Raw genomic sequence first — 56,742 nt, 5'->3', positions numbered from 1 at the left:
ACGGCATCATTGCGCCCGCCTATTCCGAAGCAGCGCTTGAAATCCTCAAAACAAAGCGCAAGGGCAATTATCTTATTATTCAAATGGATCCCGCTTATATGCCACCAGAGAAGGAAACAAAAATGGTCTTTGGCGTGACCTTTGAACAAAAACGCAACGATATCGCCATCACAGATGATTGTCTGAAAGATGTCGTAACGAAAAATAAAGATCTGCCCGCCAATGCTAAACGTGACCTTCTGCTCTCTCTCATCACCTTAAAGTACACGCAGTCTAATTCCGTCTGCTACGCCAAGGACGGACAGGCGATCGGCATCGGCGCAGGCCAGCAGTCGCGCGTCCACTGCACGCGCTTGGCAGGGAACAAAGCCGATATTTGGTATTTACGCCAAAGCCCGCAGGTTCTCTCTCTACCATTCAAGAATGATGTACGCCGTCCCGACCGTGACAATGCCATAGATGTCTATCTTTCCGATGAATATAAAGATCTCCTTGAAAGCAACGAATGGAAGCGCATTTTCACAGAAAAACCGCCGGTATTCCTGCCTGAAGAAAAATCTGCTTGGCTCAAGACAGCAACAGAAGTCGCACTTGGCTCCGACGCTTTCTTCCCTTTTGGCGACAATATCGAACGCGCCCACAAGAGCGGCGTTTCTTACATCGCCCAAAGCGGCGGTTCCATTCGCGATGACAACGTCATTGAAACCGCTGATAAATACAACATGTTCATGGCGATGACACATATTCGCCTTTTCCATCACTGATACCATTTCAATCTAAAGAGGCTGCTGCATTTGTTTGCAACAGCCTCTTTTCTTATTGCTTGTGGGTAAACATCAGCGTTATCCATATTCCCTGCAACTTATCCACATTTCTATCCACATATAAAACAATTATAGTAAAAATCTGTGGATAAAGCGGATAGATTTGCGTTATTTCCACAAACCTTATCCACAGGTTTTCCCATGCTTTCTTTAGATAGCGATGTTCAAATAATCATCAAGCATATCTTTAACTGACGGACTCATCGCACCGCCAACACCGGAAGAACTTTTCACCTTTTTCACAACCGCATGGTATATATCGTCTTCTACACTTCCGGGTACGAGATTCTCCCAATTCTGTGAACTGTAAGAACGCTCCTTGATGGCATTTGACGGCCTGCCCGTAACCTCAAGTTCACAGAGAAATTGGATCTGCTGCGTCTTAGGGTTGATATAATAATGCTCAAGATAATATTTCCCTGCACTGGTATCACCATCAGAGAACGTATTCGGTATGAGTTTCACCCAAACGTCAATCATCTTATCTTGACGATTCGGTATCGGGATATAGCGTGCGCTCTGCGTATCCATTGAATAGATAAAGGAGTTATCACGAAATATCTCTTGAAAACGCTCTTTTGTATTCCCCTTATTCTTTTTGGCAGATGTATTTTCTGCGGGCTTGGATGCCTCTTTCGATTTTTCCTGTGCAAGTATTTTCGGCGGATTCCCATGCTTCTCCTGCGCCGGTGCTTTTAGCATTTTCGGCTCCGTTGCCATCTTTTCTTCCATGCGTTTCTTCGGTTCATTTGCCGTCTTGTTCTCCGACGCCTTCATAGAAGCATTGTCCTTCTTCTCCTGCAAACGCTCCATTTCCGGCGTGTTTCCCTTGCTCTCCGGCTTCTTCTCTGCCTTTTGACTTTGCTGTGCCGCCGGCTTTTGCTGCTCCGTTTTCTTCTCTGGAACCGCCTTTTTCTCTTTCATTTCCTTCTTATCGGTATCCGCTGCCTTTTTTTCTTGTGCGGCGAGATCTTCCATACCGACATTTATGATGTATGCCGAAGCTGTCGAGCTAAAAATCAAACTGCCTGTAAAAAAAGCCGCACCCAAAACAGCTGCTATCTTCTTTTTCCACACTCCGAAACACCGTCCTTTCCGTCTCTTCAAGATATATCGTCTTTTTTCCACACAACGTTAATAGTCAACCTGTACTAGAGGAAACTTTGTCGGCATACCTGCCTTGCGCGGATAAGTTCTCGGCGTCACACGCACTTTTTCCATGACAAGAACCGCACGCTTATCGGAAAGACTGGGTAACGTAACGGGAATTTCCTCTATTTTCGCACCGCCTAAAATCCGAACAGCATATTTTGCCTCCTGCACTTCTTCCGCGTAACGCATACCCTTCAAAGCGATCGCTCTGCCGCCTATGCGCACGAAAGGCAAAAGATACTCAGAAAGAACAGAAAGGCGTGCAACCGCGCGTGATACCGCAACATCAAAGCACTCGCGCAGCTTTTTATCTCGTGACGCTTCTTCAGCACGACCGTGCAGACACTCGACATATTTGAGATCAAGCGCTTTGACGACTGTTTCAAGAAAATGCACACGTTTCTTTAAAGAATCAAGGAGCAAGAGACGCATACCCGGGCAAAGAATCTTCAAAGGTATTCCCGGAAATCCTGCCCCGGTTCCCACATCAATGAGACTGAAAGAATCCACCTGCTCCATACCTCGAAGCGCTGTCAAAGAATCAATGATATGTTTCAAAGCGACTTCTTTAGGTTCGGTGATCGCTGTGAGATTCATCTTTCGATTCCATTCCATCAACAAATCATAATAGATACTGAACTTATCTATTTGATCTGCATCGAGCGGCATCCCGTAGAGGAGCGCCGCTTTTTCCAGCTCTTCTCGAAACATTATGTCCTCCCTCTGCGACGCTCCTGCTCAAGCCAAACCAATAAAACCGAGATATCTGCCGGAGAAACCCCCGAGATACGGCTTGCCTGCCCCACGGAAAGCGGTCGGATCGCCGCCAGTTTTTCACGAGCCTCATCGCGAAGGCTTGGCACAACATTATAGTCAAGATCAGCGCTCAAGCGGTGCGCTTCCAGATTTTCCAAACGCCGCACTTGTTCTTTTTGCTTTTCAATATATCCTTCATAGCGGATACCGATTTCAAGCTGCTCTTCAATTTCCGGCGCCAAACGCTCCAACGAGAACAAACTGCACAGCTTACTGTAACTCATCTCTGGACGACGCAAGAGTTCGGCAAGTGTCGTCGATGTGCGTATGGGATCCATTCCTGCTGCTTTCAAGCAGGAAAGAGTTTGAGCGGACGGATGAATGACTGCCTCTTCGAGCTTTTTTTTCGCCTCAATGATACCATTCTTTTTCGCCAAGAACTTCTTCCAGCGAGTATCATCAACAAGCCCAATCTCGCGTCCTTTCTCCGTCAGACGCAAATCTGCATTATCCTGTCGAAGAAGCAGGCGATACTCGGCACGAGAAGTCATCATGCGGTACGGCTCATCCGTCCCTTTCGTCACAAGATCGTCAATGAGAACACCGATATACGCTTCCGCACGGCTCAGAATGAACGGAGCTTCTCTGCGGATATAACGCACAGCATTGACACCTGCTAAAAGCCCCTGCGCTGCAGCCTCTTCATAACCCGATGTACCGTTCGACTGCCCTGCTGAGAAGAATCCTTGAATTCTCTTGAACATAAGGCTAGGCAAAAGCTGCAGCGGATCGATACAATCGTACTCTATAGCATATCCAGGGCGCATGATACGCGCCTTCTCTAAACCTGGAATCGTATGCAGGAAAGCTTCCTGCACATCGATGGGCAGACTCGTCGACATGCCCTGCACATAAACCTCCTGCGTATGCCACCCTTCCGGCTCTAAGAAGAGCTGGTGACGATCCTTATCGGGAAACCGCAGAATCTTCGATTCGATCGACGGACAGTAGCGCGGTCCTATACCTTCAATGATACCATTTGCCATCGGCGCACGATCAATATTCTCTCGAATAATCGCATGTGTCGCTTCATTCGTATACGTTAAGTAACATGGCAGCTGCTCATACGTCCTTTCCTCCGTCAAAAACGAGAAACTGCGCATCGCATCATCACCCGGCTGTATCTGCATTTTCGCATAATCAAGAGAGCGCGCATCAAGACGTGCAGGCGTTCCCGTCTTGAAGCGCATGAGCTTGATACCATTCTCCATCAGTGAGTGAGACAACTTCTTTGCCGCTCTCTGCCCATTCGGTCCACCGCTGTGCGTATGCTCTCCAATGACAATACGTCCCTTTAGATACGTTCCCGTCGCGAGAATGACAGCAGAAGCAAGATATATCTCACCTGTTTCCACCAAGATGCCGCGCACTGCCCCATCCTCAATAAGAATTTTTTCTGCAAGAAGCTGCTTTACTTCCAACCCATCCTGCCTTTCGCAGCGTTCCTTCATCAGAAATTGATAGACCTTCTTATCCTCTTGCGCCCGCAGCGCATGAACCGCAGGTCCCTTTCCCGTATTCAAAAGACGATATTGAATTGCCGCTTGATCGGCATTGAGTGCCATAGCGCCGCCAAGCGCATCTATCTCGCGCACAAGATGGCTCTTCGCAGGTCCCCCAATCGAAGGATTGCATGGCATAAGAGCGATGTTATCCAAAGAAATCGTCGCTAAAAGCGTACGGCAGCCGAGTTTTGCTGCCGCAAGCGCCGCCTCCACCCCCGCATGACCTGCACCTAAGACAATAATATCGTATTCACCAGCGATAAACAAACTCTTTCCCCTCACTTGCCGACACAAAAACGAGAAAATATCTCATTAATGATGTCATCTCCCACCGTTTCTCCAGTGATCTCCCCGAGCTTTTCTAACGCAGAACGCAAATCGATCGATAGGAAATCAAGCCCCAGCCCTTCATCAATAGCACGAAGCGCCGATGCCAGATATTCTGCCGCTTTTCCCAAAATATCCTGCGTTCGAAGATCGGCAACGAAAGATCCCTCTGCACCTGATTCACCGTTCTTATAAACAACCTTCACAATGGTATCAATCAGAGGCAAAAGTCCGTCCTCTTCCTTCGTTGTAACCTCAAGCAACGGGAAATCCGTCCATTCTTTCAATTTTTTAAGATCAAGAACACGCGGCAAATCCTTCTTCGTCACGACGAGAAATGCCTGTTTTCCCGAAAGAAGTGACAAGATCTCCTCATCTGCCGCTTCCAAAGGACGTGATCCATCAAAAAGTGCGAGCACAAGAGCCGCACTTTCTACATGAGCGCGCGCCTTTTCCACGCCAATACGCTCCACCTCATCTTCTGTCTCACGGATACCTGCCGTATCAATAATTTTAAGAGGTATTCCTCCGATATTGACATACTCTTCAATAGTATCACGCGTCGTCCCCGGGATATCCGTAACAATCGCACGTTCCTCGCGTAAAAGTGCATTCAAGAGACTAGACTTTCCAACATTCGGCTTACCTATGATCGCTGTTTCACAACCATCTCTCAAAATACGTCCCGTATGTGCTGTCTCTAAAACAGAGCATATCCTCGTGTGAAACTCCTCGATCTTTTCACGCGCATCGGCAAGCACGATATCATCAACGCCATCCTCTGGAAAATCAATAACCGCCTCTAAATGCGCGACAAACATCAAAATCTCCTCACGCATCTTGCGTATGCGAGAAGAAAAAAATCCGGCAAGATGCCCCACTGCCATTTCTAAGCCCTTTTCCGTCTTTGCCTGCACCACATCCATAACCGCCTGCGCCTCAGCAAGATCGAGCCTGCCGTTCAGGAATGCACGCTTTGTAAATTCACCGCGCTCTGCGGGACGTGCGCCGTATTGATATGTCAAAGCCAAAACCTCGCGCAAGGAGAGCGCACCGCCATGACATTGCAGCTCCACAACATCTTCTTTCGTATACGAATGAGGTGAACGCATGATGAGACAAATCGCCTCATCGACAAGGCGACCATCCTCGCGTACAATCGTACCATAAAGAAACGCCCCTGCATCAATCTCGTTAAGATTTTTACCGCAGGCAGCGCGAAACATCTGAGAAGCCACTTCTACAGCACTCTGACCCGAAAGTCGAACAATGCCGATACCGCCTTCGCCGGCAGCCGTTGCTACAGCACTGATCGTATCTGCCTGCTGCACTTTTTTATCCCCTTCCCGTGATGAAAGAAACGGGCTGTCGCTCAATGCAACAGCCCGATACAAAACATCAATAATCCTCTTCTCTCATGTATCCATCCATTCGCGAAACGCGATGCTTCGGCTCAATGACAACCTTGCGAAAAGGCTCATCACCCGCACTGTAAGTCAAAACGCGATGATTCTCCTGCAAAGCCAAATGAATCAACTTTCGTTCATGGCGATTCATCGGCTCCAAGACCACACGCTGATTTGTGCGGCAGCAACGATCCGCCAAGCGTACCGCCAAACGATAGAGCGTTTCCTCGCGGCGTTCTCGATATCCTTCGATATCCAAAACAATACGCACACGCTCCTCCGTCAGTCCTTGATTCGCTGCGAGATTCACAAGATACTGCAACGCATCGAGCGTCTGCCCGTGCTTGCCGATCAAGATTCCAAGATTATGCCCCGAAAGATTAAGCTCATACGAATGCGGATGCTCTTTTCGTTCAACGGCAACATCAAGTTCCATCGCCCGAAAAATTTGCTGTAAGAAATCCTCCGCTTTCTTGAGCGGAACTGTCGCATCAATAGAAGATGTCGATGTACGAAACCCATCGCTGCGTGTATACGAAGAAGAATCCATCTCATAAGAACGCCTGTCCGGTGAAAAACGCTCACGACGCTGCTCGGAAAAAGACCGACTTTCCCTCGCAGGCGAATAAGAAAAACCACGATCTACGATAGCTTCCTCGCCGCTCGCCGAAGAACCGCGAAAATCAGCAGATGCGCTCTCTTTCCGAGATGCGGGATACGCTCCTTCCATCGTTTTTTCTGCATTTTCTTCTTCCACCTGCACAATCGGTGTCTGAACTTCTTCCCGTACCGTTTCTCTTACCGGATGAACTTCGTATTCCTGCCCAGGCAAAGACTCATCTTTTGCTGTCACGCGCACCTTGGCCGATCGTTTGCCAATCAACCCCAAGAAACCATTGGACGGTTCTTCAATGATCTCTATTGTGCAGCGCTCTTTTGGCAGATGCAGTGCAAAAAGAGCAGCTTCAATCGCTTCATCCACCGTTTTGCCGGTCATTTCCACGAAATCTGCCATATTAGGCAACCCCCTTCTTTCCTGTGCCATTCTCACCGCGATACATCCACCATTGCTGCACAATCTGCACGAGATTCATCGTCACCCAATAAAGTACAAGACCGGAAGCGAAACTCAAACTAATCCAACCAATGAAAATCGGCATAACAATCATCATGATCTTCATCTGCTGATTCATTTCCGATGACGTCTGTTTCTGCACAAACCATGTCGAAAGCGCAGAAAGCACCGGCAGCACATAATGCGGATCAGGCTCCGATAAAGAGGTCAGCCAAAGAAAAGACGGTGTTCCCGAATATGCGTAACCTTGCAGTGCATAAAACATCCCCATGAGAATCGGCATCTGTATGAGAAGCGGCAGGCAGCCTGCCAAAGGATTGACGCCGGCTTCCCGATAAAGCTCACCGATCTTCTGCTGCATCATCTGCGGATTGTCCCTATACTTTTCCTGCAGTTTCTTCATTTTCGGCTGCAGCTCCTGCATACCCTTCATCGAACGCACTTGTTTGACTGTCAACGGATAGAGGCACACCTTGATGAGAATCGTCAGCAAAATAATGGCAATACCATAATTTTCAAAACCAAGCAAACCTGTAAAAGCGTACAAATTCTCCAACATAAACTGAATCACCGCAATAAAAGGGTGAAACAGCGAAGACAAAAATTCCAAATCACCACATCCTAGTCTTGTAGAAAACACGAATAAGCTGAATTTTATCCATTTTTCCCTTATGGTACAGGGTCGTAACCACCCTCGTGAAAGGGATGGCAGCGAAGAATCCTTTTGACGGCAAGGAATCCTCCCCTTCGCACCCCATATTTCTCAACAGCAATGATTGCATACTCCGAGCATGTCGGAATATAACGGCATGAAGGCGGTTTCAGCGGAGAAAGGAACACGCGATAAAAGCGAATGAGAAAAAGCACCAGCGTTTTCATCGGCAATTCTTTCTTTTTTCTATTGAAAACTCCACATCTCCTGCCATAATGCCAGCTTTATTAGCAAGAGCAAGGAACGCCTTCTCCAAATCCTGACAACCGGCATCAACAGCAGCTTTCCTGCCTACGAATAAAAGAGAAACACCCTCCTTAATCGCATCTTGATTCATACGATATGACTCACGAAGCAATCTCTTGACACGATTACGCTTGACGGCATTACCGAGCTTCTTGCCCGCGGCAAAGCCGACTTTTCCTTGAAATCCATTCGAGCGAAAGACATAAAGCACGAGAAATCTGTTTGCATACGATTTACCACGAGAATATACCGCCTGAAAATCCTTTTTCTTTTTCAAGATACGATTTCTAGGCAGCCCAAACATGCAAAAAACTCCTATTCAAATATCAAAATGCTTTGTCACCTCATGAAAAAAGGTCACCGGAGTGACCTAGTGAGTGCCAAGGAAACGAATTTACGCCGACAATTTCTTTCTGCCTTTTGCGCGTCTTCTCTTCAGAACAAGACGGCCGCCTTTCGTCTTCATGCGCTCACGGAAACCATGCGTCTTTTTACGCCAGTGGTTATTCGGCTGATATGTCATCTTCATCAAATTCCACCCCCTTAAAAAAATTTAGTCAAAATGCAAAAGAACAAACAACGCCCCTACTATCGCTTTTAACTACGCTAAATTATAGCCCAGAGATAAAAGGGTGTCAAGGTTTTTCCATGTCCTCTCTGCAAATCCAAACGCCTTCATTCTATCCGCTTTTTCTTAACACCGTTATGATCTCCCGCTTTTTCTTGTACAAAAGCAATTTTTAAATCATCAGGAACGAAATGCCTGTTGATAACTCTTTTGCAGTCTGCTAAGATATTCTATAGTCAGCAAGCAGTTAACATGAAACCCCAAGAAGTCAAGCCGCATGCGCAGACTGATTAACGGACTTTTATTAAGTCGTAAGGACGTATGTACAGTGCGTCTCTCTAATGATGCTATCGCTGGAAACGGGTGAAAAAGCAACAGATACCAATTCATGTGACAACTGAACACACGCCTGAAAGGTTATACACAAAGATATACACATTATCCACAGAAAGGGATACGATTTCCACAGTTTATTCAATATCTTTCTTTCATGGACGATGCCATCACAGAAAGCAGATGAAAAACAAACCGTGCCATTTCATGCAACGGCTGAACATATCTCTTGAGAGTTTACTCTTTTCACAAATAGGAATTTCGTTTTTATCCACAGATTGTGTACAAAAATGTGGATAATTATAAGGACATGTTTTCATACATTATGTACAGAAAGGATATTTTTCCATGGAACAATCAGAACTGCAAGAGATTTGGGAGCAAATCCTGCAGAAAGTCCTCGATCAAAAATCCTTGACAGAACTTACCCTAAACGATTGGCTTCGTCCGGTAAAACCTCTGTCACTTTCCGAAACCTCGCTCGTACTCGGCGCACCAACAGCGCTTGCACGAGAATGGATAGCTAAACGCTATATCCCTTTCTTGGAAGATGCTGTACTTGATCTAACCAAGAAAAAACTCCGTATAGAAATAAAAAACCTTGACATCAAACCTAAAACGAACGATTATCCATCCCCGCCGATTCAAGAAACGCTTTTGCCGGAAAATAACTCTTCCAGTCCTATGCTTCAAGAAATAATTTGTGCCGAAAAACCGCTTTTTCCATACTCAACTGCCCCGCAAAAAACAGAAGGACTTGCTCGTTCCTATGATATGCCGGGCATGATTCCTCCTGGAGATGCTTCATCATTAAACTCCCACTATACTTTTGACACATTCGTTACAGGCAACTCAAACCGCTTTGCTCATGCGGCTGCACTCGCTGTTGCTGAATCCCCCGGAAAAGTTTATAATCCATTCTTTATGTATGGCGGCGTTGGACTTGGAAAAACACATTTAATGCACGCCATAGGACATAAAATCTTAGAAAAATTTCCTGAGATGCGTGTTCTTTACATTTCGAGCGAAAAATTTACCAACGAACTTATCAATTCCATCCGAGATGGTAATCCTGAATCCTTCCGTCAAAAATATCGCAACATTGATATTCTCCTCGTCGATGATATTCAGTTTCTCTCAAAAAAAGAACACACACAGGAAGAATTTTTCCATACGTTCAATACCCTGCACGACGCCAATAAGCACATCATCTTATCGAGCGACCGTCATCCGCGTGAAATACAAACGCTTGAAGATCGTCTGCGCTCACGTTTTGAATGGGGACTTATCACCGATATCCAAGCGCCAGATCTTGAAACACGCATAGCGATTCTCAGAAAAAAAGCTGCGCTTGAACACCTCGATGTACCGAATGACGTGATGTTCTCCATCGCCAATCGCATCGACAACAACATCCGTGAACTTGAAGGGGCGCTGACCAGAGTCGTCGCCTATGCTTCATTGACACAACAGCCTATCACCCCCTCCCTTGTCAACGAAGCGCTCGCCAATATCTTTCCTTCAGGCAAATCGCGCGAAGTGACGATGGAACTCATACAAGAAGTCGTCGCCTCTTACTTCAAACTGCGATTGGACGATCTTCATGCCAAAAAGCGCACGCGCAACCTTGCTATGCCGCGGCAGATTGCCATGTACTTATGCCGCGAATTGACGAACAACTCCCTGCCGCAGATCGGAGCTTCTTTCGGTGGACGTGACCACACAACAGTCATCCATGCATACGACAAGATCAGCAAAGAGAGACAGGAAGATTCAAAACTGGACCGCACAATCGAACAGCTGATGCAGCGCATCGAAAACTTATAAGAAACAGCATGAATAATCGTGCATAACTCTGTGGAAAACTCTGGTATATTCCTGTGGTAACTTTGTGGATAAACGCTTTCTTCTTTTCCCTCTGTGTATATGTGGATATCTAAAACGTATCTATCTACAATATTATACACATATCCATGCTATTGATATCAAAGCCGCCACATGCCTTTTCCACATTTCCACAAGCCCTACTACTATTACGGCTATTCTTTATTATATACTTGTCACATAAGTCAATAAGAGACCACCTAAAAAATTTTCCCTATCCAAAAGGAGAAGAACCATGAAATTTACCTGTCATAAAAATGAACTTGTCCAAGCGATCCAACTCGTCTCAAAAGCTATCGCAAATAAGCCTCAAACTCCAGTCCTTTCAGGAATATATCTCGAAGCAGGAGATAATCAGTTAGAACTGCATGCTACAGACAATGAAATAGGCATCATCAGCACCATTCCAGCAGACGTTGAAGAGCAAGGAAAAATTGTCCTTTCCGGACGCTATATGCAAGAAGTCATCCGGCGTCTACCTGGCGATACCGTTACAATTTCACAAGAAATAGGAGAAAATGTAAGTAAAATACAATCGGCAGCTTCAAACTTCACATTTCTTTCTATGCCAGCAAATGACTTTCCTACAGTCAAACGCCTGCAAGAAGGCGTCCATTTTAAGATCCAAGACAACATACTGCGCGACATCATTAAAAAAACGGTTTTTGCTTGCTCTACCGATGAATCTCGACCGATATTCACAGGCTGCCAGATGGAAATTAATGGAGAAACTTTGAAAATGGCAGCAACAAATACGCATCGACTTTCTGTAAAAAAAGAAGTGGTTGCAAATCTTTCCGGCGATCTTCATATCATTATTCCCGCAAAGCTTCTCAACGAACTTCTGCGCGCCTTAAATTCCGATATGCCCATTGAAGTTGATGTCTGCTGCTCGTCCAATCAAGCGAGCTTCCAATTCGAAAATGTCGTATTTATGTCACGTTTAATTGAAGGACAATTTCCAAATTATGAAAGTGTAATACCGAAGAGTTTTGCCACTACAGTTACTCTTGATACTGAAGATTTTTTAGATGCGGTTGACCGAGTTTCCCTGATATCACGTTCTGCCGATTATAATATCATTCGTTTGGAATTTGGCAGCAATCAAGTTAATATATCATCCAACAGTCCGGATGTAGGCAATGCGAATGAAATTGTTGCAGCTATCATCGAAGGTCCTAACGTCAATATCGCTTTCAATGCAAAATATGTCACAGATGTTCTAAAGAATCTCAACAGCAAAAATTTCCGTTTTTTGCTCAATGAAAGCTTGCAGGCGGCGGCTGTACGCGAAGAGGACAATCCTACTTTTGTATACATTGTGACGCCTGTTCGTACGCAGAATTGATATACTGATGAAAGCAAAGAGCCTCCAACTCAAAAATTTCCGAAACTATTCAGAACTTGAACTCAGCTTGTCTCCCAATATCAACATACTTCTTGGCGAAAATGCGCAGGGGAAGACAAATATTGCGGAGGCTCTTTACTATGCGGCTATGGGACGCTCTCATCGAACTACAACGGATTCAGATCTCATCGCTTGGGATGCTTCAGAAGCAAGACTGCATTTACTTTTTGAACGGCTCGATGTAGATAATACGCTGGGGTTTCAATTTCAGCGCGGCAAACGCCGCATCATGCGTAAAAATGGTGAAATAATAAAAACAAAAGAGTTATTCGGCGCATTTAATGCTGTTCTTTTTTCTCCTGAAGATCTTTTTTTGATTAAGGGTGCTCCTTCGGAAAGAAGACGTTTTTTAGACAGTGAATTATCGCAGGCAAGCCCTGCTTACGGGCATGAACTCATGCAGTATGCACGGATTCTTATGCAAAGAAATAATCTTTTAAAGAAGATTAAAGAAAGACGTGCAAAAAAAGACATGCTTCTTCTTTGGGACGGTCAACTCGCTGAAAGCGCTGCGCGTATTGTGGAAAAACGCTTTTTAGCTGTCAAGAAACTCAATATGCTTGCAAATCTCATGCAAAGGCGCATTTCGGCAGGAAAAGAAAACCTTTCCCTTTCGTATGAACTCTATGGATGTGCAGAAGAGCCGCCTTGCGTGACATCTGAACTTATTTCGTGGTATAATAAAAAACTTGAAGAATCGAGAGAACTTGATGTTTTGCGTGGTTCTACGAGTGTCGGTCCGCAAAGGGATGATATTCTTCTTAAAGTAAACGGTATCAACCTGCGTTCTTTCGGTTCGCAGGGACAGCAGCGCACGGGAGTTCTCGCATTGAAACTTTCTGAATTGGAGTTTTTGCGCTCAGAAACAGGGGAATATCCGATTTTGCTGCTTGACGATGTCATGAGTGAGTTGGATCGTACGCGCAGGGAAAGACTTATGGAATTTATTGGTAAGGAACGTATACAAACCTTGATTACAGCAACGGATGAAGCCTATTTGCCGATGAAAATAACAGGCAATATTTTCTATATAGTATCAGGAAAAGTATCAAAAAAGAAAGGTATGACATGAAGTTTTCTTATCGGCGCAATCCCGGCATGGAAAAAATCAATAAGGTGATACCGAAGAGTATTCGTTCTTTTGGGAAAAAGATTGAACGTGCATATCAGGAGCGCTTTGTACTCTTTCATTGGGGGAAAATTGTCGGTGATACAGTTGCTGCACATGTGTGGCCTCTCGCGATTGAAGGAGATAAACTTGTATTATATGCTTCCGCTCCTGCGTGGCGCAACGAAATCATGCTCATGCAAATCATGATTCTTTCGCGTGTGAATAATTTTGCTGGTTATGAGATGGTAAAAGAGCTTATTTTTTCATGGGAAAAAAGCGAAGCATATCATCGCGGCGCACAGGATGATGAAAAAAATTTTGAGGAAAAAGAGCAAGAGGAATATAAAGACATCCTGAAAAAGATGATTTTGACACCGAACGAGCAGGAAGAATGTCGACGTGAGATTTCTGCTGTAACGAATAAGAGCTTGCGTATGAAACTCCTGCATATTTTGGAAGTGAAGAAAAAGAGTGAAAAGGCACGGCAGACATTGGGAGAAAGTCCTTGTCCGCACTGTGGCAGACTTATCCGAAGAGATCATGTATGCCTTTCTTGTGCGTGTGAAGAGAAAAAGGAAAAGCGCCGTTTGATTCGTCGTTGTCTTTTCGATATTCCATGGGCGCGATACACTGAGATCAAGGAGTATATTCCTTGTACGCCTGCGATGGTTGCTGCAGAACGCTCGCGTCTTGCGCAAGATTTGGCGCGTCGCATCGAATTCGGTGATTGGTCGAGTTTGGACGCGAAAACGCTCGTCATGCTTTATCGGGCGCTGCGCCCAGAACAGTTGACAGAGGAAATTTTGCGCCGCACACTTTATGATCTTCGACGTGAGATGGCAGAAAGCGCAGTTTTTCGTCCTTTTCCAAAACGCTCGGAAGTGTTTTCAAAAGCTGTGGCAGGCGATAAAAAGCCTAGGGAGGGATTTCATGTATCTTCATCTCGGTGATGACTACTCTGTTTCTTTTTCTCGCATCATTGCTATTTTTGATATGTCTATGTACGAAAATGCGGCGGAAAATCCCTTTTCAAAAGAAGCGCAGCTATACAGCAAGCAGATGGGAAAAGAGCCGAGTTCCGTTGTTCTTACTCACGAGAAAGCATATTTTTCAATAATTTCCGTACAGTCTTTGAAGAAACGTATAGAAGAGACTTTTACCATGAAACCCCAAGAAGTCAAGCCCGAAGGGCGCAGACTGATTGGTTAGGTTTCTGTAAGGCGTGAGGACATATGTACAGCGTGCTTCTTTGATGAAGCTGTCGCAGGAAACGGGTATAAAAGTAACTCATGCCTCTCTGCATGACGGCTGAACATATGTCCTGAAAGTTTACCATGAAACCCCAAGAAGTCAAGCCCGAAGGGCGCAGACTGATTGGTTAGGTTTCTGTAAGGGCGGCGTATAATGTCCATGAAGTGGATATTTGTGTGTAGTTTATCATAGAATTTGAATAAATGATGGAGGAATGATACCGTTGACAAAGTGGAAGGAAAAGAAGAACAATGCGCTCGATGAGGCGCTGAATCGTGCTCTGATGGATGCAGCGGAGGAAGAAGCGACGAAATTTGCGGAAGAAGTGCGTGATGATGATCTCGATTTGAAGAACGTCGAAATTCATACGGATATGGACAGTGCGGATGTCACGACAGTCGATGGTGACTATGGAGCTGATCAGATACAGATACTTGAAGGATTAGAGGCAGTAAGAAAGCGTCCGGGCATGTATATCGGCAGCACGTCGGAGCGAGGTTTGCATCATCTCGTCTATGAGGTTGTTGACAACTCGATTGATGAGGCGCTTGCGGGCTACTGCGACCATATTGACGTGACGATCGAAGAGGATAACAGCATCACCGTCGTAGATAACGGGCGCGGAATTCCTGTCGATATGCATGAAAGCGGAAAGCCTGCCGTTGAAGTTGTCTTGACCGTACTTCATGCCGGCGGCAAGTTCGGCGGCGAAGGTTATAAAGTATCGGGCGGTCTGCACGGCGTCGGCGTTTCTGTCGTTAATGCACTTTCGACTTCGATGGATGTCGAGGTCAAGCGCGATGGTAAGATTCACAGCATACGCTTTGAACATGGTGTGACGGCTTCTTCTTTGAAGGTCGTTGGTGAGACGGAAAAGACGGGGACAAAAGTGCATTTTGTCCCGGATCCCGAGATATTCACCGTGACACAGTACAGCTTCGATACGTTGAAGCATCGCCTGCGGGAGCTTGCTTTCTTGAATCAAGGCATCACGATCAATCTCAGGGACAAGCGCGGTGAAGGGCGTGAAGAGTCGTACTATTATGAGGGAGGCATTCGTTCCTTCGTCGAGCATTTGAACCGGAAAAAGGAAATCATCAACCAGACGCCAATTTATTTTAATGGTATCAAAGATGATACCGTTGTAGAAATCGCTATGCAGTACAACGACAGCTACATGGAGAATATCTACAGCTTTGTCAATAATATCAATACCGAGGAAGGCGGCACGCATCTTGCGGGATTTAAGATTGCTCTGACGCGTGCAGCGAATGATTTTGCGCGTAAGCAAGGAATCTTGAAAGACAAGGACGGTAATCTCTCGGGCGAAGATGTGCGCGAGGGTTTGACGTGCGTCATCAGTCTTAAGATTCACGAACCGCAGTTCGAGGGACAAACAAAGACAAAGCTCGGAAATTCCGAAGTGCGCGGCATTGTTGATTCTATCGTCACTGAGGGACTTACAGAGTATTTTGAGGAAAACCCTGTGATCACGAAAAAGGTCATAGAGAAAGCGATTATGGCGTCGCGTGCAAGAGAGGCAGCGAGAAAAGCACGAGAGCTTACACGTCGTAAGAATGCTCTTGAGGTGTCGAGCCTTCCTGGAAAGCTTGCAGACTGCTCAATTAAAGATCCCGAGCAGGCGGAAATTTACCTTGTCGAGGGTGACAGTGCCGGCGGTTCGGCGAAGCAGGGACGAGATCGTCGCTTCCAGGCGATTCTCCCTTTGCGAGGCAAGATCTTAAATGTCGAGAAAGCGCGTCTTGATAAAATTTTTGCCAATGCGGAGATCCGCACAATGATCACGGCTTTCGGAACGGGAATCAGCGATGACTTCGATATCGCGAAACGCCGTTATGGCAAGATTATTATTATGACCGATGCTGATGTTGACGGTTCACATATACGTACGCTTCTCTTAACTTTCTTCTATCGCTATATGAAGCCACTCATTGAGCGCGGTCACGTCTATATTGCTCAGCCGCCTCTCTACCTCATACGCAAGGGAAAGAAGCATTGGTATACCTATAGCGACGACGAACTTACGCAGAAACTTAATGAAGTCGGGCGTGATAATGCCACTGTGCAGCGCTATAAGGGGCTTGGTGAGATGAATCCCGAGCAGCTTTGGGAAACGACGATGGATCCTGAAGGTCGGACGATGCTTCAAGTCCGTATGGAGGACGCGGAAGAAGCCGATGAACTCTTCACGATCCTCATGGGAGACAAAGTGGAGCCGCGCCGTCAATTCATCGAAGAACATGCCAAGCATGTGCGTAATCTCGATATCTAAATAAAATAAAAGAATAGACGGTCGTTTGAAGATTCAATTTCAGGCGACCGTCTATTCTTTTTCTTCTATTCTGTTTGGAAAAGGATGTTGTTGCCGATATTGGGGAATTTATTCTTCGATCTTTCGCATATCGCGTGCCTGCTGCATTTTTTCCGGCAGATCTTCGAGAGATGTTTCTGCGGCGGCTTCAATGGCAGCGAGGATGGCGCCTTCGACGATGGGAGCATCGATGAGTTTCAAACGCCGTTCACCCATGCTTTCTAAGACAATCTCTGCCGTCATGACAGCGCTTCCCATATCCATGAGGATGGCTGTGCCGTCATCTGTGTATACTTCATTAATAGCGGCGGCAATTTTCTCATAGCTTGTGCCCAGTTCGCCATTTTCTTTGCCTCCGGCAGCAATGACCGTTACGTTGTGTGCCATCATTTTTGCAACTTCGACAATACCTTCGGCAAGTTTTTGGCTATGGGAAACGATTACGATACTGAACATGATGCTGTCCTCCTTACAATGTGTCTGCCATAGCGCGCAGCATGAAAGAGGAAGATACAGCGCCGGGGTCTCGATGTCCAAGGCTGCGCTCTCCAAGATAGCTTGCGCGTCCTTTTGTAGCGATGAGATCTTTTGTGCGTTCGGCGCCCTTTTCTGCTTCGTCTGCGGCAGCGAGCAAGGCGTCTTTGAGGCTTTTCTTCGCTTGTATGGCTTCGCGCATGGCGCGTTCGGCGGGGCAGAGAGCATCGAGCATGGTTTTTTCGCCGATCGTTGATTTGCCGCGCGTCTTTATTCCTGTGACAGATGCGGAAAATGCTGCGAGAAAATCTTCCGGTGAAAGCTCCATTTTACCTTTGAGTACATCGCCGGCTTTCATGAACGCCGTGCCGTAGAGTGCGCCGGAAGCGCCGCCAACGCTTGATACGATCGCCATGCCGATGCCTTTGAAGATAGCGCCGCTGTCCTTTGTTATGAGCAAAGGAATTTTTTCCATTACGGCTTTTGCACCGCGTGCCATGTTGATGCCGTGGTCACCATCACCGATGGCGTTGTCGAGTTCAGTCAAAGTATCTTTTTCCTCTTCGATCTTTTCAGAGATCGCCTTCATGATTTCCAGTAGCTTTTTTGTATTCATATACTGATCCCTCGTCCAATAGAAATATACACAGAAATTTTTTCTTTACATGTGATTTATTTCTTCCAAGCAAGCGTATCCGCTTTGGCATCATAGAAGCGTTTCATGTCGTCGTCCAAGCGCAAAAGGGTCAAAGAAAAACCTGCCATTTCGATGGCGGTCATGAAGTTTCCGACCATTGTGTCGTATACGATGATTCCCTTCTCTTTTAAATAATCCTGTACGAAATTGTTTATGATGTAAAGTTCCATGAGAGGTGTGGATCCCATGCCGTTGATGAGAACGACGACTTCTCTGCCGCTGTAATCGATGTCAGAGAGAATGGTATCAAGGAGCTTTTTTGCTGCTTCATTGGCAGAGAGGATCTTTTCACGGCTCGTGCCAGGCTCGCCATGAATGCCGATTCCGATCTCAATTTCATCTTCCGCCAACGTGAAACCATGTTTTCCGGCGGCGGGAACTGTGCAGGGAGAGATCGCCATGCCCATAGAGCGGACATTCTTGATGACATTTTCGGCACATTTTTTGACTTCCGAAAGAGCGGCGCCCTCCTCGGCGCAAGCACCTGCAATCTTGTGTACGAGCAGCGTACCGGCGACGCCTCGTCTGCCTGTCGTATAGAGACTGTCTTTTACGGCTACGTCGTCATTTACGATTACATAGTCGGCTTTGATTCCTTCGTCCTTTGCCATGTCGATCGCCATTTCGAAGTTCAGGACATCACCCGTATAGTTCTTCACGACGGAGAGGACGCCGGCTTCGGTTGCAACAGCTTTGATTCCTTCGTAAATCTGATCGGGGGTTGGAGAAGTAAATACGGCGCCCGCTATGGCGCAGTCGAGCATACCTTCACCGACGTAGCCGCCGTGTGCAGGCTCATGACCGCTGCCGCCGCCGGAGACGAGCGCGACTTTGCCCTGCTTTTTTTGAGCGCGTACGACGATGTTTCCTTCAGGGAGTTTTTTGAGTTTTTTTGGCGCTGCCTTGGCAAGACCTTCGATCATTTCACGCTCGACATCTTCTACTTTGTTGATGAGTTTTTTCATGCGTATACCCCTTTCTGGATTTGATGAAAAAAATTAACGGATGGAAAATAACTTCCTGTGCTGTCATGCGTTTATTTTCCTAAAGTACACTTAGATCAAGTGAAGTAAGGTTGCTGAGCAAAGTCTTCACTTTTTTGGCTATGATGTCTGTACCGCCTTTTTCTCGGCTTTCGATATTCAGCGGCATGTTGGGATCGTGCAGCGACATGCGCAAGAGCGCCCAACCCTGCGGAAATATAAGTCGAACACCTTCGTATGAAGGCTCGGCAATTTTGATTCCGCTTTCTTTGGCGCGTGCAGCAAAGGCGTTTAAGACTTCGCCGGCATAGTCCTTGGCATCTTCGACGCCTTTGATTTTTAATCGGTATTCGGAACTTTCCAAAGGATGTGCGAGTCTTTCAATGAGAGATTGAAGCGTGCGCCCTTCCTTTTTTGCTTTTGTGGCGGCGATGAGGAGTTTCACCGCGAGATAGGCGCCGTCGTCTAAGTAATGGTTCTCCGACAGCGCTCCGTGCCCGGATGTTTCAATAGCGAGTGGTGATATCGTTCCTTCTTCGTTCAGACGAATACATTCGTTGATGACATTTTTGTAGCCGCGCTTGAAGCGGTGATGGTGAAGATGAAGTTCGTTTTCTAAGAAGCAGGTGAGTTCATCTGAGGTGACGGAATCTGTGACGATCGTTGCATTTGGATAATCGGGCGCCAGTATAGCCGCCATCATGGCGATGAGAGCGTTGCGGTTGATCTCTTCTCCTGTGGGAAGGACGGCGCTCATGCGATCAACATCGGTATCAAAAATTAAGCCAAGGTCGGCGTGATTTTCCAGAACGGCTTCCTTTATCGCTGCCATTGCTTCTTTGTTTTCAGGATTTGGAATATGGTTCGGGAACATGCCGTCTGGCTCTAAGTAGCGGCTTCCTGTAGTGTCTGCGCCAAGCAGTGCCAGCACTTTGGAGGCGAAAAAACCGCCGCTGCCATTTCCTGCATCGATTACGATGTGCATACCCGCAAGGGGCTTGTCTTCAGGCGCAGCGGAAAGCTCTTCGCAGATTTTTTTTCGCAGATGAGAAGCATAAACGGATAGGAGATCGAAGGATGCAGCTTTTTTTTCATTGGAAGCTGGCACGCGATTTTTTGCGGCATAAGAAAGCACTTTCTTGATGTCGCTTGCTTCTAAGCCTCCCCGTTCTGTGAAAAACTTCATGCCATTGCGGTTGTAAGGCAAGTGGCTTGCTGTGATCATGATGGAGGCGTCTGCTTTCGTTTCGTCAAAGAGAATGGACATGAACATCGCAGGCGTAGAAGAGAGACCGCAGTCGATCGCTTTCGCTCCGCGTGAAAGAATGGCGGAAAGTACAGCGCGCTTCAAGTCGGGGGCAGAGATGCGCGAGTCGTGTCCGACGGCGATGGTCAATTCCGTCACGGGCTTGCCGTTTTTTTCTGTGAGAAAATCCAAAAAGCCGCCGGTGATGCAGCGCACAGCTTCTTGCGTGAGATTGACAGGTTCATCTGCTATGCCGGCGACAGCCGTACCGCGTATGTCGCTGCCATTTTGCAATTTCATCAGTTGCTTTTCATCAATCATTGCGATTCCTCCACGGCAGTTTCTTATTTAAGCATATTATACCATAATCGCTTAAATATTTGTCATAGTTATTCTATTCCTTTATTCAGTATAGCCAAAAAATTCTTGTTCTGCGGCTATGCAGAGTGCATGATAAATGGGAAGATGGAGCTCCTGTATGCGGTAGGTTTCCTTGTCGGGAACAGCGAGAAGGATGTCCGTCAAAGAACGCAGCTTTCCTCCTCCTGCACCGGTCAGAGAGATCACGGAGATGCCGAAAGAACGTGCGACTTGTGCGGCGTAGAGGACGTTTTGTGAATTGCCGGATGTACTGATGGCAAAAAGAATGTCGCCTTTTTTCCCAAGCCCGAATACTTGTTGAGCAAATACGAGGTCGGGCGCTTGGTCATTGGCGAATGCTGTGCCGAGAGCGATCTGATTGACGAGAGAGATCGCAGGCAGAGCTTCCTGCAAATTTTCGATAAGATACGCTGCATCTTCCGGGCATGTTTCCATAAGCTGCTGCTTTTTATCTTCACCTAAGCGGCGCGGCAGCAAGAATCCCTTCATCAGTTCGCCTGTGATATGCTCGGCGTCCGCTGCACTGCCGCCGTTGCCGCATATCAGAAGTTTTCCTCCCTTCGCATAGCAATCGATGATCGTATCGACTGTGGTTATCAGAGGTTCTTTCATGGAGCTGAGTACGGGATACCGCTCGATCAAATGGTCGATGACGGCAAGTGTTTTTTCTTTTGCCATAAAAATCCTTCCTTCTTATTTATTTTGTTTCCGTTGCTGATGCTTCCAGCCGATTCTTGCGGCGAAGACGACAGCGATCATGAGCAGAATCTTCCAAGCTGATTGGAAAATATTATCGGCGATGCTGTCTTTTGTTTTCGCTGCTTCCTTGGATCTATCATCGCTGTCTTTTGACGCTTCCTGATAGCGTTTCGTCGGCGAAGGGCAAGAAGCTGCCTGAGCGACAGAAATAGCCGGGGGAGTTTCCACACTGGCAAAGATAGGAGCCATGCTGTTGGCAATGGCTCCTATCATGAAAGCAATAATGATCTTTTTTTTCCACTGACTGAATTTCCTGTACATAATTCTGGTTCACCGCTTATCTTTTTACTCTTCTTACGGAAGAAAATCTGCAGAAAGCAAAGGGATCTCTCAAGGCTTTTGTTTCTCATGGTCGAGCACTTTTTGCAGGGTGCGAACCAGATGCAGATGCGTTTCGTAATCGAGATCATTCGCATCGTAAAGCATACGTTTCTTGAGAGCATCGATTTGATTCTGCAACTTTTCCCGCGTTTCGTCGGAAAGACTCATACGCCGTGTCCGTTTTTCTCCAGCAGAATTTGCTGTTGGGCACGACTATCCCAGCCCTCTTCCTGCAGCTTTTCAGGCGCAGGAGAGAGCTTGTCCAGGATTTCTTGAGTCTCCAGATCCATCTCTTCAAAATCCTCTTTATTCATTTTGACCAGCCACCTTTACTCCTTCTATTGTACTATGAAAGTCCAAGAAGTCAAGCCCGAAGGGCGCCGACTGATTGGGTAACTTTCATTAAGGGCGAGGCACAATGTCTACGAAGTAGACGTTTGTGTGCGCAGCTTACTATGAAAGTCCAAGAAGTCAAGCTCGAAGGGCAGATGGAGGTGTTTAAGTAAAAGGCAAGTAGATAATTTATCAAAACGATCAGAAAAAAATATTTTTAAAGCAGGGAAAAATATTTTTTTAGAGAATTCAGATAGTAAGAAGTCCTTAGGAATCCATACGATGTTGGGAGGGACGAATCATGCGAAAAGTGTTTTTGTTTATCTTCTGTACTTTGCTGCTGCTTCCGATGGCTTTAGCGGGGGCGGCTCCGCAGCTGCCTACGGCGCCGCAGACGGGCGGTATGGAGACTCGTTTGAAGCTTTTGCAGGGGGATTGGCTCAATCCGAAAGGGCATCTCGTGCTGGAGATCAAGGGGCGAAAGATCAACGGCTGTGAGATCATGAATTACGAGGATCTCGTCGATCGCACGACCATGGGCACGACAGTTTTCTGGGTTCTTGAAGCAGAGGGTGAGCGCAAACTGCAGATGGATTGGCGAATTTTTGGTGATGAAAACGATTATATATTCCTCGATGGCAGTTTGATGCTGCGCCGTGATGGTTCTTTGTGAGGGGGATGCTGCAAGCATTTCTTTGAAAATAGGGAAAGCCCCATGCACTCGACATTTATCGGGTGTATGGGGCTTTTTGCTGGATACCTTTCGGCGTTTAATACTGCTGCATTTCGTTCAGCAGTTTGAGCTTCATTTCGTAGTAGGCGGGACTCATGTCGAGATAGTGCGTGTGTGGGTTTTCGAAGCGCTGTTCTTCCTGCCAGATTTCTTTTTCCAGTTGTTCCTTGACGTAGGCGCGGATGTTTTCGAGCGACGGTTGCTTTGACACGCATTTGCCGTCCTTGATGACGTCTTCTTGCAGTTCGTGCGCCGTGCAGTTCGTGAAGAAGCGGTGCTTCCACGGCTTTTTGGGGTCGATGTAGCGATAGGGCTTCGTCATGTCGGGCGTTTCGTCGGCAAGTGTCAGCAGGTCGGCGATGGCGTGCCCTTCTTCGTCATAGATACGATAGACTTTTTTTTGTCCGGGGTTTGTGATTTTTTCGACGGTTTCGGACACTTTGATTTTTGGCAGAGTTTTGCCGTCTTTTTCTACGGAGGCGAGTTTATAGACGGCGCCGAATACCGGCTCGCTTTTCGATGTGATGAGCCTTTCACCGACGCCGAATGCGTCAATCTTGCCGCCTTGCGCGTTGAGGATCGAGGAGATCGTGTATTCGTCGAGACTGTTCGAGGCGATGATTTTGCAGTCGGAGAGATCGGCGTCGTCGAGCATGATGCGCACACGCTTGGATAGATAGGCGAGGTCGCCCGAGTCGATGCGCACGCCTTTGAGCCGTTTTCCAAGTGGTGCGAGCACGTCTTTGGCGACACGGATGGCGTTCGGCACGCCGGAGTGTATGACATCGTAGGTATCGACGAGGAAGACGGCGTTGTCGGGGTACGTCTCGGCATACTTCTTGAATGCCGTGTATTCGTCGTCATAGTACATGACCCAGCTGTGCGCCATCGTGCCGCTGACGGGGATGCCGAAGAGCTGGCCCGCGAGCACCGTTGCCGTCGATGCCGCGCCGCCGATGTAGGCGGCGCGTGCGCCATAGACGGCGGCGTCGACGTTGTGTGCGCGGCGTGCGCCGAAGTCGGAGACGATGCGCCCGCCTGCCGCTCGCACGATGCGGCGCGTCTTCGTCGCGATGAGCGACTGGTGGTTGATCTCGGCGAGGAGCGCCGTCTCGACGAGCTGTGCGTCGATGATGGGCGCGGTCACGGTGAGGATCGGCTCTTCGGGGTACATGATCGTGCCCTCGCGGAAAGCGCGGATGTCGCCCGTGAAGCGGTAGTGCGCGAGGTAGTCGAGGAAGTCTTCGTCGAAGAGCGAGAGCGAGCGCAGGTAGTCGATGTCAGCAGTGGAAAAGTGCATCGCCTCGATGTATTCGACGATCTGCTCAAGCCCCGCGAAGATGGAAAAGCCGCCGCCGTCGGGGTGGCGGCGGAAGAAGACATCGAAGGAGGCGCGTGCTTTCCTAGCCTCCTCGCCCTCGCGGAAATAGCCGTACGCCATCGTCAGCTCGTAGAGATCCATCATCATCGTGATGTTGCGCGATTCAAACTGTGCCATTGAGATTGTCCTTTCTGTTCGATACCGCAGGAGCGGCAATCGGTCGCTTCTTGTCGACGAAAACGGGAGAAACCGCCGACTTGCTCGACGGTTTCTCAAGGAAGTGCTGAATTTATCAGGGATTTCTATATTCCTTTATCGGGGAAACAGCGTCGTTCCTTAAAAGTAGAGGTCAGTCTTCGTCCTCCAGGAATTTGCCGAGTACATAGAACGTGCCGTGTCCCTTGGCGTAGATCTTGCCGTCCTCGTCCTTGATCTCACTCTCCAAGGTCATCGCGTGCTTGCCGTCGTGCAGACAGACGCCCGTCGCGATGATCGTTTTGGCGAGCGGTACGGCGTGCATGAAGTCCATTGAGAGCGACATCGTCACGACCTTCTTGTTTCGCGCGAGCGCGGCGGCGCCCATCGCCGTGTCGGCGAGCGTCATCAGAACGCCGCCATGCACGATGTTGTAGAGGTTCGTATGCTCCGGCTCGATCGTCAGCCGAAGCTCGACCGTGCCGTCGTTTTTCGGCACGACGCCTGCGTGCAGGTATTCGATGAACGGATTGAGGTGGTAAAACCGAATGATCTCCTGTTGTCTTTGTGTCAAAGGGAAATCCATAAGAAGCCTCCTTATTTTTCCTCAAGCGTCTCCTTATTTTTTGAAGAGCGACGTTTTTTTGATGCGGGGCGCGTCACGAGGAACGCGGTCGCATATGCCGTGATGGGTATGGCGAAGAGCAGTCCGATGCTGCCGATGAGTGAACGGACGATCTCCGTTGCGATCATGTCGAGGTTCGCGATGTGGACGAAGGAGAGGTTCGGCTGCGAGAAGAGCAGCAGCATCAGAGGCAGTGCGCCGCCGATGTAGGCGAGTACGAGCGTGTTCGCCATCGTGCCCATGACGTCGCGCCCGACGGCAAGCCCCGAAGCGACGAGCACGGTGAACGATGTCTTGGGCGCGAGGTTTTTCATCTCGCACTGCGCGGACGCGATGGACACGGCGACGTCCATGACCGCGCCGAGTGCGCCGAGGACGATGCCGGAAAAGAGCAGCTCGCGAAAGTCGACATCCTTCAGATACAGTACCTTGAGCATCCCCGCGTGCTCCTCGGCGATGCCTGTCAGATAGGTGAAGTGGATCGCAAGGAGTGCGAGCAGCCCTGCGACGAGGATGCCGCCGATCGTGCCGATGATCGCGCCTGCCGACTTCATATTGACGCCGTTGACCACGAGCTGTGTGCTGAGTGTGATAGCGGAGCCGATGAGAAACGTCCAGAGCAGAATGTGCGTCGGCGAGAAGAGGATCAGCGATATGAGTCCCTTGGCGATGAGAAAGACGGCGAAGAGCAGCACGCAGAGCGCCTTTAGCCCTGTTACACCGCCGAAGAGGATCAAGACGAGCGCAAATCCCAAGAGCAGCCAGAGAACGCCGGGCAGACGGTCGTAATCGACGATGGCGTAGGTTCCGTGCTCTTCGCGCACGAGGATGCTCTCGCCCTCCTTCGGATGGATGTCAAACGCAGGATTGTTGAGTGTGCGATGGACGATGCGTGCTTCTTCGCCTTCGCTGGGACCGGAGTCTAGGCGAACCGTCACATAATATTTTTCGCTGCCCGGTGCGAATTTTTCCATATCGTTCGCACTTTTTTCGACAGCGAGGATCTGCGCCTTGTACGTCGGCGGATCGTCTCCTTCGCCGCCCGGCAGGTGGAAAAGCCCGTAAACGGCGAGGGAAAGGAAAAAGCAAAAGGCAAGAAATGCGCTTAAACGGCGCGGCTGCGGTTGGATTTTCATAGTGGTCTCCTAAGGATGTTGGTATCTAGCATATACCTCATAGGACTTCCCTCGGTGAAATGATTTCTACATCTCTGCCATGTTCAAAAAAATCCTCGGAGAAGCTGTGAATACCATTGAGAAAAGTTTTCCAGACATCATTCTTTGGGACAAGGAGAACAGCCTCACCGAGCTGTTGAATGAATACTTCATCGCCGTTGAAACGGAATCTTGGGGGTAAGCGAACGGCTTGGTTTTGCCCATTTCGGAATAATTTTGCTGTTTCCATAGAAAACACCTCTTGCATAGTAATAATACCTCTCACGCAAACAGTCCGATGACATACGCCCAAAGACCCTCCAAGCTCCAGCCTCTGGCTATGCTCTTTTCGGCGAGCAGAGGGATACGCGTGAGCTCTTTGCCGCCGTGATAGACGACGAGATCGCCGATGCGTTCGCCCTCTGTGATGCCAGCGCCGATGACACGCGGCAGATCATAGGTCAGGCGATAGTTTTCTTCGGCTTCGCCGTCAACGAGCGGCAGGCGCAGATCTTCTGCCGGGTAGACGGCGAGACGGCCTTCTTTGCCGCCCTTGACCCAGACCTTCTGCATGAGATCTGTTTTGGTATAGGCAGGCGCAGCTTTCACGCGGCGAAAGCCCATGTCGAGCAGTTTTACGGCTTCGGCAAAGCGCACGTTCTCGTCTGCCGCACCCAGGACGACGGCGATCAGTTCGACGCCGCCGCGCCGCGCCGACGCCGCGAGACAGCCGCCTGCCGCATCTGTGTAGCCCGTCTTGATGCCCGTCGCACCCTCGTAAGTCCCGAGAAGACGGTTTGTGTTCGTCATCAAGGCGCGTTTCTTTTCGGGTGTGACCCAGGTAATCTCACGTTCATTTGCGCCGACGAAGGAGCGAAATTTCGGATTCTTCATGCCGTAGGCGGCGATGTATGCGATGTCGTGCGCTGTCGAGATATGCGCCTTGTCCGGCAGACCGTTCGGATTCACGAAATGCGTGTCCTTTGCGCCGATCGTTTTTGCTTTCTCGTTCATGTGTGCGGCGAAGGCATCGACAGAACCGGCGAGATCCTCGGCGATGGCGACGGAAGCGCCGTTGTCTGATCGCAGCATCATTTCGGCGACAAGCTCGGCGAGCACGAAGCGATCGCCTGCGCCGATTTCCGTATCTTCTGTTTCTGCCGCCGTGCGGCTTACCGTGATGATGGAGGACAGGTCGCCCTCCTCGATGGCGAGCACGCACGTCATCATTTTCGTCGTGCTTGCGGGAAAGCGCGGCGCATCCGCCGCTTTCTCGAAGAGCACGCGCCCTGTCGAAGCCTCGATGAGAATCGCCGAAGCCGCCGTGAGCTGTATGTTTTCTGCTGCGCTTGCCCTTGCTGCAATGAGCAGGAAGAAAAGCGAGCAGAGAAAAAAGATTCGTTGAAAATGCAAGAAAAAGCCTCCTGTTTTGCCTTTTCAAGGGAGTGTTGGAAAAGCAAGAAAAATAATTGCGTTCTTTAGAATACATGGTGTTTTTTTATTATATCATATCGTGCAACAAAAACAGTGCCGCAGCCGTCGTTTTTGTGTGCTCCGAAGCTGTTTATATTGCTTAAATGCGGATAAATTGTTATAATGAATCATTCGTCTAATTTCGATAAAAGTACTAAGTCTGAAATCCTAGAAGGAGAGAATCCATGTTTCACAAGAACAGTTCGTGTCCATCTCTGGCGCTGTTCGTCTCCATTGTGTTGAGCGGCGGCGCGTTCTTCATACCATCATCCTATGTTTCTGCGGCGGATGTGACGATCGACAGCTCGCATCCGCCACAGAGGAATGTGCCGAACCCCGATGATCCTGCGACGCCGAACAGCGCGGCAAGCGTCGGGACGGGCAGCGAGGATGCGTCGGGCAACAGTCTGACGGTCGATCGGTATCAAGAGGGTACGCTGAGTGTCTTTGGCGGCGTTGCCCGAGGCACGGGAAATGCCGACGGCAATACGATTCGCATCAAGGGCGCGACGACGGAGATCGCCTCGATCTATGGCGGCGCGGCATGGGGCATAGGTCATGCCAAAGGCAACAAAGTCTACTTCGATGCGGGGACGATGTCACTCGCCGAATGGCTGGTCGGCGGCTACGTCGGACGCAGCGGCACGGCGGAAGAAAACACCGTCGAGGTGAAGGGCGGCAAGACGGAAGCTCTTTACGGCGGCTTTTCCAACAGCACGAATGCGGCGGGGCATATTTATAAGAATCATGTCGTCATCCGAGGCGGGACGATTGCGGGAAAGGTCTACGGCGGCGTCTTCGGCGGCACACATGCCACGGGAGATGTGACGCACAACACGGTCACGATCACGGGCGGCACGCTGAAGAAAGCGGTATGCGGCGGCTCGCTTGAAAAAGCGGATTCCACGGGCAATGTGACGCACAACGAGGTCACTGTCGCGGGCGGCGTTTTCAACGGGGATGTCTACGGCGGCTATACGCGGCGCGGCGGCACTCTGACGGGGAATATCGTCACGATCACGGGCGGCGAGCTGAACAACAACGTCTATGCTGCGTATTCTGCCGGCAATGTCAGCGAGATCAAGGGCAACGTCGTCAACCTCGGCGATGGGAAAAATGAGATGAAGGCGGGCTATCGGATCGCGAAGTACATCTTTGGCGCATCGGGCGGCAATCGTGCATCCTATGCGGGCAATACGCTCAATGTCAAGGCGAGCGCACGAGCGAAGAACATCGTCAATTTCGACAAGGTCAACTTCTATTTTACCGATACGCTGCAGCCGCATCTCACGCTGCGCGATTCGATGGGGACGAAGTTTAAGAGCCTCAAGGACATCACCGTCTATGGCTCGCCGCAACATAAGACGGGCACGCTGATCGAAAACAACACGTCGGGCGGCATCGTCGTGCGCGATGGCGTCAATTCCGTGACCAAGACGGGCGATACGGCGGAGGTCACGCTGGAAAAGGACGCGACGGGCAGGAAGGTTCTCTATTCGCGCTTGATCTTCAAAGGTGCGGCGACTGCCGAGAGCAACGGTACAGACACATGGGGCGGCCGCTCCGTGATCGGCAATACGACGACAGACAATGCGATCACCGTTCAAGCCGGAACGCATACGAATATCTATGGCGGCTGGACGACAGGCACAGGCTCGGAAGCGTCTGACAAAGGCGCAAGCAAGAAAAACAGCGTCACCGTCAGCGGCACGGCGACGGTGACGGGCACGGTTTACGGCGGCTTCACCGACGCTGGGGGCGGCAAAGCGACGGAAAACATCGTCACGGTGGAAAAAGCGATCGGAAGCTCTGTCGTCGGCGGACAGGCGGCGGGCGACGCTGTGGGCAACAAAGTCAAGGTCATGGCAAATGTCGGAGCAGTTGCGGGCGGCAAATCCACAGGCGCGGCGGCTTCGAGCAATACGGTGGAAATCGGCAGCGATGACCGCAGCATCGCCGCAGGTGCAGTCACAGGCGGCACGGGTGCGACGAGCGCAAGCGGCAACACCGTCAAACTCACGCGCACGACTGTCACAGGCGATGTTGTAGGCGGCAATGGCGCGTCGGCAAACAGCAACACCCTCCACCTCGACCGTACGACTGTCGCAGGCGATATCATCGGCGGCAGAGGCGGAGCTGCAAGCGGCAACACCGTCGCCATCGACCGCACGACCGCCACAGGCGTCATCACGGGCGGCACGGCAAACGGCACAGGCAATACCTTGAACGTCAAAGGCACGAATACGGCGAAAAATATCGCGGGCTTTCAAAAACTCAAATTCGAAGCGGATACAGCAGCCGCAGGAAAAGCCATGCTGACCTTATCGAATGGTGAAACAACACTCGCAGACAAAGACCACATCGAAGTGAGCGGCAGCGCCGCCCACGGCAAAGTCACGCTCATGAAGAACGAGAACGGCATCAACATTGCAGGTCATGCCGACGGCGTGCTGCGATCTGAGACTACCGACTCGACAGAACAAAATATCGACGTGGTAAAGACCGGCGCAAAGATCACGAGCATCACCTACGAAGGCTGGCAATTTGCAGGCGTGACAACCCCTGTCGTATCCGGCACAGACGCCTATGGCGGCATCTCCAAGGCGGGCAACACGACGACGGGCAACAAGATCACGCTCACGACGGGCGCATACACGAACGTCTACGGCGGCTGGACGACGGGAAAAGGCTCCAAAAGTGCAGCCGAAAAACGCGGCAACAGTACGAAAAATATCGTCACAGTCAAAGAAAATGCCGTCGTCAACGGCACAATTTACGGCGGCTATACCGATGCCGCAGACGGCAAAGCGACGGACAACGAGGTTGTGATTGACAACGCGCAGGCAGGAAATATCGTCGGCGGCAAAGGAAGAGCGGCGGACGGCAACGTGCTCCGCCTGAGAAATGCCGCTGTCGAAGGCAGCATCATCGGCGGCAGCGGCGCGACTGCAAACGGCAATACCATTCACTTGGAAAACACTCTCGTCAAAGGCATCGTCACGGGCGGTGCGGCAGGCGGTACGGATAATACGCTCGCCGTCTATTACGGCACGAAAACGTCGGAAATCGGGGATTTCAACGGCATTCAAAACCTTCGATTCTATATGGAAAATGCTCCGACCGACGGTTCGGCGCACACTCTGCTCAAACTCACAAACGTCAGCGGCGGCGACAAGACCCTCTCGCACATGAACCTTCACCTCTATCGCAGCGGCGATGCAAAGAAGCTCCGTCCCGGCGACTCGTTCACCCTCATGGAAAACATGCGCGGCGGCATCGCCTTCGGCGACGGTGTTGCAGTGACCGCGCAAGACGGCATCGCCTATAACTACACCCTTCAGGTAGCGCCCGATCAAAAGCATCCGAATCTGCTCAAGGCTACCGTGCATCAGGCGGGTCTTGCCGCAGAAGCGAAGTCCCCCGTCGAAACGCGCGCCAGTCTTGCAAACTTCGTCAATCAAGGCGCGGACTACCTCGTCGAAAGCGGCATAGCCGCCGCTGAGATGTCCGTCAGCGTCGGCATGAGCGGCGCAAATGCGAACGATGCAGTGAAATCGAGCAAATCCGATACAGCCGTCGATTCAACGAAAGCAGGCAACGCAGAAAAGCGTGCCCAACGCCAGACAGCAAACGCCAATGCCGTCTCTTATCAGCTTTGGGCAGGCGCAGGAGCGAATAACATGCGCGTCGAGAGCGGCTCCTACATTGACTCTAAAGGGTGGAGTCTTGGCATAGGCTGGGCGCGTGAATACCTCATCCAAGGCGCATCGAAGCTTCTCTTCAGCCCCTTCGTAGAATACGGGCGCGGCACATACGATTCCTATCTGGACGACGGCACGCATGGCAGCGGCAAGATCAGCTACCTCGGCGGCGGTGTTCTCGGCAAGCTGACGCAAGAGGACGGTCTTTGGCTCGAAGCATCCGCGCGCGTCGGCAGCGCTTCGAGCGACTATCAGCTCCACGGAGCAAATGCCGGTTACGATGGTTCGAACACCTATTACGGCATCCATATCGGCATCGGCAAGACCGTTGCATGGAAAAAAGACGCTTCCATCGACGTCTACGCCCGCTGCTTCTGGTCACATCAAAACGGCATGACCGTAAAACTCTCCTCGGGCGACGTCTATGACTTCGCTGACGTCAACTCGTATCGTCTGCGGCTGGGCTTCCGCTATAGTCAAAAGAAGCCGTCGGGCGAGCTTTACACCGGTCTTGCATGGGAGCATGAATTTGACGGCGAAGCCGGCGCATACATTGGCGGAGACGCAGCTCCGAGTCCGAGTCTCAAAGGCTCCAGTTATATGCTTGAGCTTGGCTATCGCCTTCTGCCGAAGAGCAGCCGCATCAGCTATGACTTTCACATTCATGGCTGGCAGGGAAAGCGCAGGGGGCTAAGCGGCGGTGCATCTGTCCAATGGGCGTTCTGATTCAGGCAAAGGAGTGCGGCGCATCGTGAGAAAGCATGGGCTATCGTCGATATGCGAAAAGACTTCATTGACGGCGGCTGAAAGCCTTGCGTGATCTGTGCGCCATTTGCAGCATTGCCTTTCTTTTTGATATGTATTATTATGGTATGGTGTATAAGGAAACGCTGATTCATTATTCAGCGCTTCCTTAAAGCATGATATTCTGCGGAAAAGAGAGGTGCATTCCCATCATTACCGACGGATTCACTTATATCGCCGTTCTTGTGTTTTTCTCGTCGCTGTTTGTCATGATGGAAAAATCCAAGGAATGGGCAATCTTACGCATTATGCCGTCTGTCGTGCTCATCTATGTCGTATCTATGGTGTTTTGCACGCTTGGTGCATGGGATATGGCGGCGACGAAGCCGATTTATCGAGAGCTTTCGCCTGTACTGACGCATGGCATGATCTTTACGATGCTGCTGCGCTGCGATGTACGAAAAATTTTTCGCATCGGACCGCGTATGCTCTTGGCGTTCTTTTCGGCAAGCGTTACCATTATGGCAGGCATCGTCGTCGCTTTCCTGCTGCTGAAGGATCAGCTCGGCAGCAGCGCTTGGATGGCGCTGGGGGCGCTCTCGGGTTCATGGATCGGCGGCTATGATAATATCGCCGAAATACAGGCGACGCTCAATATTCCTGAGATTGATATGAGCGGCGCGTTTATTGTCGATTCCATCAACTATACGATTTGGGTTTTGTCTCTTTTGTGGCTCATCACGTTCGCTCCGCGTTTCAATCGCTGGAATAAGGCGGATACGACGAAGCTTGATGCCGTATCGCAGGATTTGCAGGAAGATGATGCAAAACGGCAGGAGAAAAGTTCCTTTCCCCATATTTTTCTGATTCTCGGCACCGCTTTTCTCGTCACTGCCATCGCTGCGAATATTGGACCGCTGCTCTATATCGTTTTTCCGTTTTTTACGAAATCCATTTGGACGATTCTCTTCATCGCGCTGTTTGGGATCATCGCCGCCTTTTCTCCGCTCGGCCGCATCTCCGGCTCTTCGGAAGTGGCGAATGTGATGCTCTACTTGCTCATTGCCCTCATCGCCTCGCGTACATCTCTTCTGCAATTTGGCGATGCGCCGCTTTGGGTTCTTGCAGGATTTATCATCCTTGGCACGCATTTGCTTCTCATGCTTCTGATCGCACGCATATTCAAACTCGATATGTTCACCTTGTGCATATCCTCTATTGCGAATATTGGCGGCGCGGCGTCGGCGCCGATCGTGGCGAGCATATATTCCGGTCCCTTGGTTCCCATCGGCATCGTCATGGCAATCATCGGTCACATCATTGCTACGCCTCTCGGTATATGGCTTGCCGGCTTTTTGAAAATGCTGCTTTGAAAGAGAAGGTGCATGGATGAAGTATCGCTATTATTTGTTTGATTTCGACTATACGCTTGCAAATTCAGAAAAAGGCATTACGGATTGCTTTCATGCGACGCTTCGCAAATTTGGCTGCGAGGATGTATCCGACGAAGTGATTCGCCGCACAATCGGACTTCCTATGGCTGAGGCGATTCGGCGCATCGCAGGTATCGAGGATGCAAAGGAATGTGAACGCTTCCTCGTGAGCTATCGTGAGGAAGCCGATAAAAAAATGACGCCGAACACGCATTTCTACCCACAGACATTGCCGCTCCTTGACAAGCTGCGCGACGATGGTGCAAAGATCGCCATTATTTCAACAAAGACGCGCCATCGCATCATGGAAAAATTTCTCGCCGATGACGCGGCGCATCTCATCGACTTTGTCATCGGCTGTGAGGATGTTGAGACATTCAAGCCGTCGCCCGAAGGCATCCTTGCCGCTTGCCGCCGCTTTGATGCGAAGAAGAGCGAAGTCCTCTACACGGGCGATAATACGGTTGATGCTGAAGCGGCGCGTGCCGCAGGCGTAGATTTCGCCGCCGTGCTCACGGGTACGACGGAACGGGCTGTTTTTGAGATGCTGCCGCATGTGAAGATCATGGAGAATCTTGGCGGACTGCTTGTGTAACCTTTCAGGACATATATGCAGCCGTCACGCTGTATATATGTCCTCACGCCTTTACAGAAGCCTAGGCAAGGAACGAATAACCGCCGCGCTTTCGCGCGGCGGTTATTCGTTCAGGCGTGATTCTTTTTCCATGCGAGTTTCATCCGACTATTCTGCGAACCTTACAGTCCCATCGGATTCTCCTCCTTTCTCGGTATAGGGAGACTCTTTTGCCGTCTCTGCCTGTATGCCGGACACTTCATCCGCCGGCGCCTTTTCATCCTTTTCTTGCTTCCATTATAAAAGAAATACTTTGATTTGTCAAGATTTTCTGATAGTTCTTGGAGAACAGGGAATTTTTCTGTATATTCCCTGCATGTCAGCCGCGTTTTTGCGCCAGTTGCTGCTGCTGCTTTGCCAGATTGAGAAGCGCCGCTTGCCGCTCGCGCCGCTCACGCTCGATGCGGGATGCGATGTCCTCCGCCTGCGGCTCGTCCTCGACCGTGTGCTTGGCGATGTCCAAGATATCCGCTTGCGCTTTCGTCCGGTCTCCTGCAATGCGTGCAGCGATGTCCTCCGGCGACTCCTCGGCAGGCGCGGCTTCTCCTGCCGCCGCACGAGCCGCCGCTTCTTCTGCGCGAGCGCGGTCTTCTTCTTCCGCACGCCGCGCCGCCTCTTCTGCCTCTGCCTTTCTGCGTGCTTTCGCTTCCGCCTTCTTCAAGCGCCGCTGTTCCTGCTCCGACAGATGCTTTTGCCACTCCATCGGATCGACCTCGATCAGACGCGGCTCGGCGATGAACGCTTCATATTCAATGGAATGATTGCCCAGGTAGACCTTTCTGCCTGTTGTCACGTGCTCCTTTTCCATAGCATATATCTCTCCCGTCCCTTGGAATCCGTTTCTCCTATGCGATGAATTTCAGCCGTTCCATCGGCGCAGGATGGTCTGCGCCGAAAACTCTTCTGGTATAATTCCCCACAGAGTATGCAAAATCCTTCTTTTTTCTATAGGCGGTGTTAAGATTTTCTGCTAGAATATAAATAAATATATAGGAAGCGGACAAGAAGAAATCTCGCGTTCGTTCTTCAATAGGCGGTGCAATATGATTATCATTGACAAGGCGGCGCTTCATATCCTTGATGCGGCAGGTTCATCGCTTCTTTCGGCGGCGGAGCTGCCGCTTTCCGATGAGACTTCGGCGTATCTTGCCGCGCATATCGAGCGCAGTCGCAAAAGCCCCGATAAGAAAGAGGGGACGTTTTACGAGGACAGCGAGTGTAAGAGGGAGATGGAGATTTATCTCGCGGGGGAGAAGGACTTCCTCTCATTTTCGCGCGTGCTGGCAGAATCTTTCCTGCGCGCTTTTTCTCATGCGGAGGGAGCGGCGAGTCTGCTGCTCTTTGTGCTTGAAGCGCACGAAGATGAGCGGCGTGAGCTTGTCGTATTTCTTTGCCGCAGTCATGCAGGCTTTTCGCCCGCCGTCGTCGATACGGAGGGCGGGCTTTCGGCGGAGCTTAGTGCTTGCGGCTCCCTTTTGCCGAGCGCTTCGGCGAGCATGGACGAGTTCGCTTTCATCGACCTATCGACGCTCGCCGTTCATGTGCGTGCCAGACGCTATACGATTGACGGCAACGCTATCTTCGTCCTGCCCGAGCTTGTCTTAGAGTGCGGGCAAGCGCCGTCGGCGCGCGAGGCGCTGAAAAAGGCGAGCGATACGGCGAAGAAAATCGCGGAAGCCTACGGCGGCGACGCCATAGAGACGGCAGCTGCCGTCAAGTCTTTCGTCGCCGGCGAGCTTGCCGAAAAGGATGCGGTGAACCCCCTGGAAGTCGGCCGTGCGGTGTTCAAGGAAAGCCCCGCCATGCAGGCGGATTACGAACAGGCGATCCAAGAAGCCGGTTTCGCTGCGCCCGTGGAAATGGATAAGGAATCTGTCCTAAAGAAGATGAAGATCCATAAGCTCAAGACAGATACGGGCATCGAGCTGACGATCCCGACGGATTATTTCGACAATACGGATTTCATCGAGTTCCGTCAGAGCGAGGACGGCACGATCTCTATCACGCTCAAGCAGATACAGAACATCGTCAATCGCGGGTAAAGGCGTCGGTTTTTGCTAAGGGGGAATGATGCAAAATGCGCGTGATGGCGGATACTCATATATTGATTTCGGCAATATGGGGGAGCGGTACGCTGTTTCGAGGCGGTGTCCTGTTCGAACTGCGGCATGGTATGTATGCAGGACATGGATGCTCTATGACGCATTTTTGGTATGGCGCGGCTGAAGATGATGACAGCGGCAGAGTTTGTAATGGGTGAAATGTCATGAAGAATAAAAAAATCCAAGGCGAGATGCAAAACCTCAAACCGCATATCACGCGCCACCTTGAGAGTCTCTATGATCTCAGCGTGCCGGTCGGGCAGCTTTCGACGAGGGAACTGAATGAGCAGCTTTGCGCTGTCACGGAGGAGATCGGGCGCGAGGTCGCCGTCTATATCGACCGCAAGGGGCGCGTCATCGAGGTTTCCGTCGGCAATACATGGACGGTTGATCTGCCTGCTGTTGACGCACGCTCGGAGGTGCGCCTTTCCGGCGTGCGCTGCATCCATACGCATCCGAGCGGTGATACGGAGCTGAGTGATCCCGACATCTCGTCGCTTCGCCGCCTGCGCTTCGACGCGATGGCGGCGATCGGGCGTCTTGCCGGTGAGATCGTCGGCTGCATGGGCTTTTTTACGGGCGAGAAAGACGACGACGGCACGCCGCGAGTGCAGCTTTTTGGTCCCGTTCGTGCGGATCTTTTGAACCGCGTCCGATTGACGCCGCTCATACAGAGCATCAACAAGCGGCTGGCGAAGGAACGTACGCAGGCGACCGCCGACGAGGAGGAGCGCGCCGTGCTTGCAGGGCTTGATGCAGCCGCCGTCGGCGCGGCGTGGACGACGGAGGATTCGCTTGCCGAGCTTTCGGAGCTTGCGCGCACGGCGGGCGCGGTCGTCGTCGGCAGCTTCATCCAGAAGAAGGCGCGTCCCGATCCGGCGCTTTTTCTGGGGCGCGGCAAGATCGAGGAGATGGCGATGTTTATGCAGAACGAGCGTGCGACGCTCGTCATTTTCGACGATGAGCTTACGCCGTCGCAGCAGAGGAATCTTGAGATGGCGCTCGGCGTGAAGATTCTCGACCGCACGGCGCTGATCCTCGATATTTTCGCGCAGCGCGCCCGCACCGCGGCGGGCAAACTGCAGGTCGAGCTGGCGCAGATGAAGTACAGCTTGCCGCGCATTTTGGGGCAGGGGCTTGTGCTCTCGCGGCTCGGCGGCGGTATTGGCACGCGCGGTCCCGGCGAAACGAAGCTCGAAGTCGATCGCCGTCGCATCCGCCGCCGCATCCACGATATCGAAGGCGAGATCGAGCGCCTTGCAAAAGAGCGCAGTCTGCATCGCGGGCGCCGCCGTGCTGCACGCATTCCGGTCGCCGCTCTCGTCGGCTATACGAACGCCGGCAAATCGACGCTCTTGAATGCGCTGACGGGCGCCGATGTTTTCGCTGAGGATAAGCTCTTTGCCACCCTCGACCCGACGACGCGGGCGCTTAGACTTGCGGACGACCGCGAGATCCTCCTGACGGATACCGTCGGTTTCATCCAGAAGCTGCCGCATACGCTCGTGCAGGCGTTCCACGCAACCCTTGAAGAAGTCGTCGAAGCCGACTTGCTGCTGCACGTCGTCGATGTCTCGAATGAAGCCGCTGCTTTTCAAATCGAAGCCGTCACCGAAGTTCTAAAAGAGCTTGGCGCCGCCGAAAAGCCCATGCTCTATGTGCTGAACAAGATGGATCGATTGACCGATGTGGGCGATGCGGGTGCAGGCGAAGCGGCAGGCGGCTTTTCTGATGCAGGCGACGCCTTGCCCGCCGTCCGTCGGCTTCTGCGCGGTCGTGAGGGCTGTGCGATCGCTGCCAAGACGGGTGCGGGGCTTGCCGTGCTCTTAGAAAAGATCACCGACTTTTTCCGTGTCGGTGAAGTCGAGATGAAGCTTCATATTCCGTTCACGGAAACCGCTGTCGTCACAAAGCTGCATGAAGCAGGAACCGTCCTCGAGACGGGCTACGATGAGCATGGCACGCAGATTACCGTGCGTCTCTCGGAAGAAGCCGCTGCTCGCTTTCGCCGCTATCAGCGGCATTGCTCCCTTGACAAAGCCCCCGTGTAAATCTATACTAATAATTATCACGAATTATTACAGCATAACTATAAGCTATTATAAAGGGGGAGTTTCTATGGGAGAATTCGGTGGCCTTGGGCTATTTCTCCTCGTGGCGATTGCGTTTCCGTTCATGGTTCTCGCGCCGGCGCGTCTTTTGCAGCCGCGTCAGCCGACGCCGGAGAAGCAGAAGCCGTATGAGTGCGGCGTCGATACGGTCGGGTCGAGCGATGTGCAGTATCATGTCGGCTACTTCCGCTATGCGCTCGCGTTTCTCCTCTTCGATGTCGAAACGGTGTTTCTCTTTCCTTGGGCGGTTTCTTTCAACCGACTCGGACTTTTCGCATTTTTGGAAATGTTTGTCTTTCTTGGAATATTGGCACTCGGTCTTTGGTATGCATGGAAGAAGGGGGATCTCGCATGGAAGTAGTGGAGCTGGTCCCTGCCGCACTTAGGGAAAATGTGATTGTGACTTCGGTCGATGCGGTGTTCAAGTGGGCGCGTTCGCGCTCGATCTGGCCGCTCGCTTCGGGGCTTGCGTGCTGTTCCATCGAGATGATGGCGACGGCGGCTTCGCGCTTTGACATCGCGCGTTTCGGCTATGAGGTCTTTCGTGCGGGGCCGCGCCAGTCGGATCTTTTGATCGTCGCGGGCACGCTGACGTGGAAGATGACGCCGCCCCTCATTCGTCTGTATGAGGAGATGCCCGAGCCGAAGTATGTCATCGCGATGGGCAACTGCAACATCCACGGCGGGCCGTTCACGGATTCTTATGCGACGGTTCCGTGTCTTGACGAGGTGCTGCCCGTGGATCTTTACCTGCCGGGCTGCCCGCCGCGTCCCGAGGCTCTGATCGACGCGATGATCAAGCTGCGCGACAAGATTCGGCATCCGGAGCGTGCGAAGCGGACGGGGGTGCGGTAAGATGCGGACAACGATGTATTTTTCCAAGGAACGGCTCAAGACGCTCGTTGAGATTTTCCCCAAGGCGACGTTCGATCAAGAAGCTGAAGAGCCGGTGCTCTTTGTCCATGCCGCCGATCTTCTCGCCGTACTGCGTGCGCTCAAGGAAAAGGAGGGCTTCGACCGTCTTGGCAATCTCACAGCGGTCGATTGGAAGGATCATATCGACATGGTCTACCACCTCTATAATATGGAAGAGAACGTGAAGCTCGAAGTCAACGTCGCATTGGAGAGCGCCGCGCCCGTCATCGAGTCGGCGACGGCGGTCTATCCGGGGGCGGAGTTTGAGGAGCGCGAGGTCTACGACCTGATGGGCGTTGATTTCCGAGGTCATCCCGATCTTCGGCGCATCTTGATGCCGGACAACTATCCGGCGCATCCCTTGCGTAAGGATTTTATCGCGCCCGTGCCGAAAATGGAGGGAGGTAAGCTCGTATGGCTGGAAAAAGCACCTACATCCTGAACATGGGGCCGCAGCACCCGAGTACGCATGGCGTGCTGCAAGTCGAGCTGGAGCTTTCGGGCGAGCGCATCGAGCGTGCGACGCCGATTCTCGGCTATCTCCATCGCGGCATCGAAAAGCTCATGGAGTCGCGCACGTATGCCCAATGCCTGCCCTATACGGATAAGCTCGATTATGTGTCTTCGATGAACAACAACCTCGCATGGTGTACGGCGGTGGAGAAGCTCGCCGGCATCCGCGTGCCGCTTCGTGCCGAGTATCTGCGCGTCATCGCGGCAGAGCTGAACCGCATCGCGAGCCACCTCATCTTTCTCGGCACGCTGCTCAATGATCTCGGCGCAGCGACGGCATTCATTTACGCATTTCGCGACCGCGAGAAGGTGCTCGATCTCTTTGATCTGATCTGCGGCGCACGCATGTCAACGAGCTATATTCGCTTGGGCGGCGTCGCCTATGATGCGACGCCGGAGTTCATAGAAAAGACGCAGGCGTTTCTCGACTATGTGCCTGAAATGCTCGACGAGTACGACCGTCTGATCACGGGCAACGAGATTTTCTACGCGCGCATGAAGGGCGTTTCGCCCATGACGGCGGAGGAAGCGAAGGCGCTGTCGCTCTCGGGCGCGAACTTGCGTGCGACGGGCGTCGCCTATGACATTCGCCGCGTCGAGCCGTACAGCGTCTATGACCGCCTCGACTTCGAGGTGCCTGTCGGTACGCAGGGTGACGACTGGGATCGTTACGAGGTGCGCTTGAAGGAGATCGGCGAGAGCGCGAAGATCATCCGGCAGGCGTTGCGGGAGATGCCCGAAGGCTCGTGCCGCAAGGTCGTTTCCCCGAATCTTCGCCCGCCGAAAGGCTCGGTCTATCACCGTGTCGAGAACACGCGCGGCGAGCTGGGCTTCTACATCGTGAGCGACGGCACGGCGAAGCCTTACCGCGTGCATATTCGGCGGCCGTCCTTCGTGAATTTGCAGGCGCTCGATCCCTTGTGCCGCGGCGCACTGATCGCCGATTCGGTTGTCGTTTATTCGACGCTCGACCCGCTGATGGGCGAGGTCGATTGCTGAGGGGGTGAAACGATGGAAACGGGCATCGTTTATGCATATATCAACGAGCTGCGCCTGTTTTTGACGGGTGCGCTCGGCGACGCTTTTCTCGCCGAGGTCGTCATGACGTTTCTCGGCATCGCCGTCCTCTTGATGGTCGTCATGAATGCGGCGCTCGTCTTTACCTTCGGTGAGCGCAAGGTCTGCGCGTTTATCCAAGTGCGCTTGGGGCCGAACCGCGTGGGACCGGGCGGGCTTTTGCAGCCCGTGTCGGATGCGTTGAAGCTCATGGGCAAAGAGGACATCATGCCGGACGGCGCCGATCGTATTCTTTGGAGCCTTTCGCCGGTGTTCGTCTTTGTGCCGGCGGCGCTTCTGTATGCGTTTTATCCGTTTGATGCGGGCGTCGTTTTCGCCGACGTGAACATCGGGCTGTTCCTCTTGCTCGCAATCTCGGCGCAGGCGGTGCTGCCGTTCTTCATGGGCGGCTTCGCGTCGAACAGCAAGTACGGGCTGATCGGCTCGATGCGTGCCGTCGCGCAGCTTCTGTCGTATGAGCTGCCGCTCGGCTTCGCCGTCATGGGCGTCGTCATGCTCACAGGCTCTTTGGATATGAGCCGCATCGTCGAGGCGCAGGCGGATTGCTGGTACATCTTCAAGCAGCCGCTCGCGTTTCTCATCGTCTTCATCTGCATGATCGCCGAGAGCAATCGTCCGCCGTTCAACCTCTTGGAGGGTGAGTCGGAGATCATCGCCGGCCCTTTCACGGAGTACAGCGGTATGCGCTGGGCGCTGTTTTTCCTCGCGGAGTTCGCGAACCTCCTTTCCATCGCCATTCTCGTGACGACGCTCTTTTTGGGCGGCTGGCAGGGGCCGGCGTTTTTGCCGGGCATCTTCTGGTTCTTCCTCAAGGCGCTCATCATGATCGTCGTGTTCCAATGGGTCGGCTGGACGTTTCCGCGCTTTCGCATCGACCATCAGATCGCTTTCGGCTGGAAGCTTCTTCTGCCTGCGGCGATGCTCAATGTCCTTTTGACGGGCGTCGGCATGATGCTCTGGCAGATGTTTTAAGCGGCGCTTCGGCGAAAGGAGTGAGGAACTTTGTGGGGCAAAGGATTGGCTAAAGGCCTCGGCGTGACGTGGGGTCATCTCTGGGGCAAGAAGGAAACCGTTTCTTATCCCGAGGAAAAGATTCCGATGACCGAGCGTTTTCGCGGCGGGCATCTGGTATTGGAAACGAAGAAGTGCATCTCGTGCCGCCTCTGTGCGATGAGCTGTCCGAATGCGGCGCTCGATCTCTCCGTCGTGACGGACGAGGCGAAGAAGCGTCACATGGCGGCGTATTGGCACGACATCGGACGCTGCATCTACTGCGGGATATGCGTCGAGGTCTGCCCGCCGAAGGCGATTCACTGGGACAGGGATTTTGCCATCGCATCGTATTTCAAGGAAGATATGAAGTATGATGCGGTGGAAGAAGAAAAAAAGAGGGGGGGCGAGCCGCATGAGTGATTTTTTGGGAGAGGTCGTCTTTTACCTCCTCGCAGCCGTTACGGTCGCGGGGGCGCTCGGCGTCGTGCTCGCGAAGAAGCTCGTACATGCGGCGCTTCTCATGACGGTCACGTTCATCGGCGTCGCGTGCCTCTACTTCAAGCTCGGCGCGGACTTCCTCGGCGCGGCGCAGCTTATGATCTACGCGGGCGGCGTCGCCGTGCTCATCGTCTTGGGCGTCATGCTCACGCGCCATGCGCCGGGTGAGGAAACGAGTCCCGACAACGCGCGATGGTTCGCCGCGCCCGTCGCCGCCGCTCTCTTCTTCGCCGTCGTCTTTTCCGCCGTCTATGTGACGCCTTTCGCGGAGGTCATGGATGCGCCTGTCGGCAATTCGATAGAAAAACTCGCCGATCTCATGCTCGGCGAGTATGTGATGACCTTCGAGCTGGCGGCGACGCTCCTTTTGGCGGCTCTCGTCGGCGCGATTGTTTTGGCAAAGGAGGAAGGACAATGAGCGTAGGTCTTCTTCATTATCTCATACTGGCGGCAATCCTCTTTTCCATCGGTCTTTTCGGACTCATCCAAAAGAGAAATCTCATCGTCGTGCTCATGAGCATTGAGCTGATGCTGAATGCGGCGAATCTGAATCTCGTCGCGTTCAACCGCTTTTTGCCGGTCGATGCGCTCGAAGGGCAGCTCTTGGCCATCTTTTCGATGATGGTCGGTGCGGCGGAGATCGCCGTGGGGCTTGCGCTCGCGTTCCGCATTTACCATGACAGCCATACGATTTCGCTCGATGCGCTGCAGCGCATGAAAGGCTAGGGGGTGGCACGATGTTTTCCTCATTCGCCTTGCATCATGCGTGGCTCATACCGCTTTTGCCGGGCATCGCTTTCGTCCTCGCAGGCTTTTTGCGTGCGCTGGGGCGCCTTGCGGCGGCGATCGCGGTCACGGCAATCGCTGCGAGTTTCGTGCTTTCGGGCGGTGTGATCGCGGCGGTTCTCTCCACGCCGATCACGGTGGAAGCGCCCTATGTCACGAAAGTCGTTTGGGCGACGGTCGGCAGTCTTGTCTTGGAAATGGGCGTGCTCGTCGATCCCATCACGGCGATGATGCTCTTTGTCGTCACGACGGTCGCGCTTTGTGTTGCGATTTATTCTGTCGGCTACATGAAGGACGATCCCGGCATGGGGCGCTTCTTCGCGTTCATCTCGCTTTTCGTCGCGTCGATGCTGGGTCTTGTGCTTGCATCGAACTTCCTGCAGCTCTACGTCTTTTGGGAGGGCGTCGGGCTTTGCTCGTACCTTTTGATCGGCTTCTACTATCAGCGCGTATCGGCGCGAGAAGCCGCGAAGAAGGCGTTCATCACGACGCGCGTCGGCGACTTCGGTCTGCTCCTCGGCATCCTTCTCTTGCAGATTCACTTCGGCACGCTCGACTTCTTGAATCTTCGTATGCTCGTGCCGCTTGAGGTCTTGACGCTCGGCACGGTATTTTTGACCGTCGCGGGATTCCTCATCTTCATCGGGCCGATTGGAAAATCGGGTCAATTCCCGCTGCATGTCTGGCTGCCCGATGCGATGGAAGGCCCGACGCCTGTTTCCGCGCTCATTCATGCGGCGACGATGGTCGTCGCGGGCGTCTACCTCGTCGCGCGCGCCTATTTCATCTTCGCATCGTCGCCGATGCTCTTGAGTATCATCGCGTGGGTTGGCGGCGCGACGGCGATTTTCGCCGCGAGTATCGCCTTGACGCAGCGCGAGATCAAGCGCATCCTCGCCTATTCGACGGTCAGTCAGCTCGGCTATATGATACTCGCGCTCGGGGTCGGCTCTCTGACGGCTTCGATGTTCCATCTCATGACGCATGCATTTTTCAAGGCGCTCCTGTTCCTCTCGGCGGGCGCTGTCATGCACGCGCTCGCGGACGAGGCGGACATCTTCCGCATGGGCGGTCTTCGGAAGAAGATGCCGTGGACGTTCGCGGCGATGACGATCGGCGTGCTTGCCATCGCAGGGCTGCCGCCCTTCGCGGGATTCTTCTCGAAAGATGAGATTCTTTTCGCGGCGGCAGAAGTTTCAACGCCGCTCTACGTTCTGGCTACGATCACCGCCTTTATGACGGCGCTCTACATGGCGCGTCTGCTCTTCGTCGCGTTCTTGGGCGACTGCCGCACGGGCGCGGCGTACCATGCGCACGAAGCCGGCTGGTGGATGCGTCTGCCGCTCATTATCCTCGCGGCGCTCGCCGTGACGAGCGGCTTCCTCGGGTATGCGTGGGGCTTCGGCTCGTGGGTCTACTACGGACACGCGCACGCGGGGGCGATCGATCCGATGGTGGCGGGGGTATCGACCGCTTTGACGCTTCTCGCGCTCCTCATCGCCTATCTCGTCTATGTGAAGCAGGTCGTTTCTGCCGATCGGATTGCGGAAAGGCTCGGCATTTTCTACAAGCTGAGTTATCACAAATATTACATCGACGAGATGTATGCGGGATTCCGCAGGCTCTTTGTGGACGGCTGCGGCAAGGTCTTCTATTGGATCGATCTCTATATCGTGGACGGTCTTGTGAATATGCTCGCGCTTTTTGTGCGCTTCTTGAGCGGCGTCTTGTCGTTCTTTGAAACGGGGCAGACGCAGTTTTATGCGACGGTCGTCCTCGTCGGCGCGGCGCTGCTCGCGCTCTTGGGCGTTTACTGTGCAGGCGGCGTCCTTTTCGTGGGAGGTGGCTTCTGATGGACTTTCCCGTGTTGTCGGTCATCCTGCTCACGCCTTTGGCGGCGGCGTTTCTCCTGTGCTTTTTGAGCCGTGAGTCGCGCTCTGCCATTCGCATCGTGGCGGCTGCCGCCATGACGTTTTCCTTCGTTCTTTCCGTTTGGGCGTACTTCGGCTATGACCTCGCGGCGGGCGGTATGCAGTATACGGAGCGCGTGCCGTGGATCACCGATCTCGGCGTTTCCTACGCGCTCGGCGTTGACGGCATCTCGCTTCCGCTGCTCTTCTTGACGGAGCTGATCGGCATTTCGGCGGTCTTTTCCTCATGGCATGTCAAGGAGCGCTCCAAGGAGTTTTTCATCCTGCTTCTCGTGCTGATCACGGGCGTCACGGGGACGTTCGTCGCGAACGATCTCTTTATTTTCCTCTTGTGTTACGAGGTCGTTGTCATCCCGATCTATATTCTCGTCATTCTCTTCGGCTCGACGAAGCGCGTGACGAAGGAATACGCGGGTATGAAACTGACGATCTACCTGTTGCTCGGCTCGGCGTTCCTGCTCGTCGGCGTCGTCTGGCTCTACCTCACGGCGTTCCCTGCGGGCAGCCGCACGTTCGACATGCAGATGCTTGCGCTTGCGGCGCAGGCGGGACACTTCAGCCCGGGCTTCCAGATCGGCGCGTTCCTCCTGCTCCTCATCGGCTTCGGCTCGCTGCTCTCCATGTTCCCGTTCCACAGCTGGTCGCCCGACGGCTATGCGGGCGCACCGACGGCGGTATCGATGATCCATGCGGGCGTCTTGAAGAAAATCGGCGGCTACGGTCTCATCCGCATCGGGCTGCTCGTGCTGCCTCTGGGCGCGAAATTCTGGGCGCCTTTGATCGCTTTCCTCGCGATGTGCAACGTGCTCTATGCCGCTTACATCGCGCTCGTGCAGAAGGACTTGAAGTACGTCGTCGGCTACTCGTCGGTGTCGCACATGGGCTATGTGCTCTTGGGCTTCGCGGCGCTGAACGTCGTCAGCGTTTCGGGCGCGGTCGCCAATATGGTGGCGCACGGCGTGATGAGCGCACTTTTCTTCGCGATGATCGGCTTCATTTATGAAAAGACGCATCTTCGCACGGTGGACGATCTCAAGGGGCTTGCCTATCAGATGCCGCGTCTTGCGACGGGCTTCATGCTTGCGGGCATGGCGTCCCTGGGGCTGCCGGGGCTCATCGGCTTCGTGCCGGAGTTCACGATCTTCGTCGGCGTTTTCGCGGAGTTCCCGCTTCTCGCGGTGTTCGCCATCGCGGGCATCATCTTCACGGCGCTCTATGTGCTGCGGCTTCTCGCCAAGGTGCTGTTCGGCCCGGCGGACAAGAAGTTTGACGCGTACCGCGATATGCACGGCGCGGAGCTTATGCCGCTCGTGCTCTTGGGCGCGGCGCTCGTGGGCTTCGGCGTGTTCCCGCATCTCCTTCTGGGGCTGATTTCGACGGGGACGGAGCCGCTGCAGCCGATGCTTGACCAGTTGAGCCAAATCGGCTTCTTTTTAGGGGGGGACTGAGCATGGATTTTTCAGCAATCGGCATCGAGCTTGGTCTTCTCGCACTCGCCCTGCTCTTTCTGGCGATGGGCGTGCTGCTGCCGAAGAAGGAGCCGCGCACGAGCCTTGCGGCGATCTCGGTCGTCGCGCTTCTCGCGCTCTTCGGCTACGGCTTTTCCTTCTATCGCGGCGGCGAGGCTTCTTCGTTCTATGCGGGGCTTTACCTCGTGGACAATTATGCCGTGTTTTTCAAGCAGATCTTTCTTGTGAGTTCGGCGCTCGTCGTGCTGTTTTCGAGCGACTATGTCGAAAGGCTTCTGCGCTCTCGCGCCGAGTTCTATGCGATCCTTGTCTTTTCGGTGCTCGGCATGTGCGTCATGGCTTCGGCGAACGACTTCCTCACGATGTATGTCGGGCTGGAGCTGATGACGATTTCCTTCTATATCTTCGTCGGGCTTCGCCAGCGCGACGCACTGTCGAGTGAAGCGGCGATCAAGTACCTCGTCTTGGGCGCGGCGGCGTCCGCGATCCTCTTTTTCGGCGTGAGCCTCCTCTATGGCGCGGCGGGCAGTCTGCGCTTTGCGGCAGTTGCCGACAGCCTGCGGCTCTTCACACCGCTCGGCATCGTCGGCATGGCGCTCGTCTTTGCCGGACTCTTTTTCAAGCTGTCGATGATCCCGTTCCACATGTGGGCGCCCGATGTCTATGAGGGTGCGCCCGCGCCTGTCGCGGCGCTCCTCGCTATGGGGTCGAAGGCGGCGGCGTTCGCCGTACTCCTGCGGCTCGTCCTGACGGTGTTCCCGCCGCTGGGCGGCACATGGCTCTCGCTTCTCGCAGGGCTGGCCGCGCTCTCGATGGTCGGCGGCAACGTCATGGCGATCGTGCAGGACGATGTGAAACGGATGCTTGCCTACTCGTCGATCGCGCAGGTTGGCTATATGCTCGTCGGCGTCGTCGCGGCGGATGCGGCGGGCATGAAAGCGCTGCTTTTTTACCTCGCACTCTATGCGTTTGCAAACATCGGCGCGTTCGCCGTGCTGACCGCCGTCGAGGCGCAGCGCGGCAAGCCCGACATGGCGAATGTCGCGGGACTTGCGAAAACCGCGCCCGTCCTCGCCGCCGTCTTGACGATCTCGCTCCTCTCGATGGCGGGCATTCCACCGACGGCAGGTTTCGCGGGCAAGCTCTACCTCTTCACGGCGGTCGTCGATCAAGGCGGATTCTGGCTCGCCTTCGTCGGCTTCATCATGTCGATGATCTCCGTCTACTACTATCTGCTCGTCGTCAAGGCGATGTACCTCGGCGAAGGACCGAAAACTCCCGTGGAGATCTCCGGCGCACTTCGCGCCTGCGTCCTCGTGAGCGTCGCCCTGACGCTCGCCCTCGGCGTCTATCCGGAACCCTTGGCAAACCTCACGAATTTCGTGGCAGCGACATTCTTTTGACGGATGAGGAAAAAACAGCCCTGCGGCGTGTGCCGCAGGGCTGTTTTGCTTGTCGTGGGAAAGAGGTTGAGAAAACGGGGATAAGGCGGGGGCGCAGAGGGCGGGCAGTCTTACAGCAGATGATGCGCCTTTGCCAGCTGCTCAATCTTGTTGATTGACCATTGGGATATATCAGCGATGCTTGTGAGGTCATAGCCTTTTCTGAGCATGGAAAGGATCATGCCCGATTCGCCCTGCGCGATGCCTTGCTCACGTCCCTGCGCGATGCCTTGCTCAATGCCCTGTACGATGCCTTGTTCGAAGATGCCTTCGCTCAAATTGCACATGGTGTTCATCTCCTTTTCCATATCGCTCGAAATATCCAGGTCGAATTCGGATTCGAGAATTTTCTTCTTTTCTGCCGCAGATTTTGCTGTGTCGCGGAATAAGAGGTTCAGAAAACGGATGAGATCATTGCTGGAATTGTCTGCGCCAAGGTAGATCATGATGATGCTCAGCAAGTCGTAATGGCTTTTTTCTGCTTTTGTGATATGCAGAAGATGCCGCTCCTGCATATCATAGACGTTGATGGCGCTTTTCTCGTCGGGAGCATCCATGCAGATCCAGATGGAATATACCTTTTTGATATCGTCATAGTTCGATTTGGCAAACTCCGTTTCCTTTTGGGAAGAAATCAAGCGGCAGGCATAGTATATGGCTCGCCGCAGCAATGCGTAGCCGAGGCGGCTGTGCGACTGCGTTTTTTGCGCCTCGATGTTGACGATCAAAGTGATCCTTTCGCCTGACTGAGGCACTATCGCGTGGAACAGGATGTCGAAGCGAATCCATCCTTCGGTGGGGCTGGCGCTCTCCGTATTGTCGCCGCGAAGCTCTTTTGGCATCTGCCTGGCAGCATTCGTCTTGTCCATGTCGATGGGGATGGCGCCGATCTCTGGCTCGCCTTCGATGCATTGGTTGGCGATGGTCGTCAGATCGATATGATGAAATTCGGGAACGACGCCTTTGAGGATTCGCGCCACGACGTCCTTTTGTGCGAGCAGACGCTTGGCGTGCTGGTCGTAGGCGGGATTCGCATAGCCGAGCAACAAATCCTCAAGCGTGAAGCTTGGCGATGACGTCATGCAAGACCACTCCTTTATCTCTATCATAGCATGATTCAGATGGATTTGCCAGATTTTCAGGATTTCTGCGGCTGACAGAATGCGGAAGGAACTGCTGCGACGGTGCGGCAGCTCTTTCTTTGTTTCCCCATGCGTTTTGCGTATGTTTCAGATCAACCTTTGTGCGCATCGCCGCAAAAGCGGTAGCCGATGCCCCAAACGGTTTCGATGTAGATGGGCTCGGCGGGGTTCGGCTCGATTTTTTCGCGGATGCGGTTGATGTGAACCATGACGGTCGCCGTGTCGCCGAGGGCATCCATGCCCCAGATGCGGTCGAAGAGCTTGTCTTTGCTGAAAGCGATGCCGGGATGCTCGGCGAAGAAGAGCAGCAGATCGAACTCGCGGCGCGTGAGACTGACTTCTTTGCCGTCCGTGAAGACGCGCCGCGCTTTGGGACGGATTTCCAGTCCGCCCGTAAAGATGCTGTCCGACTGCTGCACCGTCTTTTGTGTGAGCCGCTCGTAGCGTGCGATATGCGCCTTGACACGAGCCGTGAGTTCATTGGGGCTGAAGGGCTTGACGATGTAGTCGTCGGCGCCGAGGCCAAGCCCTCGGATTTTGTCGATTTCTTCCTGTCGCGCCGATACCATGAGGATCGGCGTATCTTTTTCCCGACGGATGGCGCGGCAGACGGCGAAGCCGTCCGCGCTTGGCAGCATGAGGTCGAGCAGGATGAGGTCGAAGTCTTCGGCGAGCGCCTTTTCCTCGCCTTTTTTGCCGTCGGAGATGATTTCCACGGAAAAGTCGTTGGCTTCGAGGTAGTCGCGCTCAAGCTCTGCAATCGCTTTGTCGTCCTCGATGATCAGGATGCGTTTCATGCGTCGCCCCTTCTTTCTTCAGTCGTTTCTTCTTGTCGCGGCAGGGAAATCTTGAGGATGAGCCCGCCTGCAGGATTTGCTTCGGCGCGGATCGTGCCGTGGCAGGCAGAGACGATTTCGCGTGCGATGGCGAGCCCCAAGCCGCTGCCCTTGCTCGTGTCGGTGCGTGCGCGGTCGGTGCGGTAGAAGGTGTCGAAGAGCTTGCCCAAGGCTTCTTCCGGCACGCCCTGTCCGTTGTCGGTGAAGCTCAGGCGGACGGTTTCTCCCGCTTCTTCGGCATGGATGTGCAGCGCGGCGGGCACGTCTTCGCGGCGGTACTTGATGCTGTTTTCGAGGAAGTTTTCAAGGACGCGCGGGAACTGCGTGCGGTCGATGGCGGCGCGGCACGGCTTGCCGTCGGATGAGAAGGAAAGCGCGAGACCGCGTGCGGCAAAGAGTTCGCTTCGGTCTCTGACGAAGTCGGCGAGGTAGTCGGCTAGGGCGACGCTTTCCAGATGGAAGGGAATCTTCTTGAGATCGAGTTTGGAAAATAGAAAAAGGTTTTCGACCATAGTTTCCATCAGACAGGCGCTTTCGTGAATCTGCTCGATATAGCGGCATTCCTTCTCAGGGCTCTTGGCGATGCCGTCGAGAATGCCGCTCGCGTATCCCTTGATGGCGGTCAAGGGCGTCGCGAGATCGTGCGAGATGCCTGCGATGAGTTCCTTGCGGTTTTCATCGTACTTTTCGCGCCGAGCTTTTTCCTCTTTGAGCGTGCGTCGCATGAAGTCGAAGGAGCGGCCGACCGCGCCGATCTCGTCCGCCGAATCGATGGCGCAGGAGACGTCGAGATTGCCGCGGCGGATTTCATCGGCGGCGGTTTTGAGCTTTTCCAAGGGTGAGATGATCTGCTCGGAAAGCAGGCGTGCGAGGTAGCGGCCGAGCGCCGTGATGACGATCGCCATGCCCGCGAGGAAGATGTAAGCGAGGATTTCCCATACATCGTGCAGCGGATGTTCTTCCTTCGGCGCGCGTGCGTGGAAGGGGATGAGACCGCGTGCGATGACGGTGGTGCGTGTTTTCTCTGCGCGATAGAGGAGCGTGAGACCGTCCTCGTCCCAGCGCAGGAAGGAGTGGGAGCCGTCGGCGAGCGTTTGGACGCTCGCGAGGAGTTCCTGCGGGTCGGCGCCGGGGGATGCGTAGACGATGTCGCCGTTCTTCGCGATGAGGCTGTCGACGCCCCATCGCTCAAGTGCGCGGCAGTCTGCTTCCATGTCGCTGACCTTCTTGCCGCGATCAGCCTTCGCCTTGAGGGAGCTGACGGCGAGCTGTATGGACAGCGCCTCGCGCTTGTCCTGCCACAAGAGAGCAAGCTCCGCTTCTCGAATCGTGCCTGTCGTTTTGAGCCCTGCGAAGAGCAGACCGCCGAGTACGAGCAGGAAGCCGACGGGAAGCGCGATCATTAGGAAGTTGGTTAGGAGAATGCGCTTTTTGAGGGAAATGTCTCGGAGTTTGAGCATGAAAGCCTCCTTAGCTGCCGCAAGGACGATGTTTGTCTCCCATTATACAGGAAATATCCGCTTTTGTGTCAGTTCTTGCAAATGTTTCCCCTTTGTTTCGTTTTTGTTTAGCTTTCGTTTGTCGGGGATTTAAGAGCACGCCGTATACTTGAATCATGCAAGGGGCGAGCACATGAGCCGCCCTGCAGAGGCATTTATGACATGACGTTCTATTCAAAAGGAGGCTTTCCAAATGGAAAACAAGATCATGGAAACGGCAAAGGGTATCTTCTCGGCGAAGAATTTGAAGCGTGCAGGCGTCGTCGCCGTCCTCGGCGCGGTGCTTGCGGGCGGCGGCGCTTATTGGCATCACGGGCAGGAAGCCGCCGCCAAAGCGCGTGTCAGCGAAGCGCGCACGCAGATGGTTCGGACGCAGGCGGAGAAGGAAGGTCTTACGCTCTTGTCGGAGAATGAGGTGCGTACGCTCGTCGCCGATGCGATCGGCGTGGATGAGACGGCGATCACCTACCGCAAGGTGGAGCTTGCGGAGAACCGCGCGAAAGGAAGGAAGCACGATGACGGCAAGCACAAGGGAGATCGTCGTGACGGGGAGCATCGAGATCAGAAGGACAAGCACGAGAGAAAGGATCATCGCGGCAATCTGCCGAAGGACGTACATGACAGGCAGATGCCGCCGCAGGGCGCTCCTGTATCACCGCAGACGCCGCCTGCTCTGGCGCCTGCTGTACAGCAGCCGGCTGCGCCTGCACCGGATGCTGCGATGCCTGCGCCCGGCACGGCGTCCGTCGCTCCTGCACCGAACCGCGCATTGTTCCAGCCTGTTTACCGCGTGAAGTGCTATGCAAATAATGTGAAGTATGAGCTGATTCTCGACGCGCAGTCGGGCGCGGTGCTCTACCGTGAAATCGATGACTGAGTATGATGTGCGCCGATGATGAGGTGTACGAAAAAAGAGAGCCTGCCGCATGTTTTCCCTGCGGCAGGCTCTCTTTTGCTTTCGTTATGTGCATCGGCGCATCGCTTACGAGCCGATGTCAATTTTTGTGCTGCGCGAGGGGTTCTTCGCAGCTTCTGCGGCGTTTTGCATCTGGCGCAGGTAGGCGGCTTTTGCCTGCTGCAGCACGGATGGCGTATGGCTTGCCGCCGTCTGGACGATGCGCTTGTTCGCCTGCTGGAAAGCGGACGATCCGACCTTCGTATCGTTGCCGAAAGGCGAGGACTTGGAAACGGCGCTCGCCGCTTTCGATGCACGCGAAGCGGACTGCTGTGCAAGGGCGAATGCCTCCTCGTTTGATTTTTGGAACTTCGAGGAGCCGACCTTTGTATCGTTGCCGAAGGGCGAAGCCATGTAGACGGCTTTCGTCTCGCGGGCTGATTTTGCGATGGAGCGACCGGCAAGCTGCGCCGCCTCTTCGTTCGACTGTTGGAACTTTGAGGTGCCGAGCTTCGTGTCGTTGCCTAAGATCGAACCCATGTAGTACGCCTTGGCGGCGCGGGCAGAGCTTGCGATGGAGCGACCGGCGAGTATGGTCGCCTCTGTGTTCGACTGCTGGAACTTCGAGGTGCCGATCTTCGTGTCGTTGCCGAAGGGCGAGGACATGTAGATCTCCTTCGCTGCGCGCGCGGACTGCGCGATCGAGCGATTGGCAAGCTGTTCCGCTTCTTTGTTTGATTGTTGGAATTTTGAGGTGCCGAGCTTCGTATCGTTGCCGAAGGGCGAGGCCTTATAGACCTCTTTCGCCTCGTGCCATCCTATGGCTGCCTTTTGGCGTCCGACTTCCGCGAGATTTTGATTGATCTTTTGGAATGTTGCGGCGCCGTAGGGGTTGACTGAAACTGAAGAAATGCTGCTCATCGTTCTTTCCTCCCTGCTTCCCTGCCGGGTCATGCATATACATCATCCAAGACATTTCTAGTATATTCTTCCTGTATTATAACAAATATTTTTGCTTTCTTCAATATTGGATGAAGATTTCCAACCCTATAATATCATTGACAATTGCTCCCGTTTTAGTATAATATTAAGAAAGAATTGGCAGAGGATTTTCCTTTTGCCATAAGGTTTCGCAGACGGCGTGCGCTTTCTGTTTGCGCCGCGTCTGTATCGCCGCCGGGCAAAGCCGGGGGAAGGACTAGGGGGTATTTTACAAATGGCAGTAAAAGTAGCGATCAATGGTTTCGGACGTATCGGCCGCCTCGCGTTTCGTCAGATGTTTGATGCAGAGGGCTATGAAGTCGTAGCCATCAACGATCTCACGAACCCCAAGATGCTCGCGCACCTCTTGAAGTACGATTCGACGCAGGGCAAGTACGAATATGCCGATAAGGTGGAAGCCGGCGAAGATTCCATCACGGTCAAGGGCAAGAAGATCAACATCTATAAGGAAGCCGACGCTTCGAAGATTCCCTGGGGCAAGCATGACGTCGACGTCGTGCTCGAATGCACGGGCTTCTATACGTCGAAGGAGAAGGCTTCGGCGCATCTCGCCGCCGGCGCGAAGAAGGTCGTCATCTCGGCGCCCGCAGGCAACGATCTGCCGACGGTCGTCTTCAACGTCAACCACAAGATCCTGAAGCCCGAGGACAAGGTCATTTCGGCGGCTTCTTGCACGACGAACTGCCTCGCTCCGATGGCGAAGGGGCTCAACGACCTCGCGCCGATCCAGAGCGGCATCATGGCGACGATTCATGCCTACACGGGCGACCAGATGACCTTGGACGGCCCGCAGCGCAAGGGCGATCTGCGCCGCAGCCGCGCCGCTGCCGTCAACATCGTGCCGAACTCGACGGGTGCGGCGAAGGCGATCGGTCTCGTTATCCCCGAGCTCAAGGGCAAGCTCATCGGCGCTGCGCAGCGCGTGCCGACGCCTACGGGTTCGACGACGCTTCTCTTCGCTGTCGTCAAGGGCGAAGTGACGGTGGACGAGATCAACGCGCAGATGAAGAAGGAAGCGACGGAGTCCTACGGCTACACCGAGGATGAGATCGTATCGAGCGACATCATCGGTATGCGCTACGGCTCGCTCTTCGATGCGACACAGACGATGGTCAGCCCCATCGGCGACGGCAACACGCAGGTGCAGGTGGTCTCGTGGTACGACAACGAGAACAGCTACACGAGCCAGATGGTTCGCACGATCAAGTACTTTGCTGAACTGAAGTAAGAGAATCGCTGATAAATTCAGCGCTTTCTGAGAGCGAGAGCGGTCGGCGGAGCGCGGGGAGAGGCGAAGCTAGCGCGCCTTTCTGAAAAATCAGCTGAGTTAAGATCCATGAGGTCCGGCCGCGTTTGGGCTGGACCTCTGTTCTTTTTATGGGAGGATTTTTATGAACAAGAAGACGATCAAGGACATCGACGTCAAGGGCAAGAAGGTTTTCGTGCGCGTCGATTACAATGTGCCGTTCGACGACAAGATGAATATCACGAACGACACGCGCATGGTGCGCACGCTGCCGACGCTCAACCATCTGTTGGACGGCGGCGCGGCGCTGATCCTCGCGTGCCACATCGGCCGCCCGACGGAGGCGAAGGAAGAGAAGTTCTCGACGAAGCATCTCGTCAAGCATCTCGCCGAGCTTTTGAAGAAGGACGTGAAGTGGGCGTCCGACTGCGTGGGTCCCGAAGCCGAGAAGGCAGCTGCGGACTTGCAGCCGGGTGAAGTCCTGCTCCTCGAAAACCTGCGCTATCACAAGGAAGAGAAGAAGAACGATCCCGCCTTTGCCAAACAGCTCGCCTCGCTTGCAGATATCGCCGTTGACGACGCTTTCGGCGTCGCGCACCGCGCACATGCGTCGAACGTCGGCATTGCCGCCGATCTTGAAACGGTCGCAGGATTCCTCATGGAGAAGGAGATCAACTACATCGGCAAGACGCTCGAAGCGCCCGCGCATCCTTTCGTCGCCATCATCGGCGGCGCGAAGGTCTCGGACAAGATCGGCGTCATCAGCAACATGATCGAGAAGGTCGACACGATCATCATCGGCGGCGGCATGGCGCATACGTTCGACGCCGCCAAGGGGCTGCCGATCGGCGATTCGCTCTGCGAGCCGGACAAGATGGATCTCGCGAAAGAGCTTCTGGAAAAGGCGCAGGCGAAGGGTGTCAGGGTCATCCTGCCGCTCGACGTCGCCGTCGCGAACATGTTCCCGCTCGCCGACGAGGCGAAGTTCGCCTCCGAGGGCAAGACGAAGGTCGTTGCGGTCGATAAGGTGGAGAATGGCTGGCAGGCGCTCGACAGCGGCCCGAAGACGTCGGAGGCGTATGTTGAAGCGCTGAAGGGCGCGAAGACGATCATTTGGAATGGTCCGATGGGCGTCTTCGAGTGCGACGAGTTCGCCAAGGGCACGCTCGCCGTCGCGAAAGCCGTCGCCGATGCGACGGAGGCGGGCGCGACGAGCATCGTCGGCGGCGGCGATTCCATCGCGGCGCTGAAGAAGACGGGGCTTTCGGACAAGATTTCGCACATCTCGACGGGCGGCGGCGCGACGCTGGAGTTCCTTGAGGGCAAGGTCCTGCCGGGCATCGCGGCGATTGCCGAGAAGTAAGAGCTTCGGACGAGATGGCGCACAGCGCCGCCAGGCGGACGTTTGTGCGAAGTTTGCCGCCAAGCCAAGCAGCATGGGCATGATAGAGGTTTCGAGGGCGCGGTGCATTTTTGACGCGCCCCCGATGGATTCGTTAGGGAAACGCGGATAAAATGAAGTTGTCCGGATGTATGAAGATGGGCGGCTGAATGTATCCGTGTTTCTTCAAAAGGAGGAAGATTTTATGGCAAGAAGACCCATTATCGCAGGCAACTGGAAGATGAACAACACGATCGCCGAGGGCGTAGCGCTCGTCAAGGAGCTTATGCCGCTCGTGAAGGATGCGAAGGACGTCGATGTCGTCGCCTGCCCGACGGCAACGGCGCTCGCCGCCGTGGCAGAAGCCGTCAAAGGCTCGAACATCCACATCGGTGCACAGAATGTGCATTGGGAGAAGAGCGGCGCCTATACGGGCGAGATTTCGACGGCGATGCTCAAGGAGATCGGCGTCGACTACTGCGTACTCGGCCACTCCGAGCGCCGCGAGTACTTCGGCGAGACGGACGAGGGCGTCAACAAGCGCGCCAAGGCGGCGTTTGCGGCGGGCATCACACCGATCATCTGCTGCGGCGAACCGCTTGAGATCCGCGAGGCGAACACCTACATCGACTTCGTGACGAAGCAGATCAAGGCGGCGCTCGACGGCTTCTCCGCCGAAGAGGCAGCGAAGCTCGTCATCGCCTACGAGCCGATCTGGGCGATCGGCACGGGCAAGACGGCGACGTT

At 53.1% G+C, this 56,742-nt stretch carries 55 protein-coding genes (1 of these 55 only partly in view); 28 read left to right on the top strand and 27 right to left on the bottom strand.

The genetic code is table 11. The features are described 5' to 3' along the window. A protein-coding gene (locus ACO5Z0_RS00275; protein ID WP_485648721.1) for a phosphoribosylaminoimidazolecarboxamide formyltransferase crosses the window boundary here: on the top strand, positions 1 to 764 show its 3' portion. It extends 409 nt beyond the left edge of the window; the window shows 764 of its 1,173 coding nt (coding positions 410-1,173); the start codon falls outside the window, past its left edge; the stop codon is at positions 762 to 764. Positions 765 to 974: 210 nt separating this feature from the next. On the opposite strand, the gene ACO5Z0_RS00270 is transcribed toward ACO5Z0_RS00275, so the two are convergent. The 9 genes from ACO5Z0_RS00270 to rpmH all read right to left on the bottom strand — a co-directional run bounded on the left by ACO5Z0_RS00270 (position 975) and on the right by rpmH (position 8,592). Next, the gene (locus tag ACO5Z0_RS00270) at positions 975 to 1,748 is read right to left on the bottom strand and encodes a head-tail adaptor protein (RefSeq protein ID WP_485648720.1); all 774 of its coding nucleotides are present in this window, start codon (positions 1,746 to 1,748) and stop codon (positions 975 to 977) included. Positions 1,749 to 1,958: 210 nt separating this feature from the next. Continuing rightward, entirely contained in the window at positions 1,959 to 2,687 is a 729-nt protein-coding gene (gene rsmG, locus ACO5Z0_RS00265) for a 16S rRNA (guanine(527)-N(7))-methyltransferase RsmG (protein WP_485648719.1), read from the bottom strand. Next, positions 2,687 to 4,564 carry a tRNA uridine-5-carboxymethylaminomethyl(34) synthesis enzyme MnmG gene (gene mnmG, locus ACO5Z0_RS00260; protein ID WP_485648718.1) on the bottom strand — a complete coding sequence of 626 codons (1,878 nt, stop codon included), beginning with the start codon at positions 4,562 to 4,564 and terminating at the stop codon, positions 2,687 to 2,689. The genes rsmG and mnmG overlap by 1 nt, the downstream gene beginning before the upstream one ends. Positions 4,565 to 4,575: 11 nt before the next feature. Beyond that, positions 4,576 to 5,955: a tRNA uridine-5-carboxymethylaminomethyl(34) synthesis GTPase MnmE gene (mnmE, locus tag ACO5Z0_RS00255; protein WP_485648717.1), complete on the bottom strand. Its 1,380-nt coding sequence runs from the start codon at positions 5,953 to 5,955 to the stop codon at positions 4,576 to 4,578. 67 nt (positions 5,956 to 6,022) lie between these two features. Further along, complete coding sequence (jag, locus tag ACO5Z0_RS00250; RefSeq protein ID WP_485648716.1) at positions 6,023 to 7,045, bottom strand: RNA-binding cell elongation regulator Jag/EloR; 1,023 nt, start codon at positions 7,043 to 7,045, stop codon at positions 6,023 to 6,025. A 1-nt stretch (position 7,046) separates the two neighbouring features. Next, a complete protein-coding gene (locus ACO5Z0_RS00245; protein WP_442672548.1) occupies positions 7,047 to 7,664 on the bottom strand; it encodes a YidC/Oxa1 family membrane protein insertase in 618 nt (205 codons plus the stop codon). Between the two features lie 110 nt (positions 7,665 to 7,774). Continuing rightward, the gene (gene yidD / locus ACO5Z0_RS00240) at positions 7,775 to 7,984 is read right to left on the bottom strand and encodes a membrane protein insertion efficiency factor YidD (RefSeq protein WP_442672549.1); all 210 of its coding nucleotides are present in this window, start codon (positions 7,982 to 7,984) and stop codon (positions 7,775 to 7,777) included. Then, positions 7,981 to 8,367: a ribonuclease P protein component gene (gene rnpA, locus ACO5Z0_RS00235; RefSeq protein ID WP_485648715.1), complete on the bottom strand. Its 387-nt coding sequence runs from the start codon at positions 8,365 to 8,367 to the stop codon at positions 7,981 to 7,983. Before rnpA ends, yidD begins: the two co-directional genes overlap by 4 nt. A 90-nt stretch (positions 8,368 to 8,457) precedes the next feature. Then, the gene (gene rpmH, locus ACO5Z0_RS00230; RefSeq protein WP_006192627.1) at positions 8,458 to 8,592 is read right to left on the bottom strand and encodes a 50S ribosomal protein L34; all 135 of its coding nucleotides are present in this window, start codon (positions 8,590 to 8,592) and stop codon (positions 8,458 to 8,460) included. Positions 8,593 to 9,312: 720 nt separating this feature from the next. On the opposite strand from rpmH, the gene dnaA reads away from it, so the two are divergent. From dnaA to gyrB, 6 genes are all read left to right on the top strand, one after another. Further along, complete coding sequence (gene dnaA, locus ACO5Z0_RS00225; RefSeq protein ID WP_485648714.1) at positions 9,313 to 10,791, top strand: chromosomal replication initiator protein DnaA; 1,479 nt, start codon at positions 9,313 to 9,315, stop codon at positions 10,789 to 10,791. Between the two features lie 292 nt (positions 10,792 to 11,083). Continuing rightward, a complete protein-coding gene (gene dnaN / locus ACO5Z0_RS00220; RefSeq protein WP_485648713.1) occupies positions 11,084 to 12,196 on the top strand; it encodes a DNA polymerase III subunit beta in 1,113 nt (370 codons plus the stop codon). 7 nt (positions 12,197 to 12,203) lie between these two features. Further along, entirely contained in the window at positions 12,204 to 13,328 is a 1,125-nt protein-coding gene (recF, locus tag ACO5Z0_RS00215; RefSeq protein WP_485648712.1) for a DNA replication/repair protein RecF, read from the top strand. Next, entirely contained in the window at positions 13,325 to 14,317 is a 993-nt protein-coding gene (locus ACO5Z0_RS00210) for a DciA family protein (protein WP_485648711.1), read from the top strand. The genes recF and ACO5Z0_RS00210 overlap by 4 nt, the downstream gene beginning before the upstream one ends. Then, positions 14,298 to 14,576 (top strand): extracellular matrix regulator RemB, encoded by a 279-nt coding sequence (gene remB / locus ACO5Z0_RS00205; RefSeq protein ID WP_485648710.1) that lies wholly within the window; start codon positions 14,298 to 14,300, stop codon positions 14,574 to 14,576. Before ACO5Z0_RS00210 ends, remB begins: the two co-directional genes overlap by 20 nt. 325 nt (positions 14,577 to 14,901) lie before the next feature. Beyond that, positions 14,902 to 16,911, top strand: a complete 2,010-nt coding sequence (gene gyrB, locus ACO5Z0_RS00200; RefSeq protein WP_485648976.1) for a DNA topoisomerase (ATP-hydrolyzing) subunit B — start codon at positions 14,902 to 14,904, stop codon at positions 16,909 to 16,911. Positions 16,912 to 17,019: 108 nt separating this feature from the next. Here the strand turns inward: gyrB and dhaM are convergent, their stop codons facing one another. From dhaM to ACO5Z0_RS00160, 8 genes are all read right to left on the bottom strand, one after another. Then, a complete protein-coding gene (gene dhaM / locus ACO5Z0_RS00195; RefSeq protein ID WP_485648709.1) occupies positions 17,020 to 17,406 on the bottom strand; it encodes a dihydroxyacetone kinase phosphoryl donor subunit DhaM in 387 nt (128 codons plus the stop codon). A 13-nt stretch (positions 17,407 to 17,419) separates the two neighbouring features. Then, positions 17,420 to 18,040: a dihydroxyacetone kinase subunit DhaL gene (gene dhaL / locus ACO5Z0_RS00190; RefSeq protein WP_485648708.1), complete on the bottom strand. Its 621-nt coding sequence runs from the start codon at positions 18,038 to 18,040 to the stop codon at positions 17,420 to 17,422. A gap of 56 nt (positions 18,041 to 18,096) precedes the next feature. Next, positions 18,097 to 19,086 (bottom strand): dihydroxyacetone kinase subunit DhaK, encoded by a 990-nt coding sequence (dhaK, locus tag ACO5Z0_RS00185; protein WP_485648707.1) that lies wholly within the window; start codon positions 19,084 to 19,086, stop codon positions 18,097 to 18,099. Between the two features lie 79 nt (positions 19,087 to 19,165). Next, entirely contained in the window at positions 19,166 to 20,671 is a 1,506-nt protein-coding gene (locus ACO5Z0_RS00180) for a phosphohexomutase domain-containing protein (protein WP_485648706.1), read from the bottom strand. A gap of 81 nt (positions 20,672 to 20,752) precedes the next feature. Next, positions 20,753 to 21,409, bottom strand: a complete 657-nt coding sequence (locus tag ACO5Z0_RS00175; RefSeq protein WP_485648705.1) for a D-sedoheptulose-7-phosphate isomerase — start codon at positions 21,407 to 21,409, stop codon at positions 20,753 to 20,755. Positions 21,410 to 21,424: 15 nt separating this feature from the next. Further along, positions 21,425 to 21,751, bottom strand: coding sequence for a hypothetical protein (locus tag ACO5Z0_RS00170; RefSeq protein WP_485648704.1), 327 nt, complete (start codon positions 21,749 to 21,751; stop codon positions 21,425 to 21,427). A gap of 69 nt (positions 21,752 to 21,820) precedes the next feature. Then, positions 21,821 to 21,949, bottom strand: coding sequence for an aminoglycoside phosphotransferase (locus ACO5Z0_RS00165; protein ID WP_485648703.1), 129 nt, complete (start codon positions 21,947 to 21,949; stop codon positions 21,821 to 21,823). A 26-nt stretch (positions 21,950 to 21,975) separates the two neighbouring features. Further along, entirely contained in the window at positions 21,976 to 22,125 is a 150-nt protein-coding gene (locus tag ACO5Z0_RS00160; RefSeq protein WP_442672563.1) for a hypothetical protein, read from the bottom strand. A gap of 320 nt (positions 22,126 to 22,445) precedes the next feature. On the opposite strand from ACO5Z0_RS00160, the gene ACO5Z0_RS00155 reads away from it, so the two are divergent. After that, positions 22,446 to 22,817, top strand: a complete 372-nt coding sequence (locus ACO5Z0_RS00155; RefSeq protein WP_485648702.1) for a hypothetical protein — start codon at positions 22,446 to 22,448, stop codon at positions 22,815 to 22,817. 97 nt (positions 22,818 to 22,914) lie between these two features. Here ACO5Z0_RS00155 and ACO5Z0_RS00150 read toward each other — a convergent pair whose 3' ends face one another. From ACO5Z0_RS00150 to ACO5Z0_RS00130, 5 genes are all read right to left on the bottom strand, one after another. Further along, positions 22,915 to 24,375, bottom strand: coding sequence for a nicotinate phosphoribosyltransferase (locus tag ACO5Z0_RS00150; protein WP_485648701.1), 1,461 nt, complete (start codon positions 24,373 to 24,375; stop codon positions 22,915 to 22,917). A gap of 172 nt (positions 24,376 to 24,547) precedes the next feature. Then, a complete protein-coding gene (locus tag ACO5Z0_RS00145; protein WP_442673970.1) occupies positions 24,548 to 24,979 on the bottom strand; it encodes a PaaI family thioesterase in 432 nt (143 codons plus the stop codon). Positions 24,980 to 24,990: 11 nt separating this feature from the next. Next, positions 24,991 to 26,154: a YibE/F family protein gene (locus ACO5Z0_RS00140; RefSeq protein ID WP_485648700.1), complete on the bottom strand. Its 1,164-nt coding sequence runs from the start codon at positions 26,152 to 26,154 to the stop codon at positions 24,991 to 24,993. 37 nt (positions 26,155 to 26,191) lie between these two features. Beyond that, entirely contained in the window at positions 26,192 to 26,422 is a 231-nt protein-coding gene (gene vapB / locus ACO5Z0_RS00135; RefSeq protein ID WP_485648699.1) for a type II toxin-antitoxin system antitoxin VapB, read from the bottom strand. A gap of 32 nt (positions 26,423 to 26,454) precedes the next feature. Next, positions 26,455 to 27,585: a D-alanyl-D-alanine carboxypeptidase family protein gene (locus tag ACO5Z0_RS00130; RefSeq protein ID WP_485648698.1), complete on the bottom strand. Its 1,131-nt coding sequence runs from the start codon at positions 27,583 to 27,585 to the stop codon at positions 26,455 to 26,457. A 245-nt stretch (positions 27,586 to 27,830) separates the two neighbouring features. Here ACO5Z0_RS00130 and ACO5Z0_RS00125 point away from each other — a divergent pair, with 245 nt between their 5' ends. From ACO5Z0_RS00125 to ACO5Z0_RS00115, 3 genes are all read left to right on the top strand, one after another. Then, positions 27,831 to 32,072 carry an autotransporter subunit beta gene (locus ACO5Z0_RS00125; RefSeq protein WP_485648697.1) on the top strand — a complete coding sequence of 1,414 codons (4,242 nt, stop codon included), beginning with the start codon at positions 27,831 to 27,833 and terminating at the stop codon, positions 32,070 to 32,072. A 194-nt stretch (positions 32,073 to 32,266) separates the two neighbouring features. Next, positions 32,267 to 33,463 (top strand): DUF819 family protein, encoded by a 1,197-nt coding sequence (locus ACO5Z0_RS00120; RefSeq protein WP_485648696.1) that lies wholly within the window; start codon positions 32,267 to 32,269, stop codon positions 33,461 to 33,463. Between the two features lie 16 nt (positions 33,464 to 33,479). Beyond that, a complete protein-coding gene (locus ACO5Z0_RS00115; protein ID WP_485648695.1) occupies positions 33,480 to 34,118 on the top strand; it encodes an HAD family hydrolase in 639 nt (212 codons plus the stop codon). 358 nt (positions 34,119 to 34,476) lie between these two features. Here the strand turns inward: ACO5Z0_RS00115 and ACO5Z0_RS00110 are convergent, their stop codons facing one another. Then, positions 34,477 to 34,965: a hypothetical protein gene (locus ACO5Z0_RS00110; protein WP_442676578.1), complete on the bottom strand. Its 489-nt coding sequence runs from the start codon at positions 34,963 to 34,965 to the stop codon at positions 34,477 to 34,479. A gap of 235 nt (positions 34,966 to 35,200) precedes the next feature. Here ACO5Z0_RS00110 and ACO5Z0_RS00105 point away from each other — a divergent pair, with 235 nt between their 5' ends. The 13 genes from ACO5Z0_RS00105 to ACO5Z0_RS00045 all read left to right on the top strand — a co-directional run bounded on the left by ACO5Z0_RS00105 (position 35,201) and on the right by ACO5Z0_RS00045 (position 47,955). After that, positions 35,201 to 36,199, top strand: a complete 999-nt coding sequence (locus ACO5Z0_RS00105) for a nucleoid-associated protein (protein WP_485648694.1) — start codon at positions 35,201 to 35,203, stop codon at positions 36,197 to 36,199. 224 nt (positions 36,200 to 36,423) lie between these two features. Beyond that, on the top strand, positions 36,424 to 38,310 hold the full coding sequence (hflX, locus tag ACO5Z0_RS00100) for a GTPase HflX (protein WP_485648693.1): 1,887 nt from the start codon (positions 36,424 to 36,426) through the stop codon (positions 38,308 to 38,310). A 67-nt stretch (positions 38,311 to 38,377) separates the two neighbouring features. Next, on the top strand, positions 38,378 to 38,731 hold the full coding sequence (locus ACO5Z0_RS00095; protein ID WP_485648692.1) for an NADH-quinone oxidoreductase subunit A: 354 nt from the start codon (positions 38,378 to 38,380) through the stop codon (positions 38,729 to 38,731). Then, positions 38,722 to 39,225: an NADH-quinone oxidoreductase subunit B gene (locus ACO5Z0_RS00090; protein ID WP_442673911.1), complete on the top strand. Its 504-nt coding sequence runs from the start codon at positions 38,722 to 38,724 to the stop codon at positions 39,223 to 39,225. Before ACO5Z0_RS00095 ends, ACO5Z0_RS00090 begins: the two co-directional genes overlap by 10 nt. A gap of 1 nt (position 39,226) precedes the next feature. Further along, positions 39,227 to 39,727: an NADH-quinone oxidoreductase subunit C gene (locus ACO5Z0_RS00085; RefSeq protein ID WP_485648691.1), complete on the top strand. Its 501-nt coding sequence runs from the start codon at positions 39,227 to 39,229 to the stop codon at positions 39,725 to 39,727. Then, entirely contained in the window at positions 39,700 to 40,797 is a 1,098-nt protein-coding gene (locus ACO5Z0_RS00080; protein ID WP_485648690.1) for an NADH-quinone oxidoreductase subunit D, read from the top strand. Before ACO5Z0_RS00085 ends, ACO5Z0_RS00080 begins: the two co-directional genes overlap by 28 nt. Positions 40,798 to 40,809: 12 nt before the next feature. Next, entirely contained in the window at positions 40,810 to 41,847 is a 1,038-nt protein-coding gene (gene nuoH, locus ACO5Z0_RS00075; RefSeq protein WP_442676665.1) for an NADH-quinone oxidoreductase subunit NuoH, read from the top strand. A gap of 30 nt (positions 41,848 to 41,877) precedes the next feature. Next, the gene (locus tag ACO5Z0_RS00070) at positions 41,878 to 42,288 is read left to right on the top strand and encodes a 4Fe-4S dicluster domain-containing protein (RefSeq protein ID WP_485648689.1); all 411 of its coding nucleotides are present in this window, start codon (positions 41,878 to 41,880) and stop codon (positions 42,286 to 42,288) included. Continuing rightward, positions 42,281 to 42,784, top strand: coding sequence for an NADH-quinone oxidoreductase subunit J family protein (locus ACO5Z0_RS00065; protein ID WP_442673424.1), 504 nt, complete (start codon positions 42,281 to 42,283; stop codon positions 42,782 to 42,784). The genes ACO5Z0_RS00070 and ACO5Z0_RS00065 overlap by 8 nt, the downstream gene beginning before the upstream one ends. Then, positions 42,781 to 43,092: an NADH-quinone oxidoreductase subunit NuoK gene (nuoK, locus tag ACO5Z0_RS00060; protein WP_442673425.1), complete on the top strand. Its 312-nt coding sequence runs from the start codon at positions 42,781 to 42,783 to the stop codon at positions 43,090 to 43,092. The genes ACO5Z0_RS00065 and nuoK overlap by 4 nt, the downstream gene beginning before the upstream one ends. 11 nt (positions 43,093 to 43,103) lie before the next feature. Next, entirely contained in the window at positions 43,104 to 45,005 is a 1,902-nt protein-coding gene (gene nuoL / locus ACO5Z0_RS00055) for an NADH-quinone oxidoreductase subunit L (RefSeq protein ID WP_485648688.1), read from the top strand. Further along, positions 45,005 to 46,531 carry a complex I subunit 4 family protein gene (locus ACO5Z0_RS00050; protein ID WP_485648687.1) on the top strand — a complete coding sequence of 509 codons (1,527 nt, stop codon included), beginning with the start codon at positions 45,005 to 45,007 and terminating at the stop codon, positions 46,529 to 46,531. Before nuoL ends, ACO5Z0_RS00050 begins: the two co-directional genes overlap by 1 nt. Positions 46,532 to 46,533: 2 nt before the next feature. Beyond that, complete coding sequence (locus tag ACO5Z0_RS00045; RefSeq protein ID WP_485648686.1) at positions 46,534 to 47,955, top strand: NADH-quinone oxidoreductase subunit N; 1,422 nt, start codon at positions 46,534 to 46,536, stop codon at positions 47,953 to 47,955. A 110-nt stretch (positions 47,956 to 48,065) separates the two neighbouring features. On the opposite strand, the gene ACO5Z0_RS00040 is transcribed toward ACO5Z0_RS00045, so the two are convergent. The 3 genes from ACO5Z0_RS00040 to ACO5Z0_RS00030 all read right to left on the bottom strand — a co-directional run bounded on the left by ACO5Z0_RS00040 (position 48,066) and on the right by ACO5Z0_RS00030 (position 51,432). Then, complete coding sequence (locus ACO5Z0_RS00040; RefSeq protein WP_485648685.1) at positions 48,066 to 49,076, bottom strand: nuclease/transposase family protein; 1,011 nt, start codon at positions 49,074 to 49,076, stop codon at positions 48,066 to 48,068. A 152-nt stretch (positions 49,077 to 49,228) separates the two neighbouring features. Further along, positions 49,229 to 49,933, bottom strand: coding sequence for a response regulator transcription factor (locus ACO5Z0_RS00035; protein ID WP_485648684.1), 705 nt, complete (start codon positions 49,931 to 49,933; stop codon positions 49,229 to 49,231). After that, positions 49,930 to 51,432, bottom strand: coding sequence for a sensor histidine kinase (locus ACO5Z0_RS00030; protein ID WP_485648683.1), 1,503 nt, complete (start codon positions 51,430 to 51,432; stop codon positions 49,930 to 49,932). The genes ACO5Z0_RS00035 and ACO5Z0_RS00030 overlap by 4 nt, the downstream gene beginning before the upstream one ends. 232 nt (positions 51,433 to 51,664) lie before the next feature. On the opposite strand from ACO5Z0_RS00030, the gene ACO5Z0_RS00025 reads away from it, so the two are divergent. Continuing rightward, the gene (locus tag ACO5Z0_RS00025) at positions 51,665 to 52,348 is read left to right on the top strand and encodes a PepSY domain-containing protein (protein WP_485648682.1); all 684 of its coding nucleotides are present in this window, start codon (positions 51,665 to 51,667) and stop codon (positions 52,346 to 52,348) included. Positions 52,349 to 52,453: 105 nt separating this feature from the next. Here ACO5Z0_RS00025 and ACO5Z0_RS00020 read toward each other — a convergent pair whose 3' ends face one another. Further along, positions 52,454 to 53,287 carry a hypothetical protein gene (locus tag ACO5Z0_RS00020; RefSeq protein ID WP_485648681.1) on the bottom strand — a complete coding sequence of 278 codons (834 nt, stop codon included), beginning with the start codon at positions 53,285 to 53,287 and terminating at the stop codon, positions 52,454 to 52,456. A gap of 295 nt (positions 53,288 to 53,582) precedes the next feature. Here ACO5Z0_RS00020 and gap point away from each other — a divergent pair, with 295 nt between their 5' ends. The 3 genes from gap to tpiA all read left to right on the top strand — a co-directional run. Further along, positions 53,583 to 54,596 carry a type I glyceraldehyde-3-phosphate dehydrogenase gene (gene gap, locus ACO5Z0_RS00015; RefSeq protein ID WP_485648680.1) on the top strand — a complete coding sequence of 338 codons (1,014 nt, stop codon included), beginning with the start codon at positions 53,583 to 53,585 and terminating at the stop codon, positions 54,594 to 54,596. A gap of 163 nt (positions 54,597 to 54,759) precedes the next feature. Then, complete coding sequence (locus ACO5Z0_RS00010; RefSeq protein WP_485648679.1) at positions 54,760 to 55,977, top strand: phosphoglycerate kinase; 1,218 nt, start codon at positions 54,760 to 54,762, stop codon at positions 55,975 to 55,977. Between the two features lie 223 nt (positions 55,978 to 56,200). Continuing rightward, positions 56,201 to 56,742, top strand: a 542-nt coding sequence (gene tpiA, locus ACO5Z0_RS00005; protein WP_485648678.1) for a triose-phosphate isomerase, incomplete at its 3' end; no start/stop codon positions are given.

Source organism: Selenomonas sp. (genome assembly GCF_057272215.1).
This window is presented reverse-complemented; position numbering and strand designations above follow the sequence as displayed.

Coding starts and splice junctions, on each gene's coding strand:
- ACO5Z0_RS00270 (WP_485648720.1), bottom strand. CDS start 1,748: ATGAAAGAGAAAAAGGCGGTTCCAGAGAAGAAAACGGAGCAGCAAAAG.
- rsmG (WP_485648719.1), bottom strand. CDS start 2,687: ATGTTTCGAGAAGAGCTGGAAAAAGCGGCGCTCCTCTACGGGATGCCG.
- jag (WP_485648716.1), bottom strand. CDS start 7,045: ATGGCAGATTTCGTGGAAATGACCGGCAAAACGGTGGATGAAGCGATT.
- ACO5Z0_RS00245 (WP_442672548.1), bottom strand. CDS start 7,664: ATGTTGGAGAATTTGTACGCTTTTACAGGTTTGCTTGGTTTTGAAAAT.
- yidD (WP_442672549.1), bottom strand. CDS start 7,984: ATGAAAACGCTGGTGCTTTTTCTCATTCGCTTTTATCGCGTGTTCCTT.
- rnpA (WP_485648715.1), bottom strand. CDS start 8,367: ATGTTTGGGCTGCCTAGAAATCGTATCTTGAAAAAGAAAAAGGATTTT.
- rpmH (WP_006192627.1), bottom strand. CDS start 8,592: ATGAAGATGACATATCAGCCGAATAACCACTGGCGTAAAAAGACGCAT.
- dnaA (WP_485648714.1), top strand. CDS start 9,313: ATGGAACAATCAGAACTGCAAGAGATTTGGGAGCAAATCCTGCAGAAA.
- dnaN (WP_485648713.1), top strand. CDS start 11,084: ATGAAATTTACCTGTCATAAAAATGAACTTGTCCAAGCGATCCAACTC.
- recF (WP_485648712.1), top strand. CDS start 12,204: ATGAAAGCAAAGAGCCTCCAACTCAAAAATTTCCGAAACTATTCAGAA.
- ACO5Z0_RS00210 (WP_485648711.1), top strand. CDS start 13,325: ATGAAGTTTTCTTATCGGCGCAATCCCGGCATGGAAAAAATCAATAAG.
- remB (WP_485648710.1), top strand. CDS start 14,298: ATGTATCTTCATCTCGGTGATGACTACTCTGTTTCTTTTTCTCGCATC.
- gyrB (WP_485648976.1), top strand. CDS start 14,902: ATGGATGCAGCGGAGGAAGAAGCGACGAAATTTGCGGAAGAAGTGCGT.
- dhaM (WP_485648709.1), bottom strand. CDS start 17,406: ATGTTCAGTATCGTAATCGTTTCCCATAGCCAAAAACTTGCCGAAGGT.
- dhaL (WP_485648708.1), bottom strand. CDS start 18,040: ATGAATACAAAAAAGCTACTGGAAATCATGAAGGCGATCTCTGAAAAG.
- dhaK (WP_485648707.1), bottom strand. CDS start 19,086: ATGAAAAAACTCATCAACAAAGTAGAAGATGTCGAGCGTGAAATGATC.
- ACO5Z0_RS00180 (WP_485648706.1), bottom strand. CDS start 20,671: ATGATTGATGAAAAGCAACTGATGAAATTGCAAAATGGCAGCGACATA.
- ACO5Z0_RS00175 (WP_485648705.1), bottom strand. CDS start 21,409: ATGGCAAAAGAAAAAACACTTGCCGTCATCGACCATTTGATCGAGCGG.
- ACO5Z0_RS00170 (WP_485648704.1), bottom strand. CDS start 21,751: ATGTACAGGAAATTCAGTCAGTGGAAAAAAAAGATCATTATTGCTTTC.
- ACO5Z0_RS00160 (WP_442672563.1), bottom strand. CDS start 22,125: ATGAATAAAGAGGATTTTGAAGAGATGGATCTGGAGACTCAAGAAATC.
- ACO5Z0_RS00155 (WP_485648702.1), top strand. CDS start 22,446: ATGCGAAAAGTGTTTTTGTTTATCTTCTGTACTTTGCTGCTGCTTCCG.
- ACO5Z0_RS00150 (WP_485648701.1), bottom strand. CDS start 24,375: ATGGCACAGTTTGAATCGCGCAACATCACGATGATGATGGATCTCTAC.
- ACO5Z0_RS00145 (WP_442673970.1), bottom strand. CDS start 24,979: ATGGATTTCCCTTTGACACAAAGACAACAGGAGATCATTCGGTTTTAC.
- ACO5Z0_RS00140 (WP_485648700.1), bottom strand. CDS start 26,154: ATGAAAATCCAACCGCAGCCGCGCCGTTTAAGCGCATTTCTTGCCTTT.
- vapB (WP_485648699.1), bottom strand. CDS start 26,422: ATGGAAACAGCAAAATTATTCCGAAATGGGCAAAACCAAGCCGTTCGC.
- ACO5Z0_RS00125 (WP_485648697.1), top strand. CDS start 27,831: ATGTTTCACAAGAACAGTTCGTGTCCATCTCTGGCGCTGTTCGTCTCC.
- ACO5Z0_RS00120 (WP_485648696.1), top strand. CDS start 32,267: ATGATATTCTGCGGAAAAGAGAGGTGCATTCCCATCATTACCGACGGA.
- ACO5Z0_RS00115 (WP_485648695.1), top strand. CDS start 33,480: ATGAAGTATCGCTATTATTTGTTTGATTTCGACTATACGCTTGCAAAT.
- ACO5Z0_RS00110 (WP_442676578.1), bottom strand. CDS start 34,965: ATGGAAAAGGAGCACGTGACAACAGGCAGAAAGGTCTACCTGGGCAAT.
- ACO5Z0_RS00105 (WP_485648694.1), top strand. CDS start 35,201: ATGATTATCATTGACAAGGCGGCGCTTCATATCCTTGATGCGGCAGGT.
- hflX (WP_485648693.1), top strand. CDS start 36,424: ATGAAGAATAAAAAAATCCAAGGCGAGATGCAAAACCTCAAACCGCAT.
- ACO5Z0_RS00095 (WP_485648692.1), top strand. CDS start 38,378: ATGGGAGAATTCGGTGGCCTTGGGCTATTTCTCCTCGTGGCGATTGCG.
- ACO5Z0_RS00090 (WP_442673911.1), top strand. CDS start 38,722: ATGGAAGTAGTGGAGCTGGTCCCTGCCGCACTTAGGGAAAATGTGATT.
- ACO5Z0_RS00085 (WP_485648691.1), top strand. CDS start 39,227: ATGCGGACAACGATGTATTTTTCCAAGGAACGGCTCAAGACGCTCGTT.
- ACO5Z0_RS00080 (WP_485648690.1), top strand. CDS start 39,700: ATGGCTGGAAAAAGCACCTACATCCTGAACATGGGGCCGCAGCACCCG.
- nuoH (WP_442676665.1), top strand. CDS start 40,810: ATGGAAACGGGCATCGTTTATGCATATATCAACGAGCTGCGCCTGTTT.
- ACO5Z0_RS00065 (WP_442673424.1), top strand. CDS start 42,281: ATGAGTGATTTTTTGGGAGAGGTCGTCTTTTACCTCCTCGCAGCCGTT.
- nuoK (WP_442673425.1), top strand. CDS start 42,781: ATGAGCGTAGGTCTTCTTCATTATCTCATACTGGCGGCAATCCTCTTT.
- nuoL (WP_485648688.1), top strand. CDS start 43,104: ATGTTTTCCTCATTCGCCTTGCATCATGCGTGGCTCATACCGCTTTTG.
- ACO5Z0_RS00050 (WP_485648687.1), top strand. CDS start 45,005: ATGGACTTTCCCGTGTTGTCGGTCATCCTGCTCACGCCTTTGGCGGCG.
- ACO5Z0_RS00045 (WP_485648686.1), top strand. CDS start 46,534: ATGGATTTTTCAGCAATCGGCATCGAGCTTGGTCTTCTCGCACTCGCC.
- ACO5Z0_RS00040 (WP_485648685.1), bottom strand. CDS start 49,076: ATGACGTCATCGCCAAGCTTCACGCTTGAGGATTTGTTGCTCGGCTAT.
- ACO5Z0_RS00035 (WP_485648684.1), bottom strand. CDS start 49,933: ATGAAACGCATCCTGATCATCGAGGACGACAAAGCGATTGCAGAGCTT.
- ACO5Z0_RS00030 (WP_485648683.1), bottom strand. CDS start 51,432: ATGCTCAAACTCCGAGACATTTCCCTCAAAAAGCGCATTCTCCTAACC.
- ACO5Z0_RS00025 (WP_485648682.1), top strand. CDS start 51,665: ATGGAAAACAAGATCATGGAAACGGCAAAGGGTATCTTCTCGGCGAAG.
- ACO5Z0_RS00020 (WP_485648681.1), bottom strand. CDS start 53,287: ATGAGCAGCATTTCTTCAGTTTCAGTCAACCCCTACGGCGCCGCAACA.
- gap (WP_485648680.1), top strand. CDS start 53,583: ATGGCAGTAAAAGTAGCGATCAATGGTTTCGGACGTATCGGCCGCCTC.
- ACO5Z0_RS00010 (WP_485648679.1), top strand. CDS start 54,760: ATGAACAAGAAGACGATCAAGGACATCGACGTCAAGGGCAAGAAGGTT.